The sequence below is a fragment of the Roseibium denhamense genome (assembly GCF_009711415.1).
Taxonomy (GTDB): Bacteria; Pseudomonadota; Alphaproteobacteria; order Rhizobiales; family Stappiaceae; genus Roseibium; species Roseibium denhamense.
Map to the genome: position 1 here is coordinate 117,234 of NZ_SMLZ01000108.1, position 56,381 is coordinate 173,614.

General features: G+C 57.9%; 57 protein-coding genes (2 of these 57 cut by a window edge). 15 read left to right on the top strand and 42 right to left on the bottom strand.

Annotated elements, in window-relative coordinates; genetic code table 11:
* The 3 genes from flhB to E1180_RS11960 form a co-directional block, all read left to right on the top strand.
* On the top strand, positions 1-951 hold the 3' portion of the coding sequence (gene flhB / locus E1180_RS11950) for a flagellar biosynthesis protein FlhB (RefSeq protein WP_155191408.1). Its footprint begins 123 nt before the window's first position; only the last 951 of its 1,074 coding nucleotides appear in the window; its start codon lies off the left edge, out of view; it ends in the stop codon at positions 949-951.
* Positions 952-975: 24 nt separating this feature from the next.
* A complete protein-coding gene (locus E1180_RS11955) occupies positions 976-1,422 on the top strand; it encodes a hypothetical protein (RefSeq protein ID WP_155191409.1) in 447 nt (148 codons plus the stop codon).
* Between the two features lie 344 nt (positions 1,423-1,766).
* Positions 1,767-2,897, top strand: coding sequence for a carboxylate-amine ligase (locus tag E1180_RS11960; protein WP_155191410.1), 1,131 nt, complete (start codon positions 1,767-1,769; stop codon positions 2,895-2,897).
* A 113-nt stretch (positions 2,898-3,010) separates the two neighbouring features.
* On the opposite strand, the gene E1180_RS11965 is transcribed toward E1180_RS11960, so the two are convergent.
* From E1180_RS11965 to flgB, 30 genes are all read right to left on the bottom strand, one after another.
* Complete coding sequence (locus E1180_RS11965) at positions 3,011-3,469, bottom strand: hypothetical protein (RefSeq protein ID WP_155191411.1); 459 nt, start codon at positions 3,467-3,469, stop codon at positions 3,011-3,013.
* Positions 3,466-3,879, bottom strand: coding sequence for a hypothetical protein (locus E1180_RS11970; RefSeq protein ID WP_155191412.1), 414 nt, complete (start codon positions 3,877-3,879; stop codon positions 3,466-3,468). The genes E1180_RS11965 and E1180_RS11970 overlap by 4 nt, the downstream gene beginning before the upstream one ends.
* Complete coding sequence (locus E1180_RS11975) at positions 3,879-4,304, bottom strand: rod-binding protein (RefSeq protein ID WP_155191413.1); 426 nt, start codon at positions 4,302-4,304, stop codon at positions 3,879-3,881. The genes E1180_RS11970 and E1180_RS11975 overlap by 1 nt, the downstream gene beginning before the upstream one ends.
* Positions 4,305-4,458: 154 nt before the next feature.
* A complete protein-coding gene (locus E1180_RS11980; protein ID WP_155191414.1) occupies positions 4,459-4,839 on the bottom strand; it encodes a flagellar biosynthesis protein R in 381 nt (126 codons plus the stop codon).
* A 4-nt stretch (positions 4,840-4,843) separates the two neighbouring features.
* Positions 4,844-5,617, bottom strand: a complete 774-nt coding sequence (gene fliR / locus E1180_RS11985; RefSeq protein WP_155191415.1) for a flagellar biosynthesis protein FliR — start codon at positions 5,615-5,617, stop codon at positions 4,844-4,846.
* Positions 5,617-7,707 (bottom strand): flagellar biosynthesis protein FlhA, encoded by a 2,091-nt coding sequence (gene flhA, locus E1180_RS11990; protein WP_155191416.1) that lies wholly within the window; start codon positions 7,705-7,707, stop codon positions 5,617-5,619. Before flhA ends, fliR begins: the two co-directional genes overlap by 1 nt.
* Before the next feature lie 172 nt (positions 7,708-7,879).
* Positions 7,880-8,146, bottom strand: a complete 267-nt coding sequence (locus tag E1180_RS11995) for a flagellar biosynthetic protein FliQ (protein ID WP_155191417.1) — start codon at positions 8,144-8,146, stop codon at positions 7,880-7,882.
* Positions 8,147-8,161: 15 nt separating this feature from the next.
* Positions 8,162-8,566 carry a flagellar hook assembly protein FlgD gene (flgD, locus tag E1180_RS12000; RefSeq protein ID WP_155191418.1) on the bottom strand — a complete coding sequence of 135 codons (405 nt, stop codon included), beginning with the start codon at positions 8,564-8,566 and terminating at the stop codon, positions 8,162-8,164.
* Positions 8,567-8,577: 11 nt separating this feature from the next.
* Entirely contained in the window at positions 8,578-9,057 is a 480-nt protein-coding gene (flbT, locus tag E1180_RS12005) for a flagellar biosynthesis repressor FlbT (RefSeq protein ID WP_155191419.1), read from the bottom strand.
* Positions 9,058-9,061: 4 nt separating this feature from the next.
* Positions 9,062-9,412 carry a flagellar biosynthesis regulator FlaF gene (gene flaF, locus E1180_RS12010; protein ID WP_155191420.1) on the bottom strand — a complete coding sequence of 117 codons (351 nt, stop codon included), beginning with the start codon at positions 9,410-9,412 and terminating at the stop codon, positions 9,062-9,064.
* A gap of 49 nt (positions 9,413-9,461) precedes the next feature.
* Entirely contained in the window at positions 9,462-10,508 is a 1,047-nt protein-coding gene (locus E1180_RS12015) for a flagellar hook-associated family protein (protein WP_155191421.1), read from the bottom strand.
* Between the two features lie 5 nt (positions 10,509-10,513).
* Positions 10,514-12,001, bottom strand: a complete 1,488-nt coding sequence (gene flgK / locus E1180_RS12020; protein ID WP_155191422.1) for a flagellar hook-associated protein FlgK — start codon at positions 11,999-12,001, stop codon at positions 10,514-10,516.
* Between the two features lie 31 nt (positions 12,002-12,032).
* Entirely contained in the window at positions 12,033-13,250 is a 1,218-nt protein-coding gene (locus tag E1180_RS12025; protein WP_155191423.1) for a flagellar hook protein FlgE, read from the bottom strand.
* Positions 13,251-13,419: 169 nt separating this feature from the next.
* Positions 13,420-13,998 carry a transglycosylase SLT domain-containing protein gene (locus E1180_RS12030; RefSeq protein WP_425280915.1) on the bottom strand — a complete coding sequence of 193 codons (579 nt, stop codon included), beginning with the start codon at positions 13,996-13,998 and terminating at the stop codon, positions 13,420-13,422.
* Positions 13,952-15,289 (bottom strand): flagellar hook-length control protein FliK, encoded by a 1,338-nt coding sequence (gene fliK / locus E1180_RS12035; RefSeq protein ID WP_155191424.1) that lies wholly within the window; start codon positions 15,287-15,289, stop codon positions 13,952-13,954. Before fliK ends, E1180_RS12030 begins: the two co-directional genes overlap by 47 nt.
* Positions 15,286-16,512: a chemotaxis protein gene (locus E1180_RS12040; RefSeq protein ID WP_155191425.1), complete on the bottom strand. Its 1,227-nt coding sequence runs from the start codon at positions 16,510-16,512 to the stop codon at positions 15,286-15,288. Before E1180_RS12040 ends, fliK begins: the two co-directional genes overlap by 4 nt.
* Positions 16,509-17,957, bottom strand: coding sequence for a MotB family protein (locus tag E1180_RS12045; RefSeq protein WP_208997101.1), 1,449 nt, complete (start codon positions 17,955-17,957; stop codon positions 16,509-16,511). The genes E1180_RS12040 and E1180_RS12045 overlap by 4 nt, the downstream gene beginning before the upstream one ends.
* Positions 17,954-18,592 carry a hypothetical protein gene (locus E1180_RS12050; RefSeq protein ID WP_155191426.1) on the bottom strand — a complete coding sequence of 213 codons (639 nt, stop codon included), beginning with the start codon at positions 18,590-18,592 and terminating at the stop codon, positions 17,954-17,956. The genes E1180_RS12045 and E1180_RS12050 overlap by 4 nt, the downstream gene beginning before the upstream one ends.
* Positions 18,592-20,238, bottom strand: a complete 1,647-nt coding sequence (gene fliF / locus E1180_RS12055; RefSeq protein ID WP_155191427.1) for a flagellar basal-body MS-ring/collar protein FliF — start codon at positions 20,236-20,238, stop codon at positions 18,592-18,594. The genes E1180_RS12050 and fliF overlap by 1 nt, the downstream gene beginning before the upstream one ends.
* A gap of 151 nt (positions 20,239-20,389) precedes the next feature.
* Positions 20,390-21,295, bottom strand: a complete 906-nt coding sequence (locus tag E1180_RS12060; protein WP_155191428.1) for a flagellin N-terminal helical domain-containing protein — start codon at positions 21,293-21,295, stop codon at positions 20,390-20,392.
* 361 nt (positions 21,296-21,656) lie between these two features.
* The gene (gene fliP, locus E1180_RS12065; RefSeq protein WP_155191429.1) at positions 21,657-22,400 is read right to left on the bottom strand and encodes a flagellar type III secretion system pore protein FliP; all 744 of its coding nucleotides are present in this window, start codon (positions 22,398-22,400) and stop codon (positions 21,657-21,659) included.
* A complete protein-coding gene (locus E1180_RS12070; protein WP_155191430.1) occupies positions 22,397-22,897 on the bottom strand; it encodes a flagellar basal body-associated FliL family protein in 501 nt (166 codons plus the stop codon). The genes fliP and E1180_RS12070 overlap by 4 nt, the downstream gene beginning before the upstream one ends.
* A 27-nt stretch (positions 22,898-22,924) precedes the next feature.
* A complete protein-coding gene (gene flgH, locus E1180_RS12075; RefSeq protein WP_155191431.1) occupies positions 22,925-23,629 on the bottom strand; it encodes a flagellar basal body L-ring protein FlgH in 705 nt (234 codons plus the stop codon).
* Positions 23,629-24,180 carry a MotE family protein gene (locus tag E1180_RS12080; RefSeq protein WP_208997102.1) on the bottom strand — a complete coding sequence of 184 codons (552 nt, stop codon included), beginning with the start codon at positions 24,178-24,180 and terminating at the stop codon, positions 23,629-23,631. The genes flgH and E1180_RS12080 overlap by 1 nt, the downstream gene beginning before the upstream one ends.
* Positions 24,181-24,317: 137 nt before the next feature.
* Positions 24,318-25,418 (bottom strand): flagellar basal body P-ring protein FlgI, encoded by a 1,101-nt coding sequence (gene flgI, locus E1180_RS12085; protein WP_155191432.1) that lies wholly within the window; start codon positions 25,416-25,418, stop codon positions 24,318-24,320.
* Positions 25,419-25,422: 4 nt separating this feature from the next.
* Positions 25,423-25,884: a flagellar basal body P-ring formation chaperone FlgA gene (gene flgA, locus E1180_RS12090; RefSeq protein WP_208997103.1), complete on the bottom strand. Its 462-nt coding sequence runs from the start codon at positions 25,882-25,884 to the stop codon at positions 25,423-25,425.
* 16 nt (positions 25,885-25,900) lie between these two features.
* Complete coding sequence (gene flgG, locus E1180_RS12095) at positions 25,901-26,689, bottom strand: flagellar basal-body rod protein FlgG (protein ID WP_155191433.1); 789 nt, start codon at positions 26,687-26,689, stop codon at positions 25,901-25,903.
* A gap of 48 nt (positions 26,690-26,737) precedes the next feature.
* Entirely contained in the window at positions 26,738-27,073 is a 336-nt protein-coding gene (gene fliE, locus E1180_RS12100) for a flagellar hook-basal body complex protein FliE (protein WP_155191434.1), read from the bottom strand.
* Positions 27,074-27,075: 2 nt separating this feature from the next.
* A complete protein-coding gene (gene flgC / locus E1180_RS12105; RefSeq protein ID WP_155191435.1) occupies positions 27,076-27,489 on the bottom strand; it encodes a flagellar basal body rod protein FlgC in 414 nt (137 codons plus the stop codon).
* Positions 27,490-27,508: 19 nt separating this feature from the next.
* Positions 27,509-27,889, bottom strand: a complete 381-nt coding sequence (gene flgB / locus E1180_RS12110; protein WP_155191436.1) for a flagellar basal body rod protein FlgB — start codon at positions 27,887-27,889, stop codon at positions 27,509-27,511.
* Positions 27,890-28,283: 394 nt separating this feature from the next.
* On the opposite strand from flgB, the gene E1180_RS12115 reads away from it, so the two are divergent.
* Both E1180_RS12115 and E1180_RS12120 read left to right on the top strand, forming a co-directional pair.
* Positions 28,284-28,718 carry a hypothetical protein gene (locus E1180_RS12115; protein ID WP_155191437.1) on the top strand — a complete coding sequence of 145 codons (435 nt, stop codon included), beginning with the start codon at positions 28,284-28,286 and terminating at the stop codon, positions 28,716-28,718.
* 4 nt (positions 28,719-28,722) lie between these two features.
* Positions 28,723-29,094 (top strand): PilZ domain-containing protein, encoded by a 372-nt coding sequence (locus E1180_RS12120; RefSeq protein ID WP_208997104.1) that lies wholly within the window; start codon positions 28,723-28,725, stop codon positions 29,092-29,094.
* A 34-nt stretch (positions 29,095-29,128) separates the two neighbouring features.
* Here the strand turns inward: E1180_RS12120 and E1180_RS12125 are convergent, their stop codons facing one another.
* Positions 29,129-29,938, bottom strand: coding sequence for an alpha/beta hydrolase (locus tag E1180_RS12125; protein WP_155191438.1), 810 nt, complete (start codon positions 29,936-29,938; stop codon positions 29,129-29,131).
* A gap of 154 nt (positions 29,939-30,092) precedes the next feature.
* On the opposite strand from E1180_RS12125, the gene E1180_RS12130 reads away from it, so the two are divergent.
* Complete coding sequence (locus E1180_RS12130) at positions 30,093-31,670, top strand: acyl-CoA synthetase (protein WP_155191439.1); 1,578 nt, start codon at positions 30,093-30,095, stop codon at positions 31,668-31,670.
* On the top strand, positions 31,667-32,542 hold the full coding sequence (locus E1180_RS12135) for a PPC domain-containing DNA-binding protein (RefSeq protein ID WP_208997105.1): 876 nt from the start codon (positions 31,667-31,669) through the stop codon (positions 32,540-32,542). Before E1180_RS12130 ends, E1180_RS12135 begins: the two co-directional genes overlap by 4 nt.
* Here the strand turns inward: E1180_RS12135 and E1180_RS12140 are convergent, their stop codons facing one another.
* The 4 genes from E1180_RS12140 to E1180_RS12155 are packed head-to-tail and all read right to left on the bottom strand — an operon-like array spanning position 32,543 to position 36,739.
* Positions 32,543-33,571, bottom strand: a complete 1,029-nt coding sequence (locus tag E1180_RS12140) for a trans-3-hydroxy-L-proline dehydratase (RefSeq protein WP_155191440.1) — start codon at positions 33,569-33,571, stop codon at positions 32,543-32,545. It lies immediately after the preceding gene.
* A 26-nt stretch (positions 33,572-33,597) separates the two neighbouring features.
* Entirely contained in the window at positions 33,598-34,860 is a 1,263-nt protein-coding gene (locus tag E1180_RS12145) for an NAD(P)/FAD-dependent oxidoreductase (protein WP_155191441.1), read from the bottom strand.
* Positions 34,857-35,789: a 4-hydroxyproline epimerase gene (locus tag E1180_RS12150; protein ID WP_155191442.1), complete on the bottom strand. Its 933-nt coding sequence runs from the start codon at positions 35,787-35,789 to the stop codon at positions 34,857-34,859. Before E1180_RS12150 ends, E1180_RS12145 begins: the two co-directional genes overlap by 4 nt.
* Positions 35,780-36,739, bottom strand: a complete 960-nt coding sequence (locus E1180_RS12155; protein WP_155191443.1) for a dihydrodipicolinate synthase family protein — start codon at positions 36,737-36,739, stop codon at positions 35,780-35,782. Before E1180_RS12155 ends, E1180_RS12150 begins: the two co-directional genes overlap by 10 nt.
* A gap of 343 nt (positions 36,740-37,082) precedes the next feature.
* On the opposite strand from E1180_RS12155, the gene E1180_RS12160 reads away from it, so the two are divergent.
* Entirely contained in the window at positions 37,083-37,757 is a 675-nt protein-coding gene (locus E1180_RS12160; RefSeq protein WP_244314046.1) for a GntR family transcriptional regulator, read from the top strand.
* Positions 37,758-38,004: 247 nt separating this feature from the next.
* Positions 38,005-38,715 carry a transcriptional repressor LexA gene (lexA, locus tag E1180_RS12165; protein WP_155191444.1) on the top strand — a complete coding sequence of 237 codons (711 nt, stop codon included), beginning with the start codon at positions 38,005-38,007 and terminating at the stop codon, positions 38,713-38,715.
* Between the two features lie 270 nt (positions 38,716-38,985).
* On the opposite strand, the gene E1180_RS12170 is transcribed toward lexA, so the two are convergent.
* Positions 38,986-41,424: a ComEC/Rec2 family competence protein gene (locus E1180_RS12170; protein WP_196220583.1), complete on the bottom strand. Its 2,439-nt coding sequence runs from the start codon at positions 41,422-41,424 to the stop codon at positions 38,986-38,988.
* 165 nt (positions 41,425-41,589) lie between these two features.
* On the opposite strand from E1180_RS12170, the gene gltX reads away from it, so the two are divergent.
* The 4 genes from gltX to E1180_RS12190 all read left to right on the top strand — a co-directional run bounded on the left by gltX (position 41,590) and on the right by E1180_RS12190 (position 48,164).
* On the top strand, positions 41,590-43,020 hold the full coding sequence (gene gltX / locus E1180_RS12175; protein WP_155191446.1) for a glutamate--tRNA ligase: 1,431 nt from the start codon (positions 41,590-41,592) through the stop codon (positions 43,018-43,020).
* Positions 43,021-43,247: 227 nt separating this feature from the next.
* Positions 43,248-44,540 (top strand): citrate synthase, encoded by a 1,293-nt coding sequence (gene gltA, locus E1180_RS12180; protein WP_155191447.1) that lies wholly within the window; start codon positions 43,248-43,250, stop codon positions 44,538-44,540.
* A 204-nt stretch (positions 44,541-44,744) separates the two neighbouring features.
* Entirely contained in the window at positions 44,745-46,043 is a 1,299-nt protein-coding gene (locus E1180_RS12185) for an amidase (RefSeq protein WP_196220584.1), read from the top strand.
* A gap of 267 nt (positions 46,044-46,310) precedes the next feature.
* Complete coding sequence (locus tag E1180_RS12190; RefSeq protein ID WP_155191449.1) at positions 46,311-48,164, top strand: dihydroxy-acid dehydratase domain-containing protein; 1,854 nt, start codon at positions 46,311-46,313, stop codon at positions 48,162-48,164.
* A gap of 97 nt (positions 48,165-48,261) precedes the next feature.
* On the opposite strand, the gene E1180_RS12195 is transcribed toward E1180_RS12190, so the two are convergent.
* A complete protein-coding gene (locus tag E1180_RS12195) occupies positions 48,262-48,957 on the bottom strand; it encodes a type 1 glutamine amidotransferase domain-containing protein (RefSeq protein ID WP_155191450.1) in 696 nt (231 codons plus the stop codon).
* 128 nt (positions 48,958-49,085) lie between these two features.
* Here E1180_RS12195 and E1180_RS12200 point away from each other — a divergent pair, with 128 nt between their 5' ends.
* Both E1180_RS12200 and E1180_RS12205 read left to right on the top strand, forming a co-directional pair.
* A complete protein-coding gene (locus E1180_RS12200; protein ID WP_155191451.1) occupies positions 49,086-49,979 on the top strand; it encodes a LysR family transcriptional regulator in 894 nt (297 codons plus the stop codon).
* A gap of 450 nt (positions 49,980-50,429) precedes the next feature.
* Positions 50,430-52,856: a methyl-accepting chemotaxis protein gene (locus E1180_RS12205; protein ID WP_155191452.1), complete on the top strand. Its 2,427-nt coding sequence runs from the start codon at positions 50,430-50,432 to the stop codon at positions 52,854-52,856.
* 75 nt (positions 52,857-52,931) lie between these two features.
* Here the strand turns inward: E1180_RS12205 and lpxB are convergent, their stop codons facing one another.
* The 5 genes in view from lpxB to lpxD are tightly spaced (at most 49 nt apart) and all read right to left on the bottom strand, a layout consistent with a single transcriptional unit that may run on beyond the window.
* Complete coding sequence (gene lpxB, locus E1180_RS12210; protein WP_155191453.1) at positions 52,932-54,122, bottom strand: lipid-A-disaccharide synthase; 1,191 nt, start codon at positions 54,120-54,122, stop codon at positions 52,932-52,934.
* The gene (locus E1180_RS12215; protein WP_155191454.1) at positions 54,119-54,997 is read right to left on the bottom strand and encodes an LpxI family protein; all 879 of its coding nucleotides are present in this window, start codon (positions 54,995-54,997) and stop codon (positions 54,119-54,121) included. The genes lpxB and E1180_RS12215 overlap by 4 nt, the downstream gene beginning before the upstream one ends.
* A 16-nt stretch (positions 54,998-55,013) precedes the next feature.
* The gene (lpxA, locus tag E1180_RS12220) at positions 55,014-55,808 is read right to left on the bottom strand and encodes an acyl-ACP--UDP-N-acetylglucosamine O-acyltransferase (RefSeq protein WP_155191455.1); all 795 of its coding nucleotides are present in this window, start codon (positions 55,806-55,808) and stop codon (positions 55,014-55,016) included.
* Positions 55,809-55,814: 6 nt separating this feature from the next.
* Entirely contained in the window at positions 55,815-56,279 is a 465-nt protein-coding gene (fabZ, locus tag E1180_RS12225) for a 3-hydroxyacyl-ACP dehydratase FabZ (RefSeq protein WP_155191456.1), read from the bottom strand.
* 49 nt (positions 56,280-56,328) lie between these two features.
* Positions 56,329-56,381 carry the 3' end of a UDP-3-O-(3-hydroxymyristoyl)glucosamine N-acyltransferase gene (lpxD, locus tag E1180_RS12230; RefSeq protein WP_155191457.1) on the bottom strand. 985 nt of this gene lie beyond the right edge of the window, so 53 of the gene's 1,038 nt are visible here — the last part of the coding sequence; its start codon lies off the right edge, out of view; it ends in the stop codon at positions 56,329-56,331.

The following is a 56,381-nucleotide window of genomic DNA, read 5'->3' on the forward strand; positions in this document are numbered from 1 at the left end:
TCGCTTCTCATCGGCAGTTTCGTAATTTCGGAGGGGACGCGCCGGCTGGTTTCGAACATGGCGCATCTGCTTGATGTTTCGGGAGGAGTGAATCTTGGAAACAGTGCTGACGCGCTCTTGCTGTCTCACGCCGTCTCGGTTCAAGTCGGGGTGTTTCTGGCCCCCATCGTTGCCATCCTGTCCGTGTGCGGGCTCGCCTCTGCGTTCTTGCAGAACCAGCCGCGCATTGTACCGAACAGGATCAAACCCGAACTTTCGAAGCTCTCGCTCATCAAAGGCTGGAACCGTGTTTTCGGATCCCAGGGCTGGGTCGAGTTTCTTAAGGCCGTCTTCAAGTTTTCCGCGGTCAGCGCCATTGCGTTCGGCCAATTCCGGGCCCACGAACCGGACCTGATCAACGCAATGTTCACCGACCCAAGCGCCCTTCCCGAAATCATCCTTCAGATCTCCATGCGCCTTATCGCCGGCGTGTGCATTGTGACCATTTTGCTCGTGACCGTCGACGTTCTTTGGTCCCGTGCCTACTGGCGCAAGAACCTGCGCATGAGCAAGCAGGAAATCAAGGACGAGCACAAGCAGATGGAGGGCGACCCCATCGTCAAGGCACGCCAGCGTTCGCTTGCCCGCGACCGTGCCAGGAACCGGATGATGGCAGCGGTTCCAAAGGCAACGCTGGTCGTTGCCAACCCGACCCACTATGCGGTGGCCTTGCGCTATGACAGCGACCAGAGCCCCGCCCCGATTGTGGTGGCCAAGGGTCAGGACCTGATTGCCCTCAAAATCCGGGAGATCGCCGAGACCAACGACATTCCCGTGATTGAGGACCGCCAGCTCGCCCGCTCGCTTTATGCGGCAACTGAACTGGAGCGCATGATTCCGCCCGAATTTTACCGCGCTGTTGCTGAAATCATCTGTTACGTGTACTCACGGCAAAATAAGAGCGCTGTATAATTTAATGTATTTTGGAGCCGGTAGATGCACGATTTGCCTGAAAAGGACGAGGACATGGGGCCGTCTTTGACGTGCGACCGGCAGCGCCAGGAAGCCATTGCAGGCGCGCTGCTGGAGTTCATCGAAGACCTCAAACTTATCGATGTCGTAGACCTTATTGCCTATATCCGGACCGACCAGCACGGCAATATCGAAGAACTGATCAAGACGTCGGCCGAGCTCTACTTCAAGGAAGGTAGCCTGCGTTACTCCATGGCCGCAAAGGCCGAAGTGGAGTGGGAAGAGACCCCGAAAATCTCGCTGGACCTCGAATTCTTACACAAGGGCGTTTGGATTTACTTCACCGTCGTCCTCGCCTGGCCGGACAATGCGGTCAACGTTTCCTACGTGGAAGTGACCGAGGCCGGCGGCGACAAGGCCAAGGAAACCGAACTCCTGCTCGAGGCCATCAAAGACGCACGGCTCCGGTAGATTCGAAGACAGCGTCAACTGCCGATACATTCCGAATTCCGGCTGGGGTGAGACGGTTTAAGCCGCTTTTCGGGTCATATCCGTCCTTCAGTATCGGTCAAGACATGCAACGCAGCCGAAAGCCCTCCAAACCCGGCCTTAGGTAGCGTTTTCTCGCTCCCCGGACATCGTTTCATCGCTTGTCCGGTCAACCAGACCGCACGGCGCGATGCGCCTCGCCGGAAAACGAGAAGAGATCATCAGATGGGTTATAATCAATTGGCTTTGGTATTAAGGCTTCCAAAAAACTCTATCCGCAAATTTCTGCCTTGACGCCGGGTGACAAAAATCCTGATGCTAACGGGATGAAGGAACCCAGTTTCAGCATTGGGGTTGAAGAAGAATATCTTCTTATCGACACCGCCAGCCGGATGGTTGCCAGTTCACCGCCTGAAGAACTCTTCCGTGCTTGCGAACAAGTGCTCGAAGACCAGGTCAGCCCCGAGTTTCTGCGTTGCCAGATCGAAGTTGGCACCCCGGTTTGCAATAGCCTCGCCGGGGTGCGTGCGGAACTGGCCCATCTCCGCAAGACAATCATAACAGAGGCGGCCCCCTTCGGCCTCGCCCCGATTGCCGCATCCACCCATCCCTTCGCGGAATGGACCGACCAGCCGCATACGGACAAGGCCCGCTACAACGAAATTGCGCGCAGCATGCAGGTGGTTGCCAAACGCATGCTGATTTGCGGCATGCATGTTCATATCGGGATCGAGGATGAGGAGCTGCGTATCGAGCTGCACAACCAGCTCGCTTATTTCCTTCCGCATCTGCTTGCGCTCAGCACCTCCTCTCCCTTTTGGCGGGGGCGGTTCACAGGCCTCAAATCCTACCGGCTGGCCGTCTTCAATGAACTGCCGCGAACCGGACTTCCGCCGGCCTTCGGCAGCTATACGGAGTACCGCAATACGCTCGACGTGCTTGTGAAGGCCGGGGTGATCGAGGACGCGACCAAAATCTGGTGGGACCTGCGCCCGTCCGACAAGTTTCCCACCCTGGAAATGCGCATTACCGATGTCTGTCCGCGGCTCGATGATGCTGTTGCGATCGCCGCCCTGTTCCGTTGCTTGTGCCGGACACTCTACCGGTTGCGCCGGTCCAATCAGAGCTGGCGGCAGTACAAAAGGTTTCTGCTTGCGGAAAACAGATGGCAGGCACAGCGGCATGGCAGTGCGGCCCATCTGATCGATTTTGGCCGGAGTGAAACCGCACCGTTCACCGATCTTATCGAAGAACTCATCGAATTGGTGGAACCGGACGCGCAACACTTTGGCTGCACGCTGGAAATCAAACACTTGCGGAACATCGCGCGCGGCGGAACGTCGGCGGACCGGCAGTTGGAAATCGCTGGAGACGTGCCGGAGGATGGACACGTCCCGGAAGACAAACTGGCAAGCATTGTGGACAACTTGGTTACAGAGACCCAGGCCGGGCTTTGAGAGCGCATTAAACCGCTCGCGTATGCAGTCAAAAAAAGCGCCTGCGATCAGATCGCAAGCGCTAGAATTTGCCTGGGAGGCGGCAAAAGGTCTTGGAAGCCTAGGCTTCGCAACTAGTTTGAAATGACATCTTCCTTGTCGAAGTAGTTGAATTCCTCAACCAGAACATCTTCGACGACCTGGCGTCCCAGCCGCTTGTTTGCCGCCGTTTTCAGATGCTCTGTCAAACCATCCAGGTCGTAGCGTTCAAGGTTCCGGAAATCGAGTGTCTCATCCGAGTAAAGAAGCCGGAACGCCTCATCGACCAGGAACGGATGCGGTGGCACAGGCAAACGGCGCAGGGTGTCGCTGTCCGCGGTGAAAACCATCTTCACGACAACATAGCCTTGAAGGTTGCCTTCCGAGAGAATCGGTACATTGACCGGGTTGACCGTCTCATACTCAAGGCCAACGAAATTCGGCTCATCACTGTCGCCGCCCCTTTTGTCAGCGGCGATCAACTGCACCGTTCCGTAGGCTGATGCCGCCATCGCCAGAGACATCCACAGGCCGGCGATCAGGACCTTCATCATCGGGCTGGCTCCGGAAACGGGGCTTTGTAGGTGCCGTCCGATTCCTGATCGATCATCGTGCGCGACATCATCGCAACAACTTCCGACACCGCGTTCATGTGCAGTTTCAAAAGCGCCACATTGTCCTCAAGAACATCCTTGAAATCCTTGAGCGTCAGTTTGAGTTCTTCGGAATAGGCGGAAGGCGGGACGGAGGCACGCGCCCGTGTCAGATCAAGCAAGGCCTGACTCTTGCGGTACTCATAGGTCTTCAGATCAGTGGTCGGATTGGCCCGAAGCGCATCGGTTTCAGCCTGAATGCTGGTGATTGCCCGCTCAACGGCCACAAGCAGCGGCGCGCATACCGCAGGATTTCCCAATGGCATCTGAGGCGCAAGTTCCTGGGATGCGAGTTCCTGTCCGGCGTCCATTATGCTTTGGCTCCTTTGTTGAGAGTATCAGATATCAAGTCCGCAACTCCGACACCGCCGCTCGCTGCCAGCTGATTGGCAACCTGTTCGGCCAGCATGGATTTCCAGATCTCACCGGCTGTGCCCTTGCCGAAAACCGCTTCGGCATTTTGCGGCAGCATGGTCTCGACGAATTGCGTGAGGATCATCGCCTCGAACTTCTCGCCCGGAGACTTGTCAGCCTCGGAGCGGACGGAAGCAGCATCCCGGAAGCCGTTGATATTCGCGTCCGCCCGGTTCGACGCTCCCGCATAGGCGAGCTCAAAACCGGCGCCGGAGCCACCTGCCGCAATTGACCGCAAGCGGTTGGCGGCCTCTTTGATTTCCATCGGATCCGCCGCCTTTGCGACGTCCAGGATAAGGTCTGAAGGAGGCGTGATCGCCATGTCTTCGGCTCCGGTTAGAAATTGAGTGCAAACAAGACCCGATGTGTGACAGGGCAAGGCAAGCAGGGAAGCTTCACCAGGCCTTGTTTGCGTGAATAACACTAGATCCCTCAGCTTGCGGGAGGCTTGCGTCCGTCGAACGTCCTGCTTGATGCTACCCGTAGCGGCGCTCCAGCAGCTCCATCAGATCCCGCTCTTCTTCCGCGCGCTGCTCCTCGCCGCGCATTTGGGCAAGGCGCTCTGCCATGAGTTTGAGCATCATGCGCTGACGGTCATACTCGGAGTTGACCTTGTCTCTGGCAGCGCTCAGCCGCGCCATTTCCTCGATAATCCGGCGCAGGCGTTCGGCGGCGTTTGCAATAAAGCGGTCATGCTGTGCCAGGTCCCCGCTGGAAAGGGCCATCAGGATCCGGCGCTCCTTCTCATTGAGCTGATAGACTTGTGCGTCGAGCTTTTGCAAAAGCCAGGACGAGAACATGAAGATCTGCTTTTGCATCTTGAACAAACGTTCGATTTCCTGACTGTTTCTTGCCATCGAACTACCCTAGTTGAAGCCATGTGAAGTACCCGTCGAGGAAGATCATCATGGCTTCCGCGATCACCAGGTACAGGAAGTAGAGGCCGCCTGCGATTACAAACGGCAACGAGATGAAATAGACGGGAATTTGCGGGGTTAGCTTGTTCACCAGGCCAACCGCGAGATTGACCACGATCGTGTAGACAATGAATGGACTGCAAACGCGCAGCGCCAATACGAAGGTCTTGGCCATCTGATCGGTGAACTGTTCCAGGCTTGCCATGGCGGCGAGCGGCTGGCCGGCCGGGATGGCCTCATAAGAGGCAACAAGACCCCGGATCACCTCCCAATGCTGATTGGAGATGAAAACCATCGCAGTTGCGGTCAAGGTGAACAAGCTGGCCACCGGCGGTAGCGCATCCACGCCCTCCACCGGCATGCCCGGCATGTTTGACAAGCCGATTGCCATGGAAACCAGAGTGGTCAAGGTTTCAAGCGCGGCGATGAAAATCCGGCCGAGAAAACCGATGAAGACCCCGGTCAACAGCTCCGCGCCGATAAACCAGGACACGCTGGACAGTGTCTCATCGGGCAAGGCCGCCTGGATTGTTGGTGCCAGCAGCGGCGCCAGAGCGAGCGTGACCGCAAGTGAAATCAGCAATCGCACCTGGGCGGGGATCCTGGTACTGCCGAAACCTGGGATGATCATCAGACATCCGCCGATCCGGCAGAACAGGAGAAACACCGCCAGCAGGACCTCGGTCCCGATCACGCTGAGCAATGACGCCGGCAGCATCAGGAGACGCTTCCCATCGCCGACACATCAACACCGCGTGCAATCTCCAGATGGCTGAGCACCGGAAGGGTCGGGAACATGCGTTCCACGATCATGCGGACATAAGGACGCGCATCAGGCGCGGCGACAATCGCAAAGCGACTGCCGGACTTCATATGTTTCTTCACCGCTTCGGACATCTGCGTGCCGAAGTCTTCCACCAGCTGGGGCTCGATATCGAATTCGATCACCTCCCCCTTGGCGTCGCGCTTCAAGGCATTGTGGAAGGCCAGATCCCACCGGTTGCCAAGACGCAGGACATTCAAGGGCCCGCCCTCTGACAGGTCGCCGCAAATCTGTTGCGCAATGCGCATGCGCACATGCTCAACCACCTGCTCGGACCGGCGGACATGCGGCACGATTTCCGCAACGGCCTCGAGGATCAGGTTCAGGTTCCGGATCGAGACCCGTTCGGCGAGAAGCAGCTTCAGAACCGCCTGCAGACCGGAGAATGAGGTATGTGCCGGGCAGATATCATCCAGCAGCTTCTGGTATTCCGGATCCAGCCGCTGGAACAGGGCCCGCATGTCCTTGTAGGAAAGAAGCTGGGGCAAGTTGTTCCGGATCACCTCACTCAAGTGGGTCAGGATGACAGTGTTGTTGTCCGCCGGCTCAACCCCGCGGCGGCGCAATTCGTCCTTATAGGCCTGCGGGACCCAGAATGCGGTCATGCCGAATGCGGGTTCGCGGGTCTCGTCCGCCGGGACTGGCAATGGACTGTCGCTGGTCGGAATGACAAGCAGCTCGCCAACCTTCATTTTATGGGAGGCGACAATCGTTCCGTGGATCTTGATCTGGTAAGATTTTGGGTCGACAGTCAAACTGTCGGTCACCCGGATATCGGGAACCACGAACCCGTATTGCTCCGCGAATTTGCGGCGCATTTTCGCGACCCGGCGCCCAAGTTCACCCTGGCGCGTCAAGAGTTCAGCCGAAAGCTGCTTGCCGAGGACGAGTTCCACTTCCGCGGTTTTCAGCGATTCCTTGACGGAGTCCTTCTCTTCGCGTTTCGCCTCTTCCTGTGCGGCACGCACCTTGTCCTGCTCCACTTTTTTCAGCGCCGCCTGACGTTTTGGAATTGTGTATCCAATGAACCCGAAAATAGCGGCCAGTGTCATGAACGGCAGGATCGGAAGACCCGGCATGAGGGCAAACACACCCATGAGCACCGCGGCAACAAACAGCGCGCGCGGGTAGCCGCCGAGCTGACCGAGAACCGCCTTTTCGGCCGACCCCCGCGTACCACCTTTTGAGACGAGAAGACCCGCAGCAAGCGAAACGATCAGAGCCGGGATTTGCGAAACCAGGCCGTCACCGACAGAGAGCTTGGTGAAAACGTCTGCAGCATTCGCAACCGTCATGTCATAACGGGTCACCCCGATCACGATACCGCCGAGGATGTTCACGGCTGTAATGATAAGGCCGGCGATGGCATCGCCGCGCACGAACTTCGATGCACCGTCCATGGCACCGAAGAAGGAACTTTCCTCTTCCAGTTCCTTGCGGCGGTGCTGAGCTTCCTTGTCATCGATGAGGCCCGCTGAAAGGTCGGCATCGATCGCCATCTGCTTGCCCGGGATGGCATCAAGCGTAAATCGTGCCCCAACTTCCGCAATACGGGTTGCGCCCTTTGTGATCACCATGAAGTTCACGGTGATCAAAATGACGAAGACGATCAGACCGATCACAAAGTCTCCGCTCATGACAAATTGGGAAAATCCGTTGATCACATAGCCGGCCGCATGCGTGCCCTCATATCCATTGGCAAGGATGACCCGGGTTGTCGCAATGTTCAGCGACAGCCGCAGCATGGTGGCAATCAGCAGGACGGTCGGGAAGGACGAAAAGTCGAGCGGTTTTTGGATCCACAAAGCCACCATCAAGATCAGGACAGACAGCGCAATCGACGTGGCGAGGCCGATATCGATCAAAAATGTGGGAATGGGCAGGAACAGAACGGCCAGGATCACGACAATGCCAAAGGCAAAGCCGATGTCCCGGCGGTTTTCCGGTGTGCCATCTGCTATGGGTGAAAGGGAGGTGTCTGTCATGCCGTCTCTCTGCTGCATCTGAGATGACGTCAAAGTCGCTCCGCAAGCTTGCGCGGAGCTTTACCGGGCGCGTTCCCGCCTTCCCAAATACGCAACCGGCCTCCGGTGCGGGGGAACGCCGGAAGCCGGGAGGATGGCCGATGCCATCATGGGACCTGATTGGAAGCTGCCGCTAAAACCCGTTTTCAATCCGGCTGTAAATGATCGTTGTCAGGGAGAAAATCTGGCCGCCAATGAACGGCCCGCCGACAACGATCATGACAAGGATCGCAACGATCTTTGGAATGAATGTCAACGTGATTTCCTGGACCTGGGTCAGTGCCTGCATCAGGGCAATACCGATGCCGACGACCATGGCCGGCACAATCGCCGGGGCAGACCCGATCAGGATTGTCCAGATCGACGTGCGAACCAGATCCAGTGCATCAACTTCATTCATTCGCGCATTACCCGTTTAAGAGATGGTCACACCCGGTCCGAGCAAGATGCCTTTGCCATTGTCCAGGCCAAGCACTGTACCATCAGAATAGACTTCCACCTTCTCGACAACGCCGGTTGTCCCGCTCGGATCGGTCACGGTGCGGCCGATCAGGTCATCGACCTGTCCGAAGGACATGTTGGTCAATAAGGTTTCAAGCTTCGCGTTTGTCTTGATAGCCTGTTCAACTTGGCTGAAGCTTGCGAGCTGCGCCATTTGTTCGTTGGCATCCATCGGGCTTGTCGGATCCTGGTTCTGCATCTGGGTCATCATCAGCTGCAAAAAGGCATCATAGTCCAGCGTAAGCTGGTCCTGCGCGGCAGCGGCGCTTGTGCCCGCCTGGGTGCCTTGAGCCGCGCCAACGGCTGTCACATTGGTCATGTCAAATCTCCTTAGACGGCATTTGCTGCAGCATGGAACTCGTAGCTGGAGTTGGCTGGAAACCGGTCGGCCTGGGCACGAGCCCGGTTGACCTCCTGGCGTTCGCGGATATCTGCAGCCATCAAGCGGGCTTCGATCGGATAGAGCGCGCGCACGATTTTCATCGCCTCGAACAAGCGCTCGTTTTTAACCAGGTCACTGACATCATCGAGACGATCCAGGATTTCCTGGTTCGAAAAGGCGCTCTTCACACTATCCAGGACGACGCAGAACATGTCCCGGGCAGCATTCGTGGCAGCTGGATCAATGATCATGGTCTGCAGGATGAAGTACAGCTGCTTCAGCGGTGTCGTCGCATCCTCGGGCTGGAGCACGTGAGCCTCCAGAAGGAAAACCGCATCGTTCAGCAACTCGATGCTGGTCTTGCGCTCGGCGCGGATAACGGCACCGTTGATGAACAAGCGTTCCCCTGCTTTCAAACCGATTTTCATATGATTAACCGCCTAGACTGTCACGAATGATGGAGTTGATTTGGATGATGTCGGAGAAGTCTTCCTGCTCCCATTGGCGCAGGGCCTCCGCTTCCTTCAAGACCCAGATCCCGACCGAGATCAGATTGGCCCGCGTTTCGATGGGAAGCTGGTTCTCGTCATCCGCAAGATGCTCCAGGAAGTAACTCCAGAGCCGGCGGGTGTAGAAGATCGCATCAACAGCTTCTGCGGAACGGATCCCCTTTTCTTGAGCAACTTCGAGCTTGCCGATAACGATCGACATGGCTTCGTGTTCATTCATGCGCTCATCAGTGCAAAGATCGTCCATGATCTCGGCGTAAGACAGATTGTACATGGTCCCTCCATAGACCTTTAGGAAGCAGGAGACCGGGCGTCATGCCGGGTCAGATGTAGTTGAGCAGGCTCAAACCCTGCATCCGTGCAGTCACCGCATAAGTTGTCTCCAGCTGGGTCAATGCAGTATTCAGGCGCACCGACGTCTCCTCGAGATTGACGTTCTCAAGGTTGTTGATCCGCTCATTCAAAATGTCGGTCTGGACCGTCAGGCGTGAGCTCGCGAGCTTGACCTGCTCCTGGACGTTGCCCATCTTGCCCATCGCGCTCGTGAGGCCATTAATCGCCGCCCCGACCGTCTCGATCGCCTTGTTCACGACGACCTCGTAGGTTTCCTTTGACAGGCTATCGACCCCCAGGTCCCCCATCATGGTGTAGACCTTGGCAAGGTCGCGGAACGCCTGTTCATTTGCGCCAACTGACGAGGTAACCGTTTCGCTGGCTGAAATCCGGCTTGTGACCTGTGTATCGGAGGCGGTTGACCAGGTTGCCCCCCAGGCCGGATCGGCAAACATCGCATCGAAGTCGCCCGTCAGATAAGCATCCATGGCCGCAGGCGTGATCGTCGACACGTTCGGGTCGTTCTGCGTGAAACCAAACTCAGCCAGAAAAGCCGCGTCTGCTGCGACTTTGTTCGGCGATGCAGGGTCCCTGTAATCAGCGAACGGTTCCTGATCGGAGTTAATCCCGGCAAACAGAAAACTGCCGTTCAACTGGGTGTTCATCCGGGACGTCAGCATTTCCATCTTGCCGGATGCTTCAGACATGACAATGTCGGCACCAAAGTTGTTCTCTTTGAGCCCCACCAGAGTGGCGAGGAAGCCTTGGGCATCATCAAGAACGTCCTGCATGGCAGCCTGCGACACATCCATGCGCGCCGCTGTCAAAGCGTTTGTGTCGGTAATGCCGGACAGGAAATGAAATTCAGCGCGAAGGGTTACCGCCTCGCCTGTTCGCGTGCCCAGATCAAGGCCCACATCGTATTTCCGGCCGGACGACAACTCGACGCCGAGCTTCTTGACCATGAAAGACTGGTCCTGGATGTGGCGCCGCGATGAATCCGACAAGGACAAGGTTGAGATAAAGGACGTTTTCATGGGAGTTACCTCGCTGCGGCCAAGAGATCGTCGAGCATGGAGTCGACAGCTGTGATCAGCCGGGACGCGGCCGCGTAAGCACGTTCAATTTCTAGAAGCAGCGTCATTTCCTCATCGATATTGACGCCGGTTTCGTTGCTGAGATTTTCGGCCGTCCGGCCAATGATGACCGTCTGGACCTCGACACTGCTGGTCATGGTCTTGCGGTTGCTCTCGAGCCAGCTGACCGAAGAGGCTGCAAATCCGCTCAGGCTATCGGCCGGGTCAAGCTCCACACCCGCATCAAAGACACGGTCTGTATCAAATGCACTGACGAGTTCCTGAAGCCGGCCGGAAAAGCCCGCCGCGTTGGTAGGGTTGTAGTCATAGTCAGGGTCAAGCGGGTCCGAGATGCCGCCGTCCCGGATCAGATCGATATTGCCGCCCTGGTCCGGGTCAGCATTGGCGTTGACCTCGATTTCCCAGGCAAGACCAACCGACAGCGTACTGGTTGCCGGGACGTTCGGAGCGCCAGACCAGGTGAACAGACCTGCCTGGAACGTGCCCGGCGTTGTCTGGTTTTCCTCCGCAAAAGCCTCGATCAAACCGCGCGCGACCTCATCCAGCTGGTTTTGATAGGTCACCGCCGTTTCGTCGCGCAACTCCGCCAGCCCGTGAAGGCGCCCGGAGTTTAGTTCCATGACGGCACCAGGGCCGGCCACCGGAACACCATCAACAAAGACGGCATTGCCAGTGGTTGTCGGATCAAAAATAACGGTCGGCGCGAATGAAACGTCACGGGCTGTCGTCTCGAAAAGCGTTACGCCACTATCGGTGTAGACCACGATATCGCCGTCCGCGCGGTTGAGGGTCGTGATCCCGATTTCTTCAGACAAAGAGAGCAAAACCTGATCGCGGCTGTCGAGTGCATCGGTGACATCGGCGCCCGATTGATTGCCCTTGACGATGATGCTGTTGAGGTCTTCCAGCTGGCCAAGCAGCTGGTTGATGCTCTTGACGGATGTCGCCATGTCGCTGTCGGCCGACGCCCTGACGTCCTGAACAATTTCAGAGCTTGCCCGGAGCGTTTGCGCCATCTCTTTCGAGGTGGTCAAAACGTCCTGTGCCATAACCGAGTTATTGGGATCTGACGCGAAGCTTTGGAGCGACAGCTTTAACTCACCGAGTTTGGCGGCCGGAGACATCTCCAGCTGGGTATCATTGATGGTCTCCGACATCCGTGTCAGCCCGGCAAGAAGCGCTTCCTGGGACGTTCCGACCGAGGTTGATGTCAGCAGCGACGCATAAAGCGAGCTGTCCGTCACCCGGGCAATTCCGTCAATCCGCAGGCCGCCGGATTGACCGGAGGACGTATAGGTCTGGCTGAGCAGGACAGATTTTCGGGAATAGCCGGGATCCTGCGCACCAGAAATATTCCTGGCGATCACAGACGATTCCGTCTGGCGGGCAGACAGGGCGGACTGGGCCACCTGCAGGGCGACGGACAGGCTCATGACACTAGTTTCCAGTTCTCATGCTTGTTTGTTATCGGACCAGGTTCACGAGTTCCTGCAGCAGGTCGGACCCCGCCTTGAAGACCTGTGAGTTGGCTGTGTAAGTCCGCTGAGATTCGATCATGGAGGTCAGTTCACTGGCGAGGTCCACGTTGGACCCTTCAAGAGCGCCGACCTGCAGATCGCCCAAACCAGCCTCACCGGGAAAACCCACCCGGACGTCGCCTGAGTCAATCGACGGACGGTAGAGGTTGCCGGACATGGGATCGAGCTTGTCCGGGCTCGGCACATCAGCCAGCGGGATCTTGTAAATGCTGCGGCGATCACCGTTCTCGTAGATCGCATAAAGTGTTCCGTCATCGCCAAACTCAACGCTCTCAACCGAGCTGGGTGAGTTGCCGTCTGCTTCAACGCTCGTGATAGTGAAGTCCGCATCCAAATGCGTCGATTGACTCAGATCGAACGGAACAGTGTTACCGTTGGTGATCGGAACGTTGACCGGCGCAGCGCCGATCATTTGGCCTGTCGCGGTATCGAATTGGAGCGTGATCGGACCAACCGGGGCTGTAACATCGCCCGTCACCGTCAGTTCCCATTCGGCGGTTGCCGGGATCGGAACCACACTTGTATCTGTAATCTTCTCATACTCGAAGCGGATCTGCTTCTCATTACCAAGGTTGTCATAGACGACAACTGACGTCGAAACGACATCACCAACCGCAGCGCTATCCGGCAAATTGGCATGGAGCGTTCCGGTGCTGGTTGGAGTTGCCTCCAGCTGGTTCTGGGTAATGTTGACCGGCTGGAGACCACCAAGCCCGTTTGCAACGACAGACGGAGCCGCACCACCGGTGATCGGGTACCCCTGGAGATAGTAACCAGCTGTATTCACCAGAAATCCATCACCATCCGGCACGAACGATCCTGCGCGTGTCAGCGCCTGCTGAGAACCGGCGCCCGTGCCATCGGAGACGATGAAGAAGCCGTTTCCGTCGACCGCAAGATCCAGTTTGGAGGTTGTAAAGCTCATCGAGCCCTGGTCGGTGATTGCGTATTTGGTATGCGCCTGAACACCACCGGAGTTGTACGTACCCGACCCTTGAGACAGGACCATCGACGAAAATTCGGTCTCGGCCCGCTTGTAGCCGGTCGTCCCGGAATTGGCGATGTTGTCAGCTACTGTGCCGAGCTTGCTCGACTGCGCGTTCATGCCGGACACACCGGTGCGCATAACTCCATAAAGACCCATGGAACGTCTCCCGTTTCCAAATCAACTGGAGACAGTCAAACCCACTTAACTTGCGCGAAGCTGTCGCTTGAAGATATTTCTTCTTTCATTTCAATTACTTATTTTACTAAATATTTATCGAAAAAAGAAAATTTTACTGCTGGCGAAAAACTTCGCCAGCAGTCTTCGATTAGGCGCTACAGAAATTCTTGGCGTTTGAGGTCCAGTTCCCAAAACCTGAAGCAACCATGTTCCGTATCACAGTACAAACATATCGTTTTTGTGCCGGATCATTGTTCGGGCCTGCGTGATATCTGGCGACCGCCATGGTCCACGACCCTTGACGGGCCTTCAGTTCCCGCAGGAACCGCGCCGCGTATTGGACATTTGCCCGTGGCTCGAGCATGTGGTCCACAGACCGGAACTGATCCCCATGATAGTAATGATTGATCTGCATGCAGCCGATGTCGATCAGCTTCTTCCCGCTCCGCCGGGCGTCTTCAAAGTCGTTCTTTGCAGCCTGCCGGCTCGGCGCAAACACCGATTTTCCCTCGATGTTCAACGCATAGGGGTAGAGCGAATTACGGCGGCCCGTCTCGGTCAATCCAACGGCGTAAAGCACACCGAGCGGTACCCGGTACTTATGAGCTGCCGCAACCATCTCCCGTTCACACACATTCTGGGTTTCCGCATGCGCGGACGGGGAAGAAATCAACGGCAAACTAAAGATAGATGCCATCAGACAGGCGGATGCCAGGAGCTTCCTCATTTCCTTGTCCTTTCGTCATGTCGCTGGATTGGAACGACTGATCGGGCGCTCCATCGCCCTGATTGCCTTCACCGCGGCCGGATCCGCTCCCATTCGAGTTCTGCTGCTGCGCATCCAACTGGCCGTTGGAGTTCGAGCTGGTCTGGTTTTGAGCCGAACTGTTGCCGGGCTGTGTGCTGGCTTGAACAATCGTGCTTCGGTCATCCCCGGCCTGGATCGTGATCGTGTCCGCCTTCATGCCAGTTGAGCGCAGCATCTGATCGAGCAATTGCCGGTCCTGTTTCAGGAGCTCGGCAGTTTGCGCCTTGCTCGCAACAAGGGACACCTGGACATCGTCGCCAACCATGCGCAGCGACACTTTCACGGTGCCAAGTTCATGCGGTGTAAGTTGTATGTCGAGCGTCTTCAGCACAGGTCCCTCAGCCTTTGTGGCTAGGACAGTGTCAAACCGGGACGCTGACCCTTGAATCTCTTTCAAGGCCGCGGTGATCTGCTCTCCAACCTGCTGCACCGGTGACAGGCGCATGTTGGGCGCAAAATGGGTTTCCTGCCGCAAGACTTTCACCGTGCCCTGTGCATCTTCAGGCAGCATGGTTCTGGGCGAATGCCCTGTGCCGGATCCCTGAACGGTCTCTGGCTCAACTCCGAACTGGGCAAAAAGGGACGACGTCCCCACCTTCCCGGCCCCCTCGTTTCCAGCCTGACCGGGCATCTCAAGACTGGATGACTGTGCAGCTTGCTGCGCTTGCGCAAGGGTCCAGGCCTGCGGCTGTCCCTGTGCAGAAGCGCCGCGATGTGTGGGCGTGCCACCCGGGATCGCGGCCATTGCCGTTTGCAGTGTCAAATTGATCGCGCCTGGAACTGCGCCGCTGCGCACCGGGTCGGACGGCGTCTGACCATCTTGCGCCTCAGGGATAGACTGCCCGCCGGTATCCGACGGTTTTGCGAGCGCGTTCTGAGACGCCTTTTTCAAGGCGTCGGCAAGATTGGCCGTCGCATAGCGTGCCGGATCGCCGTCGCTGCCGCGCGCTGCTCCAGCCTGGCCGTTGCCTGTGCCCTTGCCGTCTTTCGCCGTCTCGTCCGCCTCATCACCGGCTGCATTTTCGGAACCGGCCTGCTTTTGAGAGGCTTGCGGACCTGACGTCTCGCCGCCCCGTATTCCCTGGAGCATTGACTGAAATTTTGCAGCAACATCCTGCGTGCTGTCCGGGGTCTTTCCGCCGCCGGTCCCTTCAACCATCTTGCCGCTGGCAGCGGTGCTGCGCACCATGGTTTGTGAGGGCATGGTCATTCTTCTTCTCCCAGCAGCGACAATGATTTTTCTGTGCGGCGCAAGAGGCGCTCCGCCAATTCCATGTCATCAGTCAGCCAGTCACGCTCCGGCGGATCCGCCATGTTGATTGCAGTATTGAACTCTCCGATCACACCTGGCGGGGGCCCGGGAAAATGACGGACAGAATTGAAAACCGTATAAACCCCGTCCAGGAAGTCACGGTCCTCCGGCGACAACGACGCCGGGTCGATGGACCACAAAAGATCGCGGTTCGCCTGCATCGCCTCCGGATCCAGCCGGGTGGCAACCCGGTAGATCTTCAGGAGATCGTGCTCTTTCGTGCCCTCAACGGACAGCGCCTTGGCTTCCTCGGTTGCCTTGCGGGCAACAACCAGGTTGCCGCCAAGAAGCGCTGAGCGCGCGAGCCGCAAGTATAGTCCCCGTCGTGAATCGGCATCGAATTCGTGCAGCACACCATTCAACAGAGCAAACTTGTCTTCGCTTTGAACAAAACCGAGCGTATCGAGGGCAATGGCAAAACGTCTGCGGAAATCCCCGGAATAGCTTGAAGATCTGAAACGGCGCAGATAGCGGATGCTCAAGACCCGGAACCGTTCGACATCGCCCATCATGCCAGCGACAAACACTTCCCGCCTTAAGGCTGCCTCCTCAACGAGCGTACCCGGCATCAACAGGCTGGCCACTTGCAGCAGTCTCATGGCTTTGGCTGGATCCGTCCGCACATAGGGAACGGCTTTCACAAGCGCCACATGCCCACCAAGGCTCGCCGGCAGGTCGAGCGGGTCAATATCCTCCAGGAGGATACGCATATCCTCCTCCCGCCCCTCGACATAGGCAACGGCCGCTTCCATCAGCGCGCGGTCGATTGCGGGAGCCGGGTCAATGGTCAAGAGCTGCCGGACGACTTTCGGATGACCGCCGCTGAGCAGATGGATGACCGCTGCACGCGCATTCCGCGGGTCCTGCCAGACGTCTGCGGAAAGCGCGGCGAAGTTTTCATCCATTTCACCCAGCAGCTGCCGCTGGGCTTTCATGGCATGCGTGTTTCCCTGCGCGACCTGCTCCTGAAGCGTCTGCAGGGCGCGGACCTGCGCATAAGGAAGCTGGCTTGACGGAACCCCGGCGCTGGACTGAGCAAAGGCGCCGGTGCTGATTACCGTCAATGCGGCAAGGGCCACAAACGCTGACCGGACAAACGAGCCGCTAAGGATCCGGATCATTCGCCTTCTCCTTCCAACAGGTAGATCTCGACCCGTCTGTTCGGAGCTGCATATGGATCAGCCGGGATCTTGAGATCGCGGTCGGCATAGCCCTCGACCCGGTCAAACCGTTCTTTCGGCACACCGCCCCGGTTCAGCATGTAAAGTGCCATATGTGCGCGCGCCGTCGACAGCCGCCAATTGTCATAGGTCGTGCTCTTGAACGGGCGCGCATCCGTGTGGCCCTTGATCACAATCCGGCCAGGCGCATCCGCAACGATCGCAGCAATGTTCTCCAGAAGTTTGACGAGTTCCGGCCGCGGTTCTGCGGACCCGATTGCGAACATTCCAAAGCTTTGATCATCAGTGAGGCTAATGAGAGCGCCTTCACCTTCGCGGGTGATCGTTATCTGGCTTGCAGTCTGCTCTAGCGCTGTACCGTCGGCGGCCTCAAGAACCTCTTGGAGCCGGGCAACAAGCATTTCTGCCTGGCTCGGAGCTGCCGCGCCGTCCTCACCGGTTGCCTCAGCGCCCGCTGCCAGAGAGCCGGACACATGAGCGATAATGGCTTCGTCGGCCTCCAGTTCCTCCTCGGTGGAGCCTGAGTCCATATAGGCATAGTCCGTTGGCCCGGCCCCGCTGTTTGTCCGGTCGCCGGTGCCATTGGCGGCACTCAGGCTGGAGCCATCGTCCTGGGACGCCGGGGTGTCAAACGGAGCTCCCCAGGCGTTTTCCCCGGCAAGATCAACGTCGCTCGGTCCACGGCCAGACTCATCGACCGGGTCAGCACCGGCATCCGGCAATCCGGCCGAAACCGTTTCCGAACCGTCCACGCCGCGCCCAGGACGGAACTGCCAGTAGAGCGGATCAAACGGATCCCGGTAAGCCTGCCCGCCTTGCGATCCCTCATGCTTTTGCAGGCCCGTGCCGATACCGGTTGGATTGTCCTGTGTCGAGGCCACCACGCGGATTTTCTCAGAAAGCGTGTCAAGAACCGCATAGGGGTCTGAGAACAGGATAGATTCTGAATGGATCTGCGTGAACTGGCCGGCATCATTGACGCCGCCTGTTTGCGGCGTTTCCTGAACTTCCTGTGCTCTGTGACCGCTTTCGTGCCCATCGCCAAAGTTCGCATCCTGATCGACCGGCTCTTCGGAGCCACCTAGCTTGCCAGTGAAGAGTTTGGTGCCGTTTTCGTTGGTATCGCCGTTGATCTGGGGGTCGTTCAACCCCTTCCGGTTCGGTGCCGTCGAGGCCAGCTTGACCGGATTGAAGTACTGCGCAACCCCGCGCCGGACGCTGTCATCGGTCACGTTGATCAGCCACATGACCAGAAAAAACGCCATTAGCGCGGTCATAAAATCCGCATAAGCGATTTTCCAGACACCATGTGTCTGATCCGTGTCTTCCCAGCTGTTCTTGCGGCGGACAATTACGATTTCATTTGGAACGCCATCCAGCATCATTCAGTGTCCTTCTGAAGGGTTTCCAATTGGCCAAGCCATTGCTGCAGCCGGGTTTCAATGGTGGTTTCGTCCAGCAATGCCTTCAGCTCAACCTGGTCGGCGATCTGCGTTTCAATCCGGTCCCTCATGGTCGGAAGGAGCTCCAGCACCTGGTTCACCAGGCTTTCCGGCCCGCGCAAACGGATGAGTTTACCGTCCGCATCTTCAGCAAGCTGACGAAGATTGTCGGCAAAGGCCGCGACAAGCTGCTGGGTGATCCGGTCTTCCAAAAACGGGGTCAGGATCTTGGCCAGCGAGTAGGACACCCGGTGTTCGATAACGTTCAAACACCCTTCGATCGCAGCGCTCACATTGGCCGATTCCCGCATGTCAAAGCGAAGACGTTCGTCCTCCAGCAGCTTTTCATTCGTTTCCCGTTCCTGCTGCAACAAGGCTTCGTAATGGGCTTTGGTGTTTGCAATACCCTCCGCCAGACCGCGGTCATACTCGGCCTGCCTCAGCTCTTCCTCGCTCGGCTCATGATGAGGTTCTTCGATAGGCTCAATCACATCCACAAGAGCCGCGTCATAGGCTCCCATCGACTTGAACTTTGGAACGGACAGGACCGGGATATGGTTCGCAGCTGACATCGCCATTACACGCGCTCCGATTCATACAGCCACTGGCGCAGGATTGCGGCAGATTGCGCTTCGTTGAATTCCAGCAGGGATTCCAGCTTCCGCAGCGCAGACTGATTGCGCTTGCTGTTGAGGTCCTGGAGCATGTCGGAGTGGTCCGGCGGGATCAGGAATGCCTGTTCCCCCTCGGCCGGCTCCACAGGCACATCGGCGCCCTCCGGCAGCATGCCGAGTTCAGCCATCTCTGCCTGCTGATTGGTCACTTGCGGCACCAGTGCGGCAACCGCGGGACGCAGACCGAACCAGATCACCAGCATGGACACGATCAGGATAGCCAGGGCATTGATGATATTGCCGGATTGACGCAACAAGTATTCGGTGACGCTGATCGGCGGGATCGGGGAAAGGTCGCGGCCACCATCGACAAAGTCGACAACTGAGACCTTTACGTTGTCACCGCGGCCCTCTTCCACACCCGCCGACGATGCGACAAGAGCCTGGATTTCTTCCAGCTGTTCATCGATCTGTGCCTGTGTGGGTTCACCGCCCAAGGAGGCTGCCAGGCGGCTCTTGTCGACGAGAACGGCAATGGACAATCGCTCGACACGGTAGCCGTCTTGCGATGTTTCGATCCGCGTGGATGAAATCTCGTAGTTTACGGTTTCCTCACGGCGTTCATTTTCTTCAGATGACCGCTCGCCCTCACCCGCCTGAACGTCTTCTTCGGGCAGGTTCTGCTCCACGGTCGTCGGCGCCGCGTTGCTGGAGTTCTGGGCATTTTCGTTTTCACGAATGGTGCGGACCGACCGTTCGATCCGTGAATCCGGATCGAAGATCGTCTCGGCAATCATCTTCCGGTCAGTGTTCAGATCGGCAGCGACGCTTACCTGGAAGTTCTCGAGACCGAGATATGGGGTCAGGGTCTTACGGATGTTTTCTTGGATCCGGTTACTGACAGCCGTTTCGAGCGACGCCATTTGGCCGGCCGCGGCTTTTGTCGGATCTTCCCCGGCCGCAAGAATGCCGCCGGACGTATCCAGAACCGTAACCTTGCTCGCGTCCATGCCCGGCACGCCGGCTGCAACGAGATGGCGGATGGCATCAGCCGTCCGGATATCATCTGGAACATCCGACCGGATCACAACCGACGCAGACGGCGGCTGTTGATCCCGTCTGAAGGAACCCTTCTCAGGCAACACGATATGAACACGCGCGGCCCGGATCCCCTTCATCAGTTGGATGGTGCGCGCAAGCTCACCCTCCAGAGCCCTTACACGGGTGACTTCCTGCATGAAGGACGTGAGACCCAGCGACCCCAAGTCATCGAACAATTCGTAACCGGAGTTTGCACCGCGCGGCAGGCCTTTTTCGGCAAGCAGCATACGCGCCCGCGCGGTTTGGGCATGGTTGACCATGACCGCCGTGCCGTCCGCATTGATGTCGAACTGAATTCCGGCATCGCGGAGCGCGGACCCGATACGGGTGACGTCTTCTCCGGTCAGTCCGGTGTAGAGCGCGGTCTGCTCAGGACGGCTGAGATAAAAGGCCCCCGCGCCAACGGTTGCAATTGTGGCGAGTCCGATCAAGGCGAGCGCGACCAAACGTCGGACGCCCAATTCCATCAGATTTGCCCAGAGTTTTTCGGCGTGTTCACGGCCCGGCATGCATAACCCCTTCATGCACGTAACGATTTCTTCGGGCCACTATCGGATTTGGAGCTTGCGCGAGCCTGTTATTGGAGCGCCTTCGCGGGGCAAAAAAGAAAAAGACCGCGCCCCGGAGGGCGCGGTCCTCTCATCCAGTAATCCGGTTGGATTAACGGAACAGGGACAGAATGTTCTGAGAACCCTGGTTCGCGATGGACAGAGCCTGAATGCCGAGCTGCTGCTGTGTCTGCAGAGCCTGAAGGCGGGTGGACTCTTTGTTCATGTCAGCGTCAACCAACTGACCGATACCGCGGTCGATGGCATCCCGCAGGCCAGACACAAAGTCAGACTGCGTATCAACACGCTTCTTGACCGAACCCAGAACAGTCGCGGAGTCTGTGATTTCCACAAGAGCCTCGTCAACGTCAGCAATCATACCTTCCAGCGTGGTGATGTCCGCAGCAGAGTCGGTCAACGCGCTGATGTCGAGTGCGAAGACAGTGTTACCGTTGGTCTGGGCGTTACCCAGGATACCGCCGGTACCAGTGCCAGTCGCGTCGAACAGCTGAGTGGTGTTGATGTTGATGTCAGTGGTCTGGATGGAGATCGCACCCGCAGTGTCACGGATGAACGAGCTTACGACAGACTTGTTGGTGACGGAACCGTCATGAGCAAGCCAGTTTTCACCGTTGAAGTTAGCAGATTCAGCGATGGAAAGCAGGTTTTCCTGAAGACGCGCGATTTCAGTCTGGATCTGACCTTTGTCAACGCCGGGCTGGCGAGCAGCGGTCAGTTTCGCTTTGATCTGGTTGACCGTGTCTACAGTGGACTCCATCGAGGTGTACATGACGTCGATGGTTGCCGCACCAAGGCCAAGAGCGTCTTCAACAGCGCCCAGAGCCATGTTGTCAGAACGCATGGTTGTTGCGATTGACCAGTATGCAGCGTTGTCCTCTGCACCACCAACGCGGTAGCCAGTGGAAATACGGTCCTGCGTTTCAGCAAGAGCGTTGTTGGTGCTCCGCAGGGTCTGCAAGGCAGTCATTGCGGCGGCGTTAGTCATCAAGCTAGACATAGTATGTCCCTTTCAAATCTTTAGTGATGTGATGATGGGACATTCCGGATTTTCACCGGGACGGCGGGGCAGCGTCATGCCTTTGAACCATTTGTGGTTGGGCTCAACCCGTCGTGTGATTTGAAAGGTAGATCACAAACCTTGCGCGAAGCTTACGGGAATTCATTAAAATTGAATCTCAAACCCATTTACCTTTAGTGCATTGATATTATTCGATCTTTTCCGAAAAAGAACCGCGAGAAACTGAAGTTTCCGCGGTCTTCCAAGATCCACCCGCAGCCGGTTTTTTCCGCCTGGATAACAAAAAAGCGGCGCCTGTGGCGCCGCTCCTCCAAACTATTCGACCGGTTACCGCACGTCGTCAGAAAAACGAACGCACCAGGCTCCCGACAAGAAGGTTCCAGCCATCTATCAAGACAAAGAACAGTGCCTTGAAGGGAAGTGAGATCACCGTTGGCGGCAGCATCATCATGCCCATGGACATTGTGATGGTGGCCACGATCATATCGATCACGAGAAATGGCAGCGCGATCAAAAAACCGATCTCAAACCCACGCCTGAGTTCAGAGATCATGAAAGCGGGGATCAGCACCCTGAGCTCCACTTCTTCAGGAGCCTCCGCTTCGGCCGTCGTCACACGCCCAGCCGCCAGATCATCGAACAGCACGAGATCCTTTTCACGAACCTGGCTCAGCATGAACTCGCGGAATGGTTCCGTAATCCGCTCATAGGCCTGCTCTTCCGTGATCTCGTTATTCATCAGAGGCTGGATACCATCCTGCCATGCTTTGTCGAATGTCGGTGCCATGACGTAGAAGGTCATGAACAGCGCCAGTGAGATCAGGATCAGGTTGCCCGGCGTTGTTTGCAAACCGATACCGGACCGCAAGAACGAAAACGCAATCACGAACCGGATGAAACTGGTTGTCATGATCAAGATGCCAGGTGCCAGTGACAGCACCGTCAGCAGCATGATCATCTGGATAATCCGGCCGCTGGCACTGCCCTCGCCTGCTGGCAAAAGCTCGGTCAGATCCGGAACCTGGGCTGCAGCCGTACCGGTCAGCAGCACCAGTGCTAAGAAAGTAAGAAGCGCACGGATCATTGGATAACGACCGACTCCAGAATTACCTCATGGACCTTTCCGTTGGTGCGGGTCTTGGCCCGTTCCGTCAGATCCTCGCGAAGGTGCTGCAAGCCGATGCCGCCCTCCAGATGGGCAAGGGTCAATGTCCGCATGTAGCTCATGAAGTCGTCTTCGATCTTCTTCTTCAAGACCGCCGTTCCCTCATCCACTTCCGTGTCAAACAGGATGGATGCCTGAACCCGTATCCAGGTTTCCTTGGGCGATGACAGGTTCGTCACGATTGGCTCCAGGCTCTGCAACCGTGTGGACGGTGCAAAGGGAAGCGTGTTCGTGAATTCCTGCTGCTGGCGTAAGCGGCCATGCATCTCGGCTTCGGTGAAATCCATGATGTACTTTGCAAGGCCCGCGCCGGTGCCTGCACCGATCAAGCCAATCAGCAGCAAGGCCCCGAAGAACCCGTTGTTCCGGGTTGGCGGAGCACTCTCGCGGGTATGCACTTCAACGATATTGGACATAGCTTGCCTTCTTTGTCCCTGCCGCCGTCAGTAGGGTGTCACGATGTCGAAGATCTGCTGGCCCCAGCCAGGCTGCTGAACTTCGGAGATACGGCCGCGGCCCCCATAGGAAATTCTGGCTTCCGCGATCTTGTCGTATGGGATCGTGTTGTTCGCCTGAATGTCGCGTGGCCGTACGATGCCGGCGATCTGGAGGATCCGCATTTCGTAATTGACGCGCACTTCCTGCGAACCGGAAACAACGAGATTTCCGTTTGGAAGACGATCGGTGACGACAGCTGCAATCGAGAGCCGGATCTCTTCCGACCGGTCGATGGATCCCGAGCCCGCAGATGCTGAGCCAGAATCCAGGCCGAGATCTGCGTCGCCGGAGGTTGTGTCCCCGTCGATGCCGCCGCTGAAGGATCCGCCGATACCGATATCGGATGTCCGCCGCCGATCTGAAGAATTATCCAGCGTCGCTTCATCATCGATCTGGATGGTGACGGTCAGCACATCACCGATCTTTCTGGCGCGCGGGTCGGAGAAGAAATTCTCGCGGCCGGACATCCAGAGCGAGTTGTAATCCTTCACGCCGCCAGGAGCGAACGTGCTGAGCGGATAAACAGCGGTCTGATTGGACGCAAGTCCGTACCCGACCGGAGACATCTCAGGCGCTTTACCAAGATCTTCGAACTGGTTGGCGCAGCCGGCCAGGACGAGCGCGCCCAGGGAAACGACAAAAGCACGCATTAAAAACTCCGCTGTTCGACCGGCCCGGTCAGGCCCATCATGGATTGTGTCAATTGGGCGGCGCGCGCCGGTTCCATTTCATCGAGAATGGCACTGGCAATCCGCGCTTTCAGTTTGAGCAGAACACCAACCGCCGCTTCCTCATCGGTGGTCGACAGCTGCGCTGCGGCGGCTTCAGGCCGCATGCGTCCGATGATCGTGACCACTTGATCTTCCACTTCGTTGAGAAGTTTCTCGCGGCGCTCTACCCACTTTTCGAATTCTTTTTCCTTGCGCTGCAATTCTGAAATCCGCGACCGCAAACGTGCTTCAAGGCTGATCAGCTTCCACGTCTGCCACTCGATCCGGGCCTCGGACGCCGCTTCCGCGATGTTCTTGCAATAGAGTTCGCTGTCACGGGGAGGCAGCTCCGCATCCGGAGTAATCGCGGTCGTCATGACCGGCTTCGGGCGAACCGGCGGTGTTTGGGCCGACGCCTCAAAAGCGAAAAATGCAGAAACTGCCATCGCAAAAATGCCTGCGGCGCAGCTCTGCTGCAAAGACATGGGCATTGCGTGCCATCCCTTTCGTTGACCTGTTTGAAAGGACAATCGCTGATCGAGCTTGCGTGAGGCTGTTGGAGACGGCACGAACGGAAAAAGCGCCGCAGATCCTGCGGCGCTTTCAATTGGAATGGACCGAATTTGCCTTACTGAACCACGAGCTCTGCCTGCAAGGCACCGGCTGTCTTGATGGCTTGGAGGATCGCAATGATCCCGGTGGGGCGGAGACCGATCCTGTTAAGGCCCCTCACGAGCGTCGGCAGATCCGTACCGCCGACCACCGCGAGCTGACCACCAGTCTCCTGGGCATCGACATAGGTGCGCGGAACAACGACGGTTTCACCGTTTTGAGAGAACGGAGACGGCTGAGACACTTCAGGTGCCTCGGTGATCCGCACCGTCAGATTGCCATGCGTGATCGCAACCGTTGAGATTTGGACATCCTTGCCGATGACGACTGTACCCGTACGTTCGTCAATGACTACCCGCGCGGTCTGATCCGGCCGGACCCTTATGGATTCGATCTCCGCGATAAAACGGGTGATGCTTAGGTCTTTCGGCGGCGTCAAATCAACCGTCCGGTAGTCACGCTCCTGCGCAACCTTCACGCCGTAGCGCTCGCGTGTGTAGATGTTGATGGCATCTGTAATGCGGATGGCCGTCTTGAAGTCCGGGTTGGACAGTTCAAGAACAAGATCCGGTATCTGCGAGAACCGCGCCGGCAGGTCGCGCTCAATCAAGCCGCCATTTGCGATCCGGCCAACCGTTGGAATGCCCTGCGTGAGGCTTTCTGCCTGGCCGAGTTCAGCGAAACCAGAGACGGCAACCGGCCCCTGAGCCACAGCGTATATCTGCCCGTCGGCCCCCAAGAGCGGGGTTGCAACCAGCGTTCCCCCCGCAAGGGATGTGGCATCTCCAAGAGACGATACGCTCACGTCAATCGTTGACCCCTTGCCGATAAAGGACGGCATCTCGGCGGTCACGACAACGGCTGCAACGTTCCGGGTTCGCAGGCGCGTATCGCGCACATTCACCCCGAGGCTGTCCAGCATGGATGTCAGGGATTGCTCGGTGAACGGCGAGTTCCGCATCGTGTCACCGGAGCCTTTCAAGCCGATCACCAGACCGTACCCGACCAGCTGATTGTCGCGCACGCCCTGCAAGCTTGCAATATCCTTGATCCGGACCATTGCCGAGGTGGGCGTTGCCATCAGCAACACAAGAAAACAGACAAGTAACCGGGTCATAAAATCAATTCTCCACACGGATCGAACCGTCATTTTGAACCCGGCCTGAAACAACCAAACCGCTGTCTATGTTGCGCACACGGACGAAACTGCCGGCGCCGCCATTCTGCAGAGCCTCGACCTGCATGATGATGATCAGACCCTGCTCTTGGAAGACGAGGCGCGCAGGCTCTCCCCTCTTCACGAGCATCGGTTTGTCGACCGCATTCAGGGGCACCGGTTGCCCCGGCAGCAAAGTGCGCTTGGCCACCATTCCCGTGATTTGGCCGCGATCTGTCACGACGGCGAATTGGGTCGCGGTGCGGCTTGGAAACCGGCGGTCCACAAGGTCCCGATGATCGATTTCATCACCGGGATGGATCGTCTGCTTGGGGACGGGAAGATTGATGCTTGCCGCTTTGACAGGCTGCGCCCCAAGCAGAAGGGCTGTCGCAACGAATAATGCTTTTGGCAACCAGGCCATCATCTCACGCCCCCAACTGTTACCGGATACCGTTCGTGACCGTACCGGCCATTTCATCGGCGGCTTTCATCACCTTGGAGTTCATCTCATAGCCGCGCTGGGCAGAGATCAGGGCGGTGATTTCCTTCACCGGATCAACGTTGGATGTCTCCAGATATCCCTGGCGGACTATGCCGAAACCGGGGTCGCCCGGCACACCCGCGACCGGAACACCAGAAGCCGGTGTTTCGCGGAACAAATTGCCGCCAACGGCCTCAAGACCCACGTCATTTGCGAAATTCGCGAGCGTCAGCTGGCCAAGATCACGGGGTTCCAACTCGCCATCAACCTTGGCATAGACTTCGCCGGATTCGTTGATGACGATTTCAATCGTCTCGTCCGGAACGATAATGGCCGGTTCAACCGCATATCCGTCGATGGTCACCAGGCGTCCGTCCGCGTTCTTGTTGAAGGAGCCCGCCCGTGTGTAAAGCGTATCCCCGTCCGGTCCGGTGATTTCAAACCAGCCGCGTCCATCAAGTGCCACGTCAAACTGGTTGCCGGTGTTGTTCAGCGGGCCCTGGACATGAAGCTTGCGAATGCCGGCGGTGCGGACACCGAGACCGAGTTGGGCGCCTTCCGGAACCGGGTCTTCGCCGCCCCGGTTCGGGACACCCTGCAGCCTTTCGGCCTGATAAAGAAGGTCCGAGAATTCGGCCTGCGCCCGCTTAAAGGACGTGGTGTTCATGTTTGCGATGTTGTTAGCAACGACTTCAACATTCAGCTGCTGGGCGCTCATGCCGGTCGCGGCGATAGCTAGGGCTTTCATCTCGGTCTCCTGATTGGTCCGGGCGTGAAATCAGATCGGGCAAGGGGCCTAGATCGTCATCCGGCTGATTTCCTGATAAGCGGTCACCACCTTGTCGCGGATGGCAATCGCGGTCTGAAGCGTCTGTTCCGCAGACATCACCGCCTCAACCACCTGCTGGACGGATGCTTGTCCATCGACACCAGCGATTGATGTTGCTTCACCCTGCTTGATCCGGTCGATCGCACTTTGTGATACTTCCGCCATCGCATCGGAAAAGCTGACTTGCGCCGCCGCCTCTGTCCCGTTCAGGTCCGGGGTTCCGGCCGAGTAACGGGTGGTGGAAGTGGATTTCAAAATCCCATCGGTCGAAGACGCAGACAGCGCCGAAATCTCGTTGATCATGATTACTGCCTCAGAAGATCGATGTTGCGCATGACCATCTCGCGGGCCTGCGTCATGACTTTTAGGTTGGCTTCGTAGGAACGATTGGTCTCGCGCATATCCGCCAGTTCGATGAGCGTGTTGACGTTCGGCATCTTCACATAGCCATCAACATCGGCGGCCGGATGCCCTGGATCGTATTCGACTGTGAACGCCGCCTTGTCCTCGCCGATCCCCTTTACGGACACTAGGTTGGCCTGATGGGCCCGGCTGAACTCGCTTTCAAAGGTGATGGTCTTGCGCTTGTAGGGGTCATCTCCGGCGGCTTCACCGGTGGACCGCGCGTTGGCGAGGTTTTCCGACACGACGCGCAGCCGTTCGGACTGGGCCTGAAGGCCTGAGGCCGAAATCTTGAGGGTTGCTGCTAACGGATCCATGGGACGGTTTCCCTTATTGTCACGGTTTGACGGAGGCCAAGTACATCTTGTGGAACGACTTGATGATGCTCGCGTTCAGAGCATGATCGCGGGCGACCTCGCCGGATTTCACAAGTTCCTGCTCAAGGCTGACGGAGTTGCCGGAATGGGTCACGGTCCAGCTGTCGGACTTTTCGACCTCGGATTGCCTGGCAACTTCAGTCTGCTGGCCAAGGTGAGAGCCATGGGTAGCGGTCATGGCCAAATTGGTCTTGCTGATGACCGAAACAAACGGCTCGACATCTTTTGCGCGGAAAGCAGGCGTGTTGGAGTTCGCGATGTTTTCAGCGATTGCCGCCTGGCGCACAGAGAGCCATTCGTTGTTACTCGATACAAGTTTGTTCAGGAACACAGGTTCCATCGAAAACCTCCTGTCAGCTAGGGTCGCCCAACTTTCTAGTGGTCCAAGCTTGTCCGAGGCTGTTCAGGATCGAGGCCGGACGTTGGGAGCATTGGGCGCTTTATAAAAGGCGCCCTAGCATGCGCGATCACTGCACAATCGATCCGCTTTCGGCGGCAAACCCGGTCCGATTCCCCCCCCCTGATCTGGACGACGCAAGGTCCACACAACCTTCACAGTGCATTCATTAATCGACGTGCCGCCGGCCTGGTTCCGGCTGCTCCCGCGTCTTTGATCAAGACGAGCCTCACCGGAGACCGGAATGAAACAGCCGCTGCGTACGAGTTCTCTATCAAACCGCACGCACGCGGAAACAGATCCTGGCCTGGCCTCATCAATACGGTGGTCCCGCGCTATGGCATTTTGCTTGATTTCGGGCGCCGCGCTTTTTCATGCAAGCAGCGCGTCCGCTCAGCCCATCGATTGCGCAGCCTATGCAACAGCTTATGCGAACCAGCACATAGATCCGGATCCAACGGATCTGCCCATGGTCGACAATGCCATGCGCGGTGCCGTTGCCGGGGGCGCATGGGCCGGGGAAAGCGGCGCCCGGCGTGGCGCAATCGCAGGCGGTGCCCTATCTGTTTTAGATGATCTCGGCAGTTATCCCGCAGGCTGGCGCGGCTTGTACGACATGGCTTACCGGCTCTGCCGACAGGAGCAGTCACCGGTCACCCACCGCCCGTCAACGCTGGGAGATCCGAGCCATATGCCGGGCCGGGCATTTGACCGCCATACGGCACCGGCAATGCCGCCGCTGCAACTTGCGCCGCCAAGGCCAAACCAATGAGGACATGATGTTTTCATTTATCAAATCAAAGCAAACCGAGTTCACCCAGGCCGTTCAAAGGCGCATCCATCCCCGCCAGCGCACACGCTTGCGTCCGGCGAAACTTGCCAACCTTAACAACGAGTTCATCTGCGACTGCTCCATCCGGGACATTTCTGATGGCGGGCTTCGAATCCTGTTAAACCAAGATACCGACCTGCCGAACGAGTTCTACGTATTCGATGTAGTTCATCGCAACGTTTCGGAAGTCGAACTGTGCTGGCGCAAGGAGCTGGATGCCGGCGTTCAATTCGTGGTCCCGCCCGCGAACATCCGCCACTTCAGCAATACGGGCCTTCAGCGTCTTGCCCAGCGCCTTTATGCAATGGACGATTAAAGCGCCGGTCTGAAGGCGCTCTCATTGGACATGTTTAGTCGCCGATCAGCGCGGCCATAAGCTCGCTGCTGGGGTCCTTGAGCCCATCAATGACGTTGAAATGATGCTTTCCGGCCTCTTTGTGAAACGCAACCGTGGGCCAAGCCTTCGCAAGCACTTGCGATTGGCGCAGGAATTCCGGCCGCTCATCGCTGCCCACCCAGGCAACAACCCGGCAGTCATGGGAAGGTCTTAAAAGCGCCGGGCTCTCTGCAATCGCATCCGATTCGCTCATTGCGAACGCGTCATTCATCTTCGTGTTCAAAAGCGGCCGCAGATCGTGCAGTCCGCTGATGGAAACAACCGCTTCAATCCGGCTCCGGATCTCGTCTGAAAGCGGTGACCCCTCGCAAATCATCCGTGTCACCAGATGGCCGCCCGCTGAATGGCCAGCAAGGTGAATGGGCCCCTCCACCCTTTCCGCAGCCTTTTGAATGGCCGCGCCGATCTGACAGGTGATATCGGAAATCCTGACTTGGGGCGCCAGATCATATCCTGGAAGACAGACCGACCAGCCTTTGCCCAGCGCTCCAGTAGCAAAGTGCGACCAATCGGATTTGCCAAACCGCAGCCAATAGCCGCCATGCACAAACACGACCAAACCCTTCGGGCGCTGCTCAGGATGGAACATGTCAAGACGCTGGCGGTCACTCGGCCCATAGTGGATGTCGAGGTCTTTCTTGATCCAGCTGGTACGGAACGCCTCTGCTTCTTTCGGCCATGTTGCGACAAAGGCATCCGCGCCTTCTATGTGGTCCGCGTTGGCATAGGCATCATCCCAGTCTGTGATCGCAGGCGCGTTCATTTTCCATCCCTTTTGTTGTTTGACATGGCGCGGACATTGGCATGATTTGCAGGCGATTGGGAGATCCCCGTTGCCGCGTAATTGCCTTGTCAAATCAGAGCCTGCCGTCCTACCTTTTGGCAAAACAAGTCACGGGTAAGGAAACCGCATCACCATGCAGCGCCGATCAAACCGCGTCGCCAATCTGGCGCATTTTCTGACGAAGAATGCGGCCCGCTGGCCACAAAGGCCGGCCATCCATTGGGGCGATGCGACATGGTCCTGGAAAGACCTGGATGAACGCGTATCGGCATTTGCCAACGCGCTGGCAGCTGATTTTGGCATCGGCAAGGGAGACCGGGTGCTTGTTCAGGCGCAAAATTCCAACCAGATGATCGAAGTCATGCTGGCTGCGTTCCGTTTGGGGGCAGTCTGGGTGCCCTGCAATTTCCGCCAAGCCCCCGGCGAAACAGCATATGCGTCGGAAAAGGCCAACGCGGAGATCCTTGTCTGCGACAGCGCCTTTGCCGATCAGGCAGCGGCGGTCAGAGCGGCCCGCCCGGACATGTCCGGGATCGTCACGATTGGCGAAAGTGCTTTCGGCACATCCTACGAAGACCTGATCCGCAGGCATATGGGGCGCAGTGTTGCCAATGCTCCGGTCGATCATACCGATCCTTGCTGGCTGTTTTTCACCTCCGGGTCGACCGGCCGGCCGAAAGCTGTGGTGCTCACCCACGGCCAGATCGGGTTTGTCGCCGTCAACTACATGAACGACCTGCTGCCTGGAACCAGTGAGCAAGATGCGTCGCTGGTGATTGCGCCTTTGTCGCATGGCGCCGGACTGCAGCTGATCGCCCAGCTGTCCTGCGGGGCCGCCCACGTCCTGATGCCGGACGGCGGATTTTCACCGGCAGAAGCCTTCCGTCTGTTCGAGAAATACAAGGTGAGCAACCTCTTCACAGTGCCAACGATCGTAAAAAGGCTTGTCGAAGACCCTTCGGCCGACAGGTTCGATCATTCCAGCCTGCGTCATGTGATCTACGCCGGCGCACCGATGTACCGGGAAGATCAGAAGCTGGCGCTCCAAAAACTGGGACCGGTGCTGGTCCAGTATTACGGGCTTGGCGAAGTCACCGGGAACATAACGGTTCACAGGGCCTGTGATCACTCGGTTGAAGATGGACCGGCCGCCAAAGTGGGCACTTGCGGCACGGAGCGGACCGGGATCGAGGTGTCCATTCAGGACGATGATGGAACGATCTTGCCCCCGCATGAAACCGGCGAGGTCTGCGTGATCGGGTCGGCGGTGTGTTCCGGTTATCTGGACGATGAAGACGCCAATGCCAAATCCTTCCGCAACGGCTGGTTCCGGACCGGCGATATCGGCCACATGGATGAAGAGCGGTTTCTCTATCTCACAGGGCGTGCCTCGGACATGTATATCTCCGGCGGATCAAATGTGTATCCGAAGGAAGTGGAAGAGGTTCTTTTGACCCATCCGGCCGTCTCAGAAGTCGCCATTATCGGCATTCCGGACCCGCAATGGGGCGAAGTTGGATTGGCCGTCTGTGTCCCGGCCACTGGCGAAACTGCGGATGCGGCCGAGTTGTCGGACTTTCTGTCCGGCAAGGTGTCCCGCTACAAGATGCCCGCGCGGTATCTCTTTATCGACGAAATGCCGACCAGTGCCTATGGCAAGATCACCAAGAAGCTGGTTCGCGAAACGCTAGAGGCCAAAGGGCTTCTATGAGACGTCCAGCGCCGCAAAACCTGGAGCAGATCCGCCATCCCGGACCAAGGGCTGACAACCGGACACCTTTCGCACTCTGTCATGCAACATCCTGCAAGATCGCTCTTCCGGGCAAGCAACCGCTACTACAAGAAATTGGAACATGGGCGGAAACCCATGAATACACATCTGCAGTGCTGGACCTCTCCGAGACGGTCCTCGGCGCCTTTTCCTATGTCATGCCGGATTGCCCGGTAGATGACCGCCATGCTGCCTGGTACAGCGACATCCACCAATGTGACGGCGCACGTCTAAAAGAAGCCGTGGCCATTATCGGGTGGAAGGATGGCAGTTGGTTTGCCCATCTTCACGCCTATTGGACAAATGCCACTTCACAGTGCTTCGGGCATTTGCTGCCCGAGACTCTAATGCTGGATGCACCGTTTGAAGGCAGCGGATACGGTCTCAAAGGGGCGCGCTTCGAGGTTGCTCCCGATCCGGAAACGGAGTTCTCTCTGTTCCGGGTCAAAGAAGACAGCACCTATCCATTGCCGGCCAGCCCGAATGCGCTGATCACGACGCTGGCGCCGTTTGAAGACATCACGGAAGGTGTCCGGCATCTCTGCTCCGCGTTCGTGGTACCCTCCGCCCATGTCGCCGGGCTCGGCAGCCTCGCAGGCGCCCGGTTTCTGGATGGTCCACCGATGACGGGGCTTATTTCGGAAATCCTGCTGAGGCCCGGCCAGTGCAGGGTCACTGATGACACTGACCGTCTGGTCGTCCGCGGCATCGATCTGACCGGGACACATGTTCAAGGAACACTTGCCGCCGGTGACGCACCGACTTTGATCACGAATGAGCTGCTGTTGGTGTCAGATACAAAGATACCTTGATCACCGCACGCCCCAGGTATCGCCAAGCTTGTAGCCTTCCGGCCAGGGGTCGTCCGGATCCAGCATGTGCTGATGCGTACCGGTTACCCAGCCCCGCCCGCCAATCTCCGGAACAATCGCCGGCTGATCGCCAACAGTTTCCGTCCTAACGATCCTGCCGGTGAAGCGGGATCCAATGATGGATTCGGCCTCAAAGGTTTCGCCAACCTGCATCTGCCCTTTTGCCGCCATCAGCGCCATGCGCGCGGACACAGCTGTGCCCGTCGGAGACCGGTCAATTTTCCCTGGTTGGATGGCGACCGCCGACCGACCGGCCCATCCTTGCTCCGTTCGTGTCATCGGACCGCAAAACGCACAAAAGGAAATGTGTGTCCAATCCGTATTGACCGGGTGCCGGAACCCGATCTGCTCATTCGCCGCATCCGTTATGCGCACGCCAAGGCGCGCAAGATCAGCTGCCTCTTTGGTCTCAATCGCAAATCCCAGGGCCGCAGCATCCACCACCACAAAACTGTCACCGCCATAGGCCGTATCGACACGGATGGTCCCGATGCCCTCGACTTCCAGAGGAACATCGAGCCGGTCGGCAAAGCTGGGCAGGTTCTGAACGAACACGCGCTCCGCTTTTCCATTGCGGCAGTTCACCCGCACCCGCACCAGACCACCCGGCGCTTCCAAGACCAGGTTCGTGACCGGTTCGTGCATGGGAAGAATGCCGCTGTCCAGCAACACGGTCGCCACACAAATCGAGTTCGAGCCGGACATGGGCGGTGTGTCTTCCGGTTCCATGATGATGAATGCGGCATCAGCGTCCGGGTGCTTGGGCGGAACCAAGAGGTTCACATGCCGGAAAACGCCGCCACGCGGCTCGTTCAGGACAAAATTGCGCACGCTTTTATCGCGCGCGATGTGAGTGCGTTGTTCCCACAGCGTTGCGCCGGGCGGCGGCGCAACGCCGCCGACGATAACATCACCGACCTCGCCTTCGGCATGACAGGAGACAACATGAATGACCTTGGTACTGCGCATTTGCTCCTCACACGCTTGGCGCCACTTTAGAACCGCGTTCCCGACAATGGCTTGAGGTCGATTGAAGGCGCTCTGTCCTGCGCAAGCTCGGCAACAAGCCGGCCCGTCCCTGCCGATTGGGTGAGCCCAAGATGGCCGTGTCCAAAGGCGTAGATGACCCTGGGATCTGCGCTGGCCCGGCTGATGACCGGAAGACTGTCCGGAAGGGACGGCCGGTAGCCCATCCATTCCGTCCCGCCCTCAGCTTCCAGCCCGGGCAAAAAGCTCTTCGCCTTCTCCAAGAGCGCTTTTGACCGTTTGTAATTGGGGGGCAGCTTGAGCCCGCCGAGTTCAACCGCTCCGCCGATGCGCACGCCACCCTTGTTGCGGCTTGCGACAAAACCGTGATCGGAAAAGGTCAAATGGGTGCGGATATCAAAAGCCCCTTGCGGAAGCGTGGTGTTGTAGCCCCGCTCCGTTTCCAGCGGGATCGTGTCACCGATGGTTTTCGCAAGCTGATGTGACCAGGCGCCTGCGCACACAACCACCTGGCGCGCCAGCACCCTCTTACCCTTGCATTGCAGGGCAATCCCGTCTTCCCCGGGAGCCAGTTTTTGAACCTCTTCCTCGATAAATCCGCCACCCCGGCTCAGGAAAATGCCAGTCAGATGGCGGAGCCAAGCCGCGGGGTCAATTGTGTTCATCCAGTCAGGAGTGAATACCGCATGGGTAAATTGGTCCGACAATCCGGGCTGAATGTCCGCTATGGCACCATGGCTCTCCAGGACCTCAAAGCGGATCCCATGTTCGGTTTTCGCCTTGCGTGCAGGCAAATCCGCCTCAAAGCTGCGGCGGCCTTCAAAAAGCTGCAACTGCCCTTCCCGGCACATCAACTCTTCGCCGCCCACCGTTTTGATCAGGTCCTCCAGAGCCGTCTGCGTGAGGCGCATCAACTCGGCCTGGTGTTGAATGGACGCCCTGTACCGGTCCGGCCAGCTGGCCCGCCAAAACCGCAACATCCATGGCGCAATCTTCAGGGCATAACTTGGCGGAACCGCTAAAGGTCCGAGCGGATCGAGAAGCCATTTCGGCGCTTTCAACATGATACCGGGGGCCGCAAGCGGCATAACTTCGGTAAAGGCAAACGCACCGGCGTTGCCCTCGGAGGTTTTCAAACCGTCCTCGGCGCGGTCGATGATCACAACTTTTCGGCCAGCCTCCTGAAGGGCAAGCGCGGAACAAATCCCGAGGACGCCCCCACCGACAATGGCAACATCTTCTTTGTGCGGTCCTTCTTGAGACTGCGTCATGCGGTAAACCCGGACCGGTAAGGATCTGCGGGGGCAAAAATCAGATTGGCCTCTGACGTGACAAACGCCTGCCCAGTGATCGTCGGGATAACGCCGCCTTGCTCGCCCTTTTGGTAGCTCAGGCGGTAGGTGCTCCCGATAATGCTCTCCTGCACATAGTCTGTTTCCGGCGCCAAAAGCCCGTCGCCTGCAAGGCAGGCAAGCTTTGCAGATGAACCGGTGCCACAGGGAGACCGGTCAAAGGCTCCGCCCGGACACAGGACAAAGTTTCGGCTGTCGGCACTTGGGTTCTTCGCTGGACCGGAAAGCTCGATATGGTCGATCCAGGCCCCTACCTCTCCGGTAACACCCGCTTCTTCCAGCGCTTTCCGCAAGGTCAGAGTAAAATCGGTCAGAGCGCGGACATTTTCCAGTTCCAGGGGAACCGGGCTGTCTTTCATCAGGAAGAACCAGTTGCCGCCCCAGGCGACATCACCGGCCACCGGACCGAAACCCGGCACATCAACCGCGATATCCTTGTGCAGCCGGTAGCTTTCGACATTCACAATGGACGCGGTATTGGCATCCGCCAGATGAACTTCGACAATCCCGACGGGTGTTTCAATCCGGTGGCGGCCAAGCTCAATCCGGCCGAGATGGTGAAGCGTTGCAGCCAGCCCGATCGTTGCGTGCCCGCACATTCCAAGACATTGCAATGTGTTGAAGTAAATCACGGCGGCAGCGCAGTCCGGGCGCGACGGCGGCAGCAAGAGCGCCCCAACCATTGCCTCATGGCCGCGCGGTTCATTGACCACAGCTCCAAAAAAATCAATGTGGTCTTGCTCGAGCCGGCGCACCTTGTCTGCAAGGCTGCCCTCGCCAAGGTCCGGGCCGCCCTCGATCACGACACGTGTCGGCTCGCCCGCCGTATGACTGTCAATCACCCGCATTCGGCAACAACACCCCCTTGCATTGACCAATCCGCATACCAGGACCGGAACAGCTGATACTGATCTTCAACATACCGTTGCTGGGCCGGACTAAGGGAATCGGTCTCGTTGAAATGATGACGGTAGGCGTCTTCGCCATTCAACACCATGAGATGTTTGTAATAGAGAACGAGATCGGGGCCCTCATCAAAACTGGACAATACGGCCAGGGCCTCTTCCAGTTCACGTGCCTTGGCACGGGCTCCGACATGTCCTTCTGCTGCCTTTTGGCAAAGCTTGACCAGATGCAGCACCTCTTTCGGCAAGGCATTACCTATCCCGGTGATTGCACCGGTTGCCCCGCAATTGACAAAGCCATGAAAGACGGCTGTATCGACGCCGACCATCAAGGTTACATCATCCTCCTGGGAGGTGATGTTTTCAGCGGCATAGCGCAGGTCGTCCGGCCCGCCGAACTCCTTGAAGCCGACCAGATTTTTGAACCTGGACCGCAACTCGAAAAAAAGATCCGCACGGGTCGCAAAGCCATAATACGGGCTGTTGTAAATTACTGCGGGCAGATCCGGTGCGGCCGATAAAACCGCGCTGAAGTGATCACGCTGCGCGGCAAGCGAACTCCCTCGGGATAATACCCGGGGGATCACCATAAGCCCGCGCGCTCCAACTTTTTGCGCATGCGCCGCGTGCGCCGCTGCGGACTTGGTGTTTATCGCACCGGTGCCAACCACAACCGGAACACCGGCGACAACAAGCCGCTCGACCCCCTCCATCCGCTCTTCATCGCTCAGGAGCGGCCAATCGCCCATGGATCCACAATAGATAACAGCGGACATTCCCTGCGCGATCAGCTCTTCGCCTTTTTGAACAAGCGCGCCAAAATCCGGCCGACGGTCTGAATCGCACGGGGTCATCAAAGCCGGCATACATCCGGAAAACACGCTTGTCGTCATTGCCTTATCCTCTTCAAAACCGGCCCTTGGCCGCAAATGCTCTTTTTGCGTGATCACGCCCACGCTTGCCGGAAAACGCCGAGCGTGCGGGCCCTTTGCGGGCCGGCACGCCTGTCCGCTCCGGGACGGACAGGACCCCATCGGAAAACCACTGCAGGTCCGGCACCGGGAGGCCAACACCACTATTGCAACGCCAAGCGACCACCTGCCACGCACCGGAATTCCTTCCCTCACAAATCGCTATCTCATTTTGGATCCAATATCCAATATTAAATTATCAATGCCGGAAACTCCTTTCGCAGGAAGCTGCTTTCGCCTAAAACAACAGCAACAAGGGCATGGCATGATGAAGTTGAAATCTATGGACATTTCGGCGACTGCGTCAGCGTCGTCGATCATATTCGACGCCCTTCGCAAGGCGATAATCGAAGGACAGTTCCAGGAAGGCGAACCTTTGCGTCAGGACGAAATCGCAAAGCTGTTCAACACAAGCCGCATTCCCGTCCGCGAAGCCATCTCCCGGCTGGAGGAGCACGGGCTGGTCACCACCCAGCGCTACAAGGGAGCGGTTGTCGCCACCCTCTCACCGGCGGAAACCGCTGAGATATTCGACCTGAGAGCCTTGCTCGAACCGGACATTATCCGAAATGCCGTGCCCAATATGACCACAGACCTCCTGGCCGATGCCCGCCAAAAATGTGCCGCCTTTTCCATCTCTGACGATCCAATGACCTGGGGCGATCTGAACCGGGATTTTCACGAGACACTTTATGCGGCGAGCACCCTCTCCTACTTCAAGGACGTTGCCGCAAATGCGCTGGACCGTGTCGAGCGCCAAATCCGGGCACAGCTCCTGCTGACTGATGGCATGGCGCGCGCAGAGGCGGAGCATGTTGCAATCCTCGATGCCTGCGCGGCGGCGGATGCAGACCGCGCCGCGGACCTAACCCGCGCGCATATCCTGGGCGCAAAAACATCCCTTCTGCGAAAGCTGGCGGAAGGCCGGGACGGAGCTTGATCAAGCCCTTCCACCTCAACTGACCTGCGAATGCATTGATATTGCGGAATCAGACACGGATGAAGACTTCGGCAGCTTCTAAATTGGTCTGAACGGAACGCACGGTTTTAAACGGCCTGTCTACGTGCGGACAAATCCAGAAACGAGAACAGTAAGAGAACGTTTACCCTTGCAGAACACAATAAGAACAGGTAGTGTGTTCTTGATTTGTTTCACAAGCGCCGCGAGCGCGAGAGGATCTGCAGCAATGTTGACGCGCAAGCAGTACGAACTGCTCATGTTCATCCATGAAAGACTCAAGGAAACAGGCGTTCCGCCGTCCTTCGATGAGATGAAGGAAGCGCTGGATCTCAGATCCAAGTCCGGAATTCACCGGCTGATAACGGCGCTGGAGGAGCGCGGCTTCATCCGCCGTCTTCCGAACCGGGCTAGGGCGATGGAAGTTGTCCGCCTCCCCGATTCGATTGCGCCGGGTCTTGGCGCGCCGCGCCCGCGTGGCAGCTTTTCCCCTGAGGTCATCGAGGGCTCGCTCGGAAAACCGGAGCCCGCTAAACCGGCCCCTGAGCCGGAGACCAGCGGCATTGAAATTCCGGTCATGGGACGCATTGCTGCGGGCGTGCCGATCGAGGCCATTCAGACCCACAGCCACTCGATCACGGTTCCGCCGGAGCTGCTTGGCAAAGGCGAACATTACGCTCTTGAAGTGCGCGGCGACTCCATGATCGAGGCAGGTATTCTGGATGGCGACACGGTGCTCATCCGGCGCACAAGCACCGCGGACAGCGGCGACATTGTTGTCGCACTCGTGGATGACGAGGAAGCCACATTGAAGCGGCTGCGCAAAAAAGGTGCTTCAATCGCGCTGGAAGCGGCAAATCCGGCTTATGAGACCCGCATTTTTGGGCCGGGCCGGGTGCGCGTCCAGGGGCGCCTTGTGGCGCTGTTCCGGCAATATTGACGTGACTGGGTCCGGCGCGGGCAGCAGCTGGATCAAATGATGCGGTAGATGGAGCGGCGGACCCGGCCTGTGTCCCGAAAGACCGGGGAGGCGCTAACCCCAAGCGCTGAAGTCGGCAGGGGACCGAATACGGACTGATCGCCTCGACCAAAAGACGCGTTAATGCAGGGCCGGTGCCCCCGGGTCAGAAACGCCGTATGCCAGAAGAGTTATGGGTCTTTGGGTGCTCAAGCGAATTACCGCTGCTCTGTCACGCGGCGATGCTTGATTTCAATAGGCGGTAGACGGGCTGGCATCTTTACCGCGTTCACGCAAAAAAGCGGCGATTTGTTCACGCAAGCTCCTGTTGGTGACAGTGCCGTCCTTGTGCCAGGGCCGCTTTGGCGCTGACAAGGCAAAGCGCATCTTTGAGATATTTGACCGACCCCTGTTTGCGTCAGACACGCGTTCCTTCACCGGTTCGGTTTTGGCAGCAGACCGCGCTTGCATTTGTTCGGACGGACCGTATTGACCGCGGTCCGGCCGCGCCAGCCAGATCGAAATTGCTCCTTTTTCCCGCCGGAAAGGCCCATCAAAAACAAGCGCAGGGCAATTTTGCGGAGCGATCAGATCGGTCACGATCAAATCGGCACGATGACAATCCTCCCGAAGGGCTTCCGCAGTCTTTGGCTGAGAAATCAGGAGGTGGCTGCCGCCCCCGCCCACCGGAATGCTCTGGTGCGCAGAGTAAGCTGCCGTAATGCAGCCGCTTGCATCACATTTCCGCTGAGGCGATTTCATCTTGCGCGATTTGATCGTTTGCACACGTGATCCATCAGCCTGCAGCCAGACATCAGAAACAAAGGAAGAGCGGCTGTCCGACAATTTCAGAACCCCTTCTGAATCCCGTGCGGCAAGGCGCATACCGGTATCACTGATTTGAACGTCCGGAGGCCGGTGATCCCACAAGACCGCAGCTGCTGCGACAAACGGCCCGACGGCCAGCACGCGCCAGCGCCCTTGCGCCAGCAGCCCCAGAAACAAGCCGGTCATGAGCCAGAGCGTGGCGAACGCCGGCAGGTTTCCGATGGCACCGCTTCCCGCACTCAACGCGGCGGTGAACGCTGCGATCTCCATAAGGACCTCAAGAGCAAACGCCATGACAGCTAACGGCAGGCTGGCGAGCCCGAATGGCATCAAAACAAGGGCAAGCACTCCCATCGGCATGACAATGAGCGAGAATACGGGCATCCCGAGCAGGTTGCCGATCAATCCGTAAGGTGCTATCCGCCCAAAATGATAGGCCCCAATGATCCCGGTGGCCAGGCCAGCAACGGCGGCTGTCACGATAAGCCCTGCGGCCCATTTGCCGCAAAAGCGGATCACTTGTACGGGCAGCCCATGGGGCCGCCGGTTCCGCAGACGCTCGGAGGAGCGGTCGCGCCAGCCATCATAAACAGCAACAAGGCACACCACGGCGGCAAAAGACATTTGAAAGCCTGGGTGAAACAAGCGCTCGGGCGCAAGGAGCAGCAAAAACAGCGCCGCCAAGGCCACGCTGCGAAGCGTGAGGCCACGCCGGCCGGCCACCACGCCCAGAAAGACCAGTGCGATCATGAGAAACGACCGCTGGGTCGCCACCGACGCCCCAGAAATGACAAGATAAAAGACCGCAGCTGCCAATGCGGCTATGGCCGCCAGTTTGTGGATCGGCCATCGCACCGCAACCGGACCGATTGCGGCAAACACAAACAGGAGCACGCTGTAAGCGCCCCCTGCGAACAGCGCCATATGAAGACCCGATATGGCCAGGATATGGGCAAGTCCGGCAGCCCTGAGATCTTCTTCTTCCTGATCGCTAATGCCGTTCCGGTCTCCCACCAGAAGGGCGACAGCAAGTGCGGAGGATGGCCCTTCCTTGAGGCTCTCCCGGATTTGGCCGCTCAAGTACTGGCGAAACCGGTCAACCTTTCCGGCCAGATATATGCCCGTCGTTACGTCTTCGGCGGGAACCTTTCTGGGCGGACCATAGCTGTATCCGGTTGCCCCAAGCGTCTGGAAAAAAGCACGGAAGGAAAAGTCATATCCGCCCGGCATGACCGGTCCGGATGGCGGAAAAAGCCGGGCGCGGAGTGAGATCGTCTCGCCAACGGAATGAGTGCTTGCAGGCGGGACCCGGATACGGACTTTTTCGGGAAACCTGAGCGCTGCCGCCGGCACTTTGTTAATGGCCTCGACTTTAAGAACAAGGCGCGGGCCAGACACCCCGGCCTGACTACTGAGGACGGTTCCAACAAGCGCCGCGGTGACCGGCTCTGCAAGTTTTGGCCCGGCAACGAGATCCGACCGCAAAGCCCCCGCGCACACGCCTCCGAGTAAGGTCAACACCAGAAGAAGAGCCAGTGACCGCCCGTATCCGCAGAAATAGGCGGTTCCAGCGATTGCCGCCATCAAGGCTGCCACCGCCAGCCAGAGCGGTTCCTGCGGCAGAACCGCATAAAGGCCTATGCCGCCGCAGTAAGAAAAGGCGAGGCACAGCAAGCCTTTTTGATCCCAGAAGGCCTCCCGATCCCGCCCGGTCTGCACACTTTCCGCGCCCGTGCGCCCCGGCAGGAACCGGTCGATTGGTGAACGGGCTCGGGACCGGCCCTCAAAGGCGCCCGCAGGACCGGATATTTCAGTTGATTCAGAAAGGGGCTGGCCGTTGCGCGCACGGTTTATACGATCCACAGGCTGGGTGTTTGTCCCTCCCATCCCCTAGCCTTTCTGCCCGCGCCTTGACGAAAGGCGGAGCCCCCTATTTTGCCGCGTCAAAGCCTGTGCTAAGACCGCGCCACATCCCGAAGCGGCGCGTTAACAGCCCCGCTATTCTGACAGAGACAATCAAAAAGAACCATGGCTAAAGACATCGTTACGCGCTTCGCGCCCTCTCCGACCGGCTTCCTTCACATTGGCGGCGCCCGCACAGCCTTGTTCAACTGGCTGTTCGCCAAACATGCCGGCGGCAAGATGTTGCTCCGGATCGAGGATACCGACCGCGCTCGGTCCACACAGGAAGCCGTTGACGCCATCATGGACGGTTTGTCCTGGTTGGGGCTGGATTGGGATGGCGAGCCGATCTCCCAGTTTTCGAGACTTGACCGCCACAAAGAGGCCGTGGAAGCGATGCTCGCAAACGGGTCGGCCTACCGGTGCTATTCCACACCGGAAGAAGTCGATGCCATGCGTGAAAAGGCGCGCGCGGAGGGGCGCCCGCCCCGGTATGACGGAACGTGGCGCAACAAGGATGCTTCGGAAGCACCGGACGGGGTCGACCCGGTTATCCGCTTGAAAGCACCGGAAGACGGGGAAACCGTCGTTGATGACATGGTGCAGGGCCGTGTGGTCATTCCGAACAAGGATCTTGACGACTTCGTACTGATGCGCTCCGACGGGACACCCACCTACATGCTGGCGGTCGTTGTCGATGATCACGATATGGCCGTGACTCATATTATCAGAGGCGTCGATCACCTGACCAACGCGGCGCGGCAGACCCTGATTTTCAAGGCCCTCGGCTGGGACGTGCCGGCCATGGCGCATATTCCCCTGATCCATGGACCGGATGGTGCAAAACTGTCCAAACGCCATGGTGCGACCGGCGCCGAGGCCTACCGGGCCATGGGGTATCTGCCCCAGGCCATGCGCAACTACCTTGCACGCCTAGGCTGGAGCCATGGCGACGAGGAGATCATGGCGCTCAGTGACATGATCAAGTGGTTCGGGATGGATGCGGTTGGCCAGTCGGCTGCAAGGTTCGACTTCAAGAAACTGGAAAACCTGAACGGCCACTACATGCGGGCGACGGAAGATGCCGAGCTTCTGGACCACTGGAAGGTTTACTTGGCCCATGCCGACGGCGGCAAGGATGTGCTTGCATGGATGGCGGACGCCAAAAATGCTGCAACTGCGCTCACCGCCCTGCCCGGCCTCAAGGAACGCGCCAAGACGCTGGTCGAACTGACCGAAAGCGCTTCCTATCTGTGGCGGCCGCGCCCGCTCGACACAGACGAGAAGGCCGACAAAATCCTGAACGATGACGCCAAGGCCATTCTGGGTGACCTTCATGCAGTTCTGGAAGGTGTTTCCGGTTGGGCTGCGGAGCCTCTTGAAACGGCAGTCAAAGCCTATGCGGAGCAAAAAGAGCTGAAGCTGGGAAAAGTCGCCCAGCCGCTGCGCGCCGCCCTCACCGGCCGCGGTACGTCTCCGGGTATTTATGACGTTCTGATTGCACTGGGGCGTGATGAATCTCTTGCCCGCATCCACGATCAGGCCGCCAAATCCTGAAGTTATCCAGACGGTGAAGACGGCAAAAAACGAGGCCTGGTATGACGTTTACGTCAAACCCGGCCTCTTTGACCAAAGCGGTATGCCCGCCTGCTTGCGGCAGTGCGGCAAATGGGATAGGCAAGACGCGACCATTCCTCCAGCGCCGACCGGCTTTGTGGATCGGGTCTTCTTCTAAGGCCTGCCGTCCGGCGGTGCGATTGGATAACAAACAGGGGGTTTTCTGAATGGCCGACAACAACGCCAAGCTCCACGTTGGAAGCGGTGATCACGCTTTTAACGTCCTTGACGGATCCATCGGACCGTCGGTTGTGAACATCTCATCCCTTTACAAGGATACCGGGATGTTCACCTACGACCCGGGCTTCACCTCAACCGCGTCCTGCGAATCCAAAATCACTTACATCGACGGCGACGAAGGCACGCTCCTCTACCGGGGCTACCCGATCGAACAACTCGCCGACCATGGTGATTTCCTCGAAACTTGTTATCTGCTGCTTTATGGCGAGCTGCCGACGAAAGCTCAAAAAGACGACTTCGTAAATCGTGTGACCTATCACACGATGATCCATGAGCAGATGAACCGCTTCTTCGCCGGCTTCCGCCGCGACGCCCACCCGATGGCCATCATGTGCGGCACCGTTGGCGCCCTGTCTGCGTTCTATCACGACAGCACGGACATCACCGACCCGCATCAGCGCATGGTCGCCTCCCTGCGGATGATTGCGAAGATGCCGACGATCGCTGCCATGGCCTATAAATACCACGTTGGCCAGCCTTTCGTTTACCCGCGCAACAACCTCGACTACTCATCGAACTTCCTGCATATGTGCTTTGCGGTTCCTTGCGAGGAATACAAGGTAAACCCGGTCCTCGCGCGCGCCATGGACCGCATCTTTATTCTTCATGCAGATCATGAGCAGAACGCATCCACATCAACCGTCCGCCTGGCCGGTTCGTCGGGGGCGAACCCGTTTGCCTGCATTGCAGCAGGCATTGCCTGCCTTTGGGGCCCTGCACATGGCGGCGCCAACGAAGCGGCCCTAAGCATGCTTGCCGAGATTGGCTCCGTTGACCAGATCCCGGAATATGTGGCCCGTGCGAAAGACAAGAACGACCCGTTCCGCCTGATGGGCTTCGGCCACCGCGTGTACAAGAACTACGATCCGCGTGCCAAGATCATGCAGAAGACCTGTCACGAGGTTCTGGGCGAGCTCGGCATCAAGGATGATCCGCTGCTCGACATCGCGATGGAACTTGAGAAGATCGCTTTGAACGACGAGTACTTCATCGAGAAGAAGCTCTATCCGAATATCGATTTCTACTCGGGCATCACCCTGCGTGCGCTCGGTTTCCCGACCAACATGTTTACCGTGCTGTTCGCACTTGCACGGACTGTTGGCTGGATCGCACAGTGGAAGGAAATGGTGGAAGATCCGTCCCAGCGTATCGGCCGCCCGCGTCAGCTGTATACCGGAGCAACCCGCCGCGACTATACGCCGATCGATCAGCGGCGCTAAGCGCCGCAAATCTTCTGATTTTGCCAAACCCCGGATCATTGATCCGGGGTTTTTCGTTTCTCGATCAGAGCGGACCAACTCGCATTTGCTTTACCGCGCCCGCGACCAGCACATGAACCCCAGCGCTGCCGGACCGGATTGAAGGCCTTTGTGTTTCCAGCATATTGTGGCTAGCTGACGATTTAAGATCGCATGGGAGGGCAAATGGAGCCGCTTTGGTCACGTACGGCCGTTGAGCTTGCGGAGCAGATCCGGACCGGACAGACGACCGCTGTGGCCGTTGTGGAAGCATGTCTGGAACGCATTCGGTCCCTCGAACCCGTCATCAACGCCTGGGAGTATCTCGATCCTGAAGCGGCTCTGGCGCAGGCCCGCCAATGTGACCAATCCGCTCCTGCGGGTCCGCTTCATGGGGTACCGGTGGCGGTGAAGGACATCTTCGATACCTTTGACATGCCGACGGCTTACGGATCCTCGATTTACGCCGGGCATCGCCCGCAGACAGACGCCGAGAGCGTTGCGCGTCTGCGCGCTGCTGGGGCTGTCATTCTGGGAAAAACGGTAACGACCGAATTCGCAACGTTCTGTCCGGGAAAAACGTCGAACCCGCACAATCCGGCGCACACACCGGGTGGATCTTCCAGCGGATCCGCGGCCGCCGTCGCGGCCAGGATGGTGCCTCTGGCCTATGGTAGCCAGACCGTGGGGTCCGTTGTCCGGCCGGCGTCGTTCAACGGTGTTACCGGATTAAAAGCCGATTATGGACGGTTTAGCCTGAACGGGGTGAAGCCTCTGGCTCCGGCCCTGGACACGCTGGGCTTCTTTGCCCGGCGCGTTGACGATATTGCGCTGATCCTGAATGCGCTGGAGGGAAAAACGGCTGCGAGCCCGGAGCCAAAAGGGCTCCCGAACCCGAAAGTGGCGGTCATTCGAACGGCACATTGGGAAACAGCCGATCTAGCCAGCAAGCGGGCGCTGGAGGCCACGATGGACCGGCTGTCCAACGCAGGCGCAGTTGTGAGCGAACCGGACCTCCCACCGGACTTTGCAGATCTTGCCGACGTGCAAAACACGTTCTTCACTGCCGGCGCTGCACATAGCCTGAAAACAGAGTGGCAGGATCATCGGGACGAACTCAGTCCGCAGCTCCAAACGGTCATTTTGGAGGGGTTGCAGCAAAACAAGGCTGACCTTGCCGCTGCCGAAGAGGTTGCAGCGCGCTGCCGCCGCCACATGGACACACTGTTTGGCGGCACCGATTTCATCATCGCGCCAGCCGCTGTTGGCGAAGCTCCTGAAGGCCTTGAGAAAACCGGCGATCCGCTTTTCAGCCGGATGTGGACGGTGCTGCACGGCCCCTGCATCTCCCTACCCGGTTTTAAGGGCGACACAGGCTTGCCTGTCGGTGTTCAATTGATCGGCAAACGGGGCGGCGATGAAACCCTGCTTCGCTGGGCACGTTGGGTTGAGAATCTCCTGCCCGAACCGGACTGGCCGGATTGAAGCAGGCGGATGTCTCTAACTGAGTCACTTCGTTGCGAAAGCACGCTTATTGACCCGCCATCGTCACCTCAAACGAATTGGTTTGGCGAGGTGTTGAGGAGTTCCCAGGTCATTTTGCATTGTTCAGGCTGACGCTGCGCAACCCCGGCTGCCGATTCCCTGTTGAAATTGTGACAGTGTCGATTACAAGCATAAACACCCCGTAGCTATCCAGGGATAGGGACAAAGACACGCGCGGGGGGACGCGCAATAAACAAGAAGTGACACATGACCAAATCGAGAATTGTCCTGATTGACCGCCACCCGGGCCGGTCCGCACAAACGATTGGAGTCGCGCGGGAGCTGGGAACCGATCCTGCGCTGATCCACGAACCTTCGGTTGGCGTTGTCGGGACCAAAGGCGACAGTCAGTGCTATCTCGGCGTTGCCCGGAAAGTGGACGCCATTCACGAACATCTGAAATCGCGGATTGGGAGCGGGGACGGCCAGCTGAAGTACAGGCTCGTCCAGCCGGAGTACACAATCGCGACCTCCGACGGAATCCGCAATGGCACTCGCGAAATGCGCTATTCGCTCATCGGCCGTGAAGTGACCAATGATGGCCTGTGTGAGCACCTCGAGGCCTCCGGTCTTGCCGGAACCATCGCGGTTGTTGCGTGCGACAAGCCACCGGTCGGGACCATGGCGGCCGTATTGGAGCACAACGAACCGGCCATCATCATGTCGGACGGCACGATCCGCCCCGGCAAGGACCCGGAAACGGGCGAGATGCTGGACATCGTCAGCGCCTACCAGGTTGCAGCCCACCCGGACGAAGCGGTCCGGAACCGCATTGCCTGCAACGCCTGCCCTGGCATTGGCAGCTGCGGCGGCATGTTCACCTACAACACCATGCAGACCTTCATCGGTGTGGTCGGCCTGCAACCGCTCCACATGGTTGCCCCGCCCTCCGATGATCCGCGCCGCCTCGAAGAATTCCCGCAGCAGCTGGTCTCCTACCTTGCGGCGATGATGGAAAAGGGCCTTAAGCCGCGCGATATCGTGAAGCGCGATTCCCTGCGGAATGCGATCATTGTCGCCATGGCAATTGGCGGATCCACAAACGTTGTTCTGCACGTTCCGGAAATCGCCCGGGCTGCCGGTTATGAGCATTTCTGGCGCGATGTGATGACCCCGGAAGAGTTCAATCACCTGTCACAGCATGTGGTGCCGGTTCTGACCAATGCGCGACCCTATGGCAAATACTCGATGCTCGACATCGACCGGGTCGGCGGCGTTCAGGTCATCGTCAAGGAACTTCTGGATGCAGGCCTGTTGAATGGCGACATGATGACCTGCACCGGGCGCACACTGGCCGAACAAGTGTCGGATCTGAATGCCGCTGCGCCTGATGGCGACGTCATCCATACGGTTGCCGATCCCTTCAAGCCGACCGGCGGGCTCCGCATGCTCGGCGGGAACCTGTCTCCGGACTTCTCGGCAATCCTGAAGCTTGCCGGCGTTGAGGGCGGATTGGAAGACAATCTGTTCAAAGGCCGGGCGCGCGTGTTCGAACGCGAAGCCGGTCTGATCCAGGCGCTCGACGAAGCACCGGACAGCTTCCAGGACCATGACATGGTCATCGTGCGCTACGATGGGCCAAGCGGCGGTCCAGGCATGCCGGAAATGCTCGATCCGACCTCGCGCATCACGACCTTGTGCCGTGAGCGCGGCATCGTGATTGCTCTCATGACGGATGCACGCTTCTCGGGCGGCTCAGTCGGTCTGGTGATTGGTCACGTGGGTCCGGAAGCCGCCCTTGGCGGGCCGATAGCCTTTGTTGAAGATGGCGACGAGATCATCGTTGATCTCAACACAAACACCGTGAACTGCCCGGCGCTTGACGACGCAGCAACTCTGTCCGCGCGCAAGGCGGTCTGGGAAAAGGCTGTTGCCGACAATGGCGGCATTCATCCGAATTGCGGCACGGCGGACACCCGGTTGCTTCATCGCGCAAGGCATACCGCTGTTCCGGCAGTGCGCGGCGGCGGCCTGCATCCGAACCGCGAAGTCTGGGTGCGCGATCTGCGTCCGGCCGAGAAGTCGGGTTTTGAACCGCGCAACCGTCACCGGCAGGGATAGAACCAACCGACCGGGATGCCGATGAAAAGGCGGACCTTCGGATTACCAAAAAAGGCGGCGCCAACGCGCCGCCTTTTTTCCGTCTCCGGCAGTGCCTTTAGCCCAGTGCCTTCAGCATGTCGTGGGCAACAGCTTCGGAGCTTGCCGGGTTCTGGCCGGTGAAGAGGTTTCCGTCCTGGACGGAAAAGGATGCCCAGCTGTCTGCGCGCTCATAATGCCCGCCCTTACCTTTCAGCTCGTCCTCAAGCAAGAACGGAACGATGTTTGTCAGGCCAACCGCATCTTCCTCATCATTGCTGAACCCTGCAACTTTCCGGCCCTGAACCAAAGGCGCACCGTCTGATGTCTTGGCGTTCAGGAGAACGGCTGGTGCATGGCAGACCGCGCCAACAGGGCGTCCGGCATTGAACAAAGCCTCAATCAGGCCAATGGATGTCTTATCGCCTGTCAGATCCCACAAGGGACCGTGGCCGCCCGGATAAAACACGGCATCGAACTCGTCCGGATTGACATCCGATAGGACCACGGTCGAAGCGAGCTGATCTTGGGCGTCCTTGTCCGCATCGAAACGGCGGGTGGCGTCGGTTGCGGCCGATGGGTCGGAGCTCTTCGGATCAATTGGCGGCTGGCCGCCTTTCAGCGATGCAAGCGTGATGGCCGCCCCTGCGTCCTTGAACACATAGTAGGGCGCGGCAAACTCCTCGACCCAGAACCCGGTTTTCTCGCCTGTAGTTCCCAAATCTTCGTGACTGGTCAGAACCATCAGGATCTTCGGACCGGTTGTGTTCGGCATATCTGTCTCCTTGGGTTTTAAATACCGGCAAAACGCCGGGAGCCCTGGAGGTAGTTTGCTTGATCCAACTTTCCAACGGGGAGATATTGGATCATACTGTTATAATTTTTAGAACAATAGGGTCTTTCATGGATGTGTCCATCGAACAACTGAAAAGCCTTATGGTGTTCGCACAGGTGGTCAATCGCGGTACCTTCAGTGCCGCAGGCAAACACCTTGGCCTGTCCAGAGCCGTCGTCAGCTATCACATCAAGAAGCTGGAGACCCTCTATGGTCTGAAACTCCTGAACCGTTCGACGCGCAGGTTAAGCGTGACGGAGGCCGGACAGCAGCTTTACACGCATTGCGAAACCATCCTGCGGGAAGCACAAGCCGCGCAACATGTGGTGGAGAGGTTCAAGCATGAGCCGGAGGGGTCCTTACGCATTTCCTGTCCGGTCAGCATGGGGTTGGGACGCATGGTGCCTATCTTCAGCGCGTTCCGGAAAGCCTATCCAAAGATCAAGCTGAGTATCGATTTCACCGATGAGGTGGTCGATATCCTGAAGGGCGGCTATGACATTGCGTTCCGGGGCGGACGGCTCGAAAACTCAGATCTTCAAGCAACCAAACTCGCCACCCTGCACACCTGTCTTTGCGGGTCGCCCGGCTATCTGAACACATCATCCAGGCCAAAGACAATCGACGATCTGCAGCAGCATGAGTGGGTTGTCTATGAGCGGGCCCGGGAGATCGAGTTCACCCTTGAAAACGGACAATCGGTGCATTTCGAACCGTCCGGATCAATCGCAACCAACAATGCGGCAGCACGCACCGCATTTGTAGAGGCCGGTCTCGGTCTTGGGCGTATTCCCGCTTACGACGCCCTGCCCCGGATCGAGGATGGCAGGCTTGAAGCGGTTCTTCCAGATATCAAACTGCTGCCAATCGCGTTTTATGGCGTATTTCCGCCCGGCGCTTCGATGTCCAAAAACCTACGGCTTTTGCTGGACTTCTCAAAGCAGTCCCTTGCACAGAACTGAATCGCCCCCTCTGGCCTGCGCTCGCCCACGGGTAAATTTGCATAACTGCAAAGGGCTCGAAAAAATTGACAAGGCTGATTACGAGCTGTCTTTGGATGAATTGCACGCATCGATTGACGCAGCGGAACAGAAAGAGGTGCAAGTCATCTTTTTTCCCGATCTGCGTCATATCGGAAATTTTCCCCACCAAGCAGCTTAACCAAAATATATTGTGACTATTTCTCGCGCTAAGTTCGCCTCTTGATTCTAATGTCAAAACGAATCTAAAAAAACACCCTATTTTTAACGATGCATGTTAGAGTATAAATTCATATTTATTACATATCTACTATAAATATTGAAAATTAATAAAATTGAATTGATCATTTACAAATAATAAGGATACCTATTCTATATATTTACCTCAGAAACAACAGATGCTGTACCTACTCTGCTTCCTGAGGGTTTGAAATGAAATTTCCGAACGTTGCTTCCGACCTGAAACTTGGCAAAAAAATCGGCGGCAGTTTCGCAACTGTTGTGGCCTTGACCACCCTAGCAGGTGGTGTTGGCGCCTATAGCGTCCTGACCCTGGCCGAGCGGATGGACGTCGCGCGCCAATCAACATCGGCAATCGCTCAACTGCAAAACCTTGCCGGAAAACGCGAAGAATTCCTTTCGAGCGGCGACCTTTCGAGCGCGCAGACGGCAATCTCGGAGATTGATACCCTATCTGCCGAGTTAAATTCGTTGAATGCCCAACTGAACGGCGACCCGGTTGCGCAGACCCGGGTGACCGACGCCATGGCAGCCGTGAACGAGTTCAGAACAATATTTGAAAGCACCGTTACGCTGTCCGGCGCCCAGGATGACAAGCAACAGAGGCTCGAGGCGGCGCTTATGCGCCTTCGGCAACTTTCAGCAGAGATCCTGGACGAGGCAGAAAAGGCGCGCGCTGAATTTCAGCAGCAAGATACATTGGCCCGTGAAACCATTTATCTCGCCAATAAGCTCGGCCAATCGGCAGGCGGTATTCAGGAAGAGGCCCTGACACTTCAAAATCTGTTCAATGAATCGACGAACAGCACCCCCAAGCTCGAAGAAGTGAAGACCCGGATGGCAGCGCTTGTGCCTCAAGCCAAGCAGATGACCTCAAACAGTTTTCAAGGCATCGACAAGAACGTTGTCGAGTTGATTGCCAGCAAGACCGAGGAGATCGCGGTCCAGATCGACAAACTGTCGACCACCAAGGACTACATTGAGATCTTTGATTTGCGCGATGCGGCAAAAGCCGGCTTTGAAGAACTGGTGACTGCAACGAAGAACATCCGCACACAGGCCAACAAGGCGACCGATCAAGCCTATGGCGATGCGGCGGCCATCAACGAGAACTTCGCAACTGCAAACCTGATCGCCAGCAAGGCGCTGAAGCTTGAGGGGAACGCATCAGCGGTCAGCGCTGCCACGCTTCAGTTTTCGATAAAACCTGATGCGGCGGCGCAGGATGCGGTCAAGGCCGGATTGGCTGGCCTTCAGTCCATTGACTCCGATCTCATGATGGAAACCTTTGCCTTTCCAGTTATCGCAGAAAAGCTTGGCGGGGTCTCGGATGCGATTTCGGAGTTCGACAGCATCTTTTCGGAATATGCCGAGGGGCGTTACGCACTTGATCAGGAGATCGCCAGTCTGAAGGCCCTGTCTGGCGCCGTTCAGGCAGACATTACAGCGATTTCAGATGATCAAAGTGCCACAGCACAGCAATCAAGCAAAAATGCCTTGAGCACCATCACGATTGCCGTTCTCACAGCCTTGGGCGCCGGTATCGGATTGGCGCTTGCGCTCAACTTTGCGGTCACCCGTCCGTTGCGCAGAACCACGGAAACCATGTCACGGCTTGCGGAGGGCGACACCGATGTTGACATCGACGGCACACACCGCGGCGATGAAATCGGAGACATGAGCCGCACCCTTCAGGTGTTCCGCGATAATGCCGTGGAGCGCGTGCGCCTCCAATCGGAAACAGAGCGGGGCCAGGAGCGCCGGGCAGAACGCCAGGCTCAAATCGAGGCACTCATTTCGGACTTCCGGGAAAAGGCGACAGGTGTCTTGAGCTCGGTTGATGAAACCGCGCATACACTGGATGGCACTGCGCAGAGCCTCAGCGCGATTGCAAGCCAGAACTCCAGCCTTGCCGAAAGCACATACGGCGTCACGGACGAAGCAACGCAGAATGTGGAAACGGTTGCAAGCGCGGCGGAAGAACTGGCGGCTTCAATCCAGGAAATTTCCCGCCAGGTGAGCCAGACAACACAAGTCGTCAGCCGTGCGACCGAAGGCACACAGGTCACCAATGAGAAGGTTCAAAGCCTGTCGTCCGCAGCCACCAAAATCGGTGAAGTGGTGACCTTGATCCAGGCAATTGCCGAACAGACCAACCTACTTGCGCTGAATGCAACGATCGAGGCAGCCCGTGCGGGAGAAGCCGGGAAAGGCTTTGCGGTGGTCGCAGCCGAGGTAAAGGAACTGGCCACCCAGACATCCAAAGCCACGGAAGAAATCTCGTCTCAGATTTCCGCTATCCAGGGATCGACGCAAGAGGCCGTCGATGCAATCGAAAACATCACCCGGACCATGGAAGAGGTCAACGAATACACCTCAACAATTGCCGCAGCCGTCGAACAGCAAGGGGCGGCGACCAATGAGATCTCGGTGAATGTTCAAAAAGCAGCGGAGGGAACCGGTGCGGTCAAGACCAATATGTCGGAACTGTCGCAGGCCGTCGGACAAACCAGCGATTCTGCCACTCTCGTGCTGAGCGCTTCCGGCGAGTTGTCGCAAAAAACCGATCACCTGAAGCAGGAAGTCGCCCATTTTCTGGATAATGTTGCGAACGCCTAGCGCTGAACCAAGGTGAGATAAAGCACGATAAAGGGGCCGCACGGCCCCTTTATTTTGAGCTTCAGCGCCCTTTTGTCATGCCTTCTTCCGGGTTTCCAGCACACCAAGCACAACATCCGCTGCCGCAGCGCTCTGACTGTATCCCTCCGGCAAGCGCATCACTTCTTCAAGGCGTGACAGCTCCTTGAGTTGCGCCGTTCTTTCAGCACTGTCTGTGAGAAGTGATGTCAAATGGGCTGCAAGCACCGGGGGCTGAACGTCATCGTCCAGGAACTCCGGGATCGCCTTTGCCTCGAGTATGATGTTTGGAAGAACAAAAGACTCAACGCTTGCAAACTTGAAGAGCCGGTTGAGCTCCTTGAGCCGCCGGAAGAACCAGTCCACCTTGTAGGCAACCACCATGGGAACGCCCGCAAGTGCCAGCTCCAGCGTCACTGTGCCGGATGCTGCTAGCGCCGCATGCGCCTTGTGAAAGGCGTGCCGCTTGGCCTCCAAACCGGCCACGACGTCCGGCTTGACCCGCCATGTCTCAGCTGCCGATCGAATACGGTCTTCAAGATGCGGAACGGCGGGCAGCACAACCTTGAGGTCAGGATTGCCTTCTGCGGCCAGCGCTACGGTTTCCCCGAATACATCCATTAACCGGTCGATCTCGCTGCCGCGGCTGCCGGGAAGCACCAGCAAGGTTTTTTGATCCGCCGAAACCGGAAGCCTTTCCCCCGGTGCGGGCCGGAGATCGTCCACCATCTCACTCAAAGGATGGCCGACGTAATGGGTTCGCGGGCCCGATAGTCTTTCATGCACACCGGGCTCAAACGGGAGCAAGGCAAGCAGTTCGTCTACATAGACGCTCATTTTTCGTGCCCGGCCCGGCCGCCAGGCCCAGACGGATGGCGATACGTATCCGACAACCGGAATATGCGGTGCGCGTTTGCGCACGCGTTTGGCAACATTGTGGGTGAAATCCGGGCTATCGATGATGATGAGCACGTCAGGATCGGCCGCAATCACAGCATCAACTGTCTGATAGACCCGCCGGATGATCAGCGGCAACCGGGCCAAGACCGCGCTTAAGCCCATCACCGACACATCGGACATGTCGAAGAAGCTGGTCAACCCAAGTGCCGTCATGCGCTCTGCGCCGACGCCGCAATATCTGACACCCTCGCCAAGGCGGACATTCAGAGCCTTGATCAGCTCCGCGCCCAACTGATCACCGGACTCTTCGCCAGCGACAATACAGACCACCGGAGCTGGAGCGTTCATCTGTCACCGGGCTCCGCAGGGGGCGACCGGTCGATCCCGACAATGAAGAGGCCCGCCTTGTCGGCCTTGGCAAGGGTCTCCTCCTTATCCGCGATCAATCCCCCGCCAGCCTCAATAGCGATGCCGGACAAGCCAGCTGCAAGAGCAAGTTCGACGGTCCTCGGACCAACAGTCGGCAAATCCACCCGAAGATCCTGCGACGGCTTTGCCGCTTTGACCAGAACCCCTGCACGGCCCTTGGAGCGAACTCTTCCTGTTTGGCGCAAATCGGCGCATCTTTGAAGCATCGCATCCGTCCCTTCGGCGCCCTCCAGCGCGATGACCCGGTTGCCGACGGCAACCGCCGCCTGTCCGATATCGAGTTCGCCGAGACGGTCTGTTGCTCTCAGCGCAAGCTCCAGATCGCTCCAATCCGTATCCGCCGGCTGGACATTGCCCAAAACACCGCTGCTGGCCAGAAGCCCAGGTGCAACATCCTTTATCCCAACCACCTGATATCCTTCATCTTCAAACAGGCGAATAACCTTCGTCAGCAAGCTGTCATCGCCGCCGGCAAGCGCGCGAATGATCGTTGGGAGCCGTTTCAAGGTTCCAAGGTCGCCAAGGACAGCGCTGAAGTCTGGCCGTTTAGCAACGCCGCCGATCAGAAGGATCTCCCGGCAGCCGTTTTTCTTCAAGAATGCATATAGGCGCCCAATTTCGCCCCAGCCGAGTTCCGCAGACGCCCGTTTCCGGGTCCGCTCATCGGCTTCGCCTTTAATCGCAATCACCAGGGCCGCGCGGCCCGCCCGCTCAAGCTCGGCAAGCGCCTGCAACGGCAGCTGGCCGTTCCCCGCGATCAGAGCAACGGGCGTGCTGTCACCGGAAGAGGCCATAGCGTTGGCCACCGCCCTACTCGCTTCGCGGCGTGCAGTAACGGCCGTCTGCCTTTTCAAGGATGAAATCCGTTACCAGTTTGACGAGAGGCTGATCATCCGTCGCAGCCGCGATGGCCTCGGCACGGGTTCTGAGCGTTCCTTCACCGCTTTCAAACAGCTCCCGGTATGCCGCCCTCAAGGCATGGATCTGCTCGCGCGGAAAGTTTGCCCGCTTCAGGCCAACAAGATTTAGACCTTCCAGGCTTGCCCGGTTGCCGGTAACCATTCCAAACGGAATCAAATCGTTCTCCAGGCCCGCCATGCCGCCAACGAACGCGTTTCGCCCGATCCGGGTAAACTGAATAACGGCGGAGCCGCCGCCGAAGATCACATGATCTCCCACTGTCACGTGCCCGGCGATCATGACATTGTTCGACAGGATAACACCATCCCCAAGGTGGCTATCATGTCCGACATGGGAGTTGGCAAGAAACGCACAGCGGTTGCCGACCGTCGTTGACGATCCGCCGCCCTCTGTCCCGGCATTCATTGTGACACCCTCACGGATCATGCAGTCTTCGCCGATCCGCAATGTCGCGTGCTCGCCGCGGTACTTCAGGTCCTGAGCCTGGTGGCCGATTGAGGCGAACGGAAAAATCTGCGTGCGGTCCCCGATATGGGTATCCCCAGCCACCACCGCATGTGATTTGAGAACAACACCGTTCCCAAGAACAACATCACTGCCGACATGGCAAAACGGCCCGATTTGGGCGCCTTCACCGATACGCGCACCGTCTTCAATGATCGCTGTTGGATGTATCTCGGTCATCTCGCCTCACGCATCTATCAACATGGCGCTGACTTCAGCTTCCGCGACCTTGGCACCATCCACCAGAGCCACGGCATCGAACTTCCAGATATTCGACCGCTGTTTGATTTTCTTCACGTGAAAATGCACTTGATCGCCAGGCTCTACCGGTTTCCGGAATTTCGCCTTGTCGATTGTCATAAAATAGACGAGCTGGGGAGGCGCATCATCGCCGCGCGCGTGCACACACAAAGCTCCCGCTGTCTGCGCCATTGCCTCAATCAGCAAAACACCTGGAAAAATTGGCCGCTCGGGAAAGTGTCCGGTGAATTGCGGCTCGTTGATCGTGACATTCTTGATGCCGACACAGCTGTTGTCGCCATCCATGTCTACAATCTTGTCGATCAGCAAAAAAGGATAACGATGCGGCAGCAGTTTCATGATCCGCATGATGTCGGCGCTGCCGAGTGTTGTCTTTTCTGTTTCTTCCATGAACCGCCCCTTGGCCGTCAAAGCCCAAAAGTACTTTCTCGTTTAGCTCTTAAGACCCGCTACCGCGTTCTGCCAGTTTTCTCAAGGTCGCAACCTCGCGGA

Coding starts and splice junctions, on each gene's coding strand:
- E1180_RS11980 (WP_155191414.1), bottom strand. CDS start 4,839: ATGGCAAGAAACAGTCAGGAAATCGAACGTTTGTTCAAGATGCAAAAG.
- E1180_RS12185 (WP_196220584.1), top strand. CDS start 44,745: ATGGAGCCGCTTTGGTCACGTACGGCCGTTGAGCTTGCGGAGCAGATC.
- E1180_RS11965 (WP_155191411.1), bottom strand. CDS start 3,469: ATGATGAAGGTCCTGATCGCCGGCCTGTGGATGTCTCTGGCGATGGCG.
- flgG (WP_155191433.1), bottom strand. CDS start 26,689: ATGAAAGCCCTAGCTATCGCCGCGACCGGCATGAGCGCCCAGCAGCTG.
- E1180_RS12040 (WP_155191425.1), bottom strand. CDS start 16,512: ATGATCCGGATCCTTAGCGGCTCGTTTGTCCGGTCAGCGTTTGTGGCC.
- E1180_RS12215 (WP_155191454.1), bottom strand. CDS start 54,997: ATGGCCTCTTCCGGTGACAGCACGCCCGTTGCTCTGATCGCGGGGAAC.
- E1180_RS11975 (WP_155191413.1), bottom strand. CDS start 4,304: ATGGCGATCACGCCTCCTTCAGACCTTATCCTGGACGTCGCAAAGGCG.
- E1180_RS12080 (WP_208997102.1), bottom strand. CDS start 24,180: ATGCCCATGTCTTTGCAGCAGAGCTGCGCCGCAGGCATTTTTGCGATG.
- fliK (WP_155191424.1), bottom strand. CDS start 15,289: ATGACCATGCCCTCACAAACCATGGTGCGCAGCACCGCTGCCAGCGGC.
- E1180_RS12125 (WP_155191438.1), bottom strand. CDS start 29,938: ATGAACGCGCCTGCGATCACAGACTGGGATGATGCCTATGCCAACGCG.
- E1180_RS12155 (WP_155191443.1), bottom strand. CDS start 36,739: ATGACGACAAGCGTGTTTTCCGGATGTATGCCGGCTTTGATGACCCCG.
- E1180_RS11960 (WP_155191410.1), top strand. CDS start 1,767: ATGAAGGAACCCAGTTTCAGCATTGGGGTTGAAGAAGAATATCTTCTT.
- fliF (WP_155191427.1), bottom strand. CDS start 20,238: ATGCCGGGCCGTGAACACGCCGAAAAACTCTGGGCAAATCTGATGGAA.
- E1180_RS12060 (WP_155191428.1), bottom strand. CDS start 21,295: ATGTCTAGCTTGATGACTAACGCCGCCGCAATGACTGCCTTGCAGACC.
- flgA (WP_208997103.1), bottom strand. CDS start 25,884: ATGATGGCCTGGTTGCCAAAAGCATTATTCGTTGCGACAGCCCTTCTG.
- E1180_RS12150 (WP_155191442.1), bottom strand. CDS start 35,789: ATGCGGGTGATTGACAGTCATACGGCGGGCGAGCCGACACGTGTCGTG.
- E1180_RS12015 (WP_155191421.1), bottom strand. CDS start 10,508: ATGAAAACGTCCTTTATCTCAACCTTGTCCTTGTCGGATTCATCGCGG.
- E1180_RS12115 (WP_155191437.1), top strand. CDS start 28,284: ATGGCATTTTGCTTGATTTCGGGCGCCGCGCTTTTTCATGCAAGCAGC.
- flgK (WP_155191422.1), bottom strand. CDS start 12,001: ATGAGCCTGTCCGTCGCCCTGCAGGTGGCCCAGTCCGCCCTGTCTGCC.
- flhA (WP_155191416.1), bottom strand. CDS start 7,707: ATGACAGACACCTCCCTTTCACCCATAGCAGATGGCACACCGGAAAAC.
- flgC (WP_155191435.1), bottom strand. CDS start 27,489: ATGGATCCGTTAGCAGCAACCCTCAAGATTTCGGCCTCAGGCCTTCAG.
- E1180_RS11970 (WP_155191412.1), bottom strand. CDS start 3,879: ATGGACGCCGGACAGGAACTCGCATCCCAGGAACTTGCGCCTCAGATG.
- E1180_RS12195 (WP_155191450.1), bottom strand. CDS start 48,957: ATGCCGAACACAACCGGTCCGAAGATCCTGATGGTTCTGACCAGTCAC.
- E1180_RS12140 (WP_155191440.1), bottom strand. CDS start 33,571: ATGCGCAGTACCAAGGTCATTCATGTTGTCTCCTGTCATGCCGAAGGC.
- E1180_RS12145 (WP_155191441.1), bottom strand. CDS start 34,860: ATGACGCAGTCTCAAGAAGGACCGCACAAAGAAGATGTTGCCATTGTC.
- E1180_RS12205 (WP_155191452.1), top strand. CDS start 50,430: ATGAAATTTCCGAACGTTGCTTCCGACCTGAAACTTGGCAAAAAAATC.
- E1180_RS12190 (WP_155191449.1), top strand. CDS start 46,311: ATGACCAAATCGAGAATTGTCCTGATTGACCGCCACCCGGGCCGGTCC.
- E1180_RS12030 (WP_425280915.1), bottom strand. CDS start 13,998: ATGAGGAAGCTCCTGGCATCCGCCTGTCTGATGGCATCTATCTTTAGT.
- fliE (WP_155191434.1), bottom strand. CDS start 27,073: ATGATCAACGAGATTTCGGCGCTGTCTGCGTCTTCGACCGATGGGATT.
- gltA (WP_155191447.1), top strand. CDS start 43,248: ATGGCCGACAACAACGCCAAGCTCCACGTTGGAAGCGGTGATCACGCT.
- fliR (WP_155191415.1), bottom strand. CDS start 5,617: ATGCTGCCGGCGTCATTGCTCAGCGTGATCGGGACCGAGGTCCTGCTG.
- flgH (WP_155191431.1), bottom strand. CDS start 23,629: ATGCGTGCTTTTGTCGTTTCCCTGGGCGCGCTCGTCCTGGCCGGCTGC.
- E1180_RS12070 (WP_155191430.1), bottom strand. CDS start 22,897: ATGTCCAATATCGTTGAAGTGCATACCCGCGAGAGTGCTCCGCCAACC.
- lpxA (WP_155191455.1), bottom strand. CDS start 55,808: ATGACCGAGATACATCCAACAGCGATCATTGAAGACGGTGCGCGTATC.
- lpxB (WP_155191453.1), bottom strand. CDS start 54,122: ATGAACGCTCCAGCTCCGGTGGTCTGTATTGTCGCTGGCGAAGAGTCC.
- gltX (WP_155191446.1), top strand. CDS start 41,590: ATGGCTAAAGACATCGTTACGCGCTTCGCGCCCTCTCCGACCGGCTTC.
- E1180_RS11955 (WP_155191409.1), top strand. CDS start 976: ATGCACGATTTGCCTGAAAAGGACGAGGACATGGGGCCGTCTTTGACG.
- E1180_RS12025 (WP_155191423.1), bottom strand. CDS start 13,250: ATGGGTCTTTATGGAGTTATGCGCACCGGTGTGTCCGGCATGAACGCG.
- fliP (WP_155191429.1), bottom strand. CDS start 22,400: ATGATCCGTGCGCTTCTTACTTTCTTAGCACTGGTGCTGCTGACCGGT.
- flgI (WP_155191432.1), bottom strand. CDS start 25,418: ATGACCCGGTTACTTGTCTGTTTTCTTGTGTTGCTGATGGCAACGCCC.
- flbT (WP_155191419.1), bottom strand. CDS start 9,057: ATGAAAATCGGTTTGAAAGCAGGGGAACGCTTGTTCATCAACGGTGCC.
- fabZ (WP_155191456.1), bottom strand. CDS start 56,279: ATGGAAGAAACAGAAAAGACAACACTCGGCAGCGCCGACATCATGCGG.
- E1180_RS12200 (WP_155191451.1), top strand. CDS start 49,086: ATGGATGTGTCCATCGAACAACTGAAAAGCCTTATGGTGTTCGCACAG.
- E1180_RS12120 (WP_208997104.1), top strand. CDS start 28,723: ATGATGTTTTCATTTATCAAATCAAAGCAAACCGAGTTCACCCAGGCC.
- E1180_RS12130 (WP_155191439.1), top strand. CDS start 30,093: ATGCAGCGCCGATCAAACCGCGTCGCCAATCTGGCGCATTTTCTGACG.
- E1180_RS12160 (WP_244314046.1), top strand. CDS start 37,083: ATGATGAAGTTGAAATCTATGGACATTTCGGCGACTGCGTCAGCGTCG.
- E1180_RS12135 (WP_208997105.1), top strand. CDS start 31,667: ATGAGACGTCCAGCGCCGCAAAACCTGGAGCAGATCCGCCATCCCGGA.
- lexA (WP_155191444.1), top strand. CDS start 38,005: ATGTTGACGCGCAAGCAGTACGAACTGCTCATGTTCATCCATGAAAGA.
- E1180_RS12045 (WP_208997101.1), bottom strand. CDS start 17,957: ATGATGCTGGATGGCGTTCCAAATGAAATCGTAATTGTCCGCCGCAAG.
- E1180_RS11995 (WP_155191417.1), bottom strand. CDS start 8,146: ATGAATGAAGTTGATGCACTGGATCTGGTTCGCACGTCGATCTGGACA.
- E1180_RS12050 (WP_155191426.1), bottom strand. CDS start 18,592: ATGGCGATGTCAGCTGCGAACCATATCCCGGTCCTGTCCGTTCCAAAG.
- flgD (WP_155191418.1), bottom strand. CDS start 8,566: ATGACCAATGTGACAGCCGTTGGCGCGGCTCAAGGCACCCAGGCGGGC.
- flaF (WP_155191420.1), bottom strand. CDS start 9,412: ATGTACAATCTGTCTTACGCCGAGATCATGGACGATCTTTGCACTGAT.
- flgB (WP_155191436.1), bottom strand. CDS start 27,889: ATGGAACCTGTGTTCCTGAACAAACTTGTATCGAGTAACAACGAATGG.